48 protein-coding genes and 11 pseudogenes (1 of these 59 only partly in view) are annotated in these 57,671 nt (G+C 43.7%); 35 read left to right on the top strand and 24 right to left on the bottom strand.

The annotated features are described in order from the left end of the window. Window positions 1-22: 22 nt before the first annotated feature. Window positions 23-1,204 carry an MFS transporter gene (locus TT11_RS05840; RefSeq protein WP_261869502.1) on the bottom strand — a complete coding sequence of 394 codons (1,182 nt, stop codon included), beginning with the start codon at window positions 1,202-1,204 and terminating at the stop codon, window positions 23-25. Between the two features lie 24 nt (window positions 1,205-1,228). After that, window positions 1,229-1,399, bottom strand: a complete 171-nt coding sequence (locus tag TT11_RS05835; protein ID WP_261869500.1) for a hypothetical protein — start codon at window positions 1,397-1,399, stop codon at window positions 1,229-1,231. Window positions 1,400-1,740: 341 nt separating this feature from the next. Here TT11_RS05835 and yghU point away from each other — a divergent pair, with 341 nt between their 5' ends. The 8 genes and pseudogenes from yghU to uvrA all read left to right on the top strand — a co-directional run bounded on the left by yghU (window position 1,741) and on the right by uvrA (window position 10,712). Further along, window positions 1,741-2,562, top strand: coding sequence for a glutathione-dependent disulfide-bond oxidoreductase (yghU, locus tag TT11_RS05830; protein ID WP_261869499.1), 822 nt, complete (start codon window positions 1,741-1,743; stop codon window positions 2,560-2,562). A gap of 543 nt (window positions 2,563-3,105) precedes the next feature. Further along, entirely contained in the window at window positions 3,106-4,032 is a 927-nt protein-coding gene (locus TT11_RS05825) for a DUF1176 domain-containing protein (protein WP_261869497.1), read from the top strand. Next, window positions 4,016-4,120: a DUF1176 domain-containing protein gene (locus TT11_RS05820; protein WP_261869496.1), complete on the top strand. Its 105-nt coding sequence runs from the start codon at window positions 4,016-4,018 to the stop codon at window positions 4,118-4,120. The genes TT11_RS05825 and TT11_RS05820 overlap by 17 nt, the downstream gene beginning before the upstream one ends. Before the next feature lie 604 nt (window positions 4,121-4,724). Then, window positions 4,725-6,407 (top strand): DEAD/DEAH box helicase, encoded by a 1,683-nt coding sequence (locus tag TT11_RS05815; protein ID WP_261869495.1) that lies wholly within the window; start codon window positions 4,725-4,727, stop codon window positions 6,405-6,407. Window positions 6,408-6,709: 302 nt separating this feature from the next. Further along, window positions 6,710-6,961: a DUF819 family protein gene (locus tag TT11_RS05810; protein ID WP_261869493.1), complete on the top strand. Its 252-nt coding sequence runs from the start codon at window positions 6,710-6,712 to the stop codon at window positions 6,959-6,961. Window positions 6,962-6,978: 17 nt separating this feature from the next. Then, window positions 6,979-7,299, top strand: coding sequence for a DUF819 family protein (locus TT11_RS05805; protein WP_261869492.1), 321 nt, complete (start codon window positions 6,979-6,981; stop codon window positions 7,297-7,299). Beyond that, a complete protein-coding gene (locus TT11_RS05800; RefSeq protein WP_261869539.1) occupies window positions 7,287-7,886 on the top strand; it encodes a DUF819 domain-containing protein in 600 nt (199 codons plus the stop codon). Before TT11_RS05805 ends, TT11_RS05800 begins: the two co-directional genes overlap by 13 nt. Before the next feature lie 306 nt (window positions 7,887-8,192). Further along, window positions 8,193-10,712: pseudogene (gene uvrA, locus TT11_RS05795) on the top strand (excinuclease ABC subunit UvrA). Window positions 10,713-10,808: 96 nt separating this feature from the next. Here the strand turns inward: uvrA and TT11_RS05790 are convergent. From TT11_RS05790 to TT11_RS05695, 19 genes and pseudogenes are all read right to left on the bottom strand, one after another. Further along, window positions 10,809-10,982 carry a hypothetical protein gene (locus TT11_RS05790; RefSeq protein WP_261869491.1) on the bottom strand — a complete coding sequence of 58 codons (174 nt, stop codon included), beginning with the start codon at window positions 10,980-10,982 and terminating at the stop codon, window positions 10,809-10,811. Further along, window positions 10,955-11,962: a reverse transcriptase family protein gene (locus tag TT11_RS05785; RefSeq protein ID WP_261869490.1), complete on the bottom strand. Its 1,008-nt coding sequence runs from the start codon at window positions 11,960-11,962 to the stop codon at window positions 10,955-10,957. The genes TT11_RS05790 and TT11_RS05785 overlap by 28 nt, the downstream gene beginning before the upstream one ends. A gap of 77 nt (window positions 11,963-12,039) precedes the next feature. After that, entirely contained in the window at window positions 12,040-12,246 is a 207-nt protein-coding gene (locus TT11_RS05780) for a hypothetical protein (RefSeq protein ID WP_261869489.1), read from the bottom strand. Between the two features lie 3 nt (window positions 12,247-12,249). Further along, on the bottom strand, window positions 12,250-13,971 hold the full coding sequence (locus TT11_RS05775) for a hypothetical protein (RefSeq protein WP_261869487.1): 1,722 nt from the start codon (window positions 13,969-13,971) through the stop codon (window positions 12,250-12,252). A 2-nt stretch (window positions 13,972-13,973) separates the two neighbouring features. Then, complete coding sequence (locus TT11_RS05770) at window positions 13,974-14,480, bottom strand: hypothetical protein (RefSeq protein WP_261869486.1); 507 nt, start codon at window positions 14,478-14,480, stop codon at window positions 13,974-13,976. Next, complete coding sequence (locus TT11_RS05765) at window positions 14,477-16,666, bottom strand: HEAT repeat domain-containing protein (RefSeq protein WP_261869484.1); 2,190 nt, start codon at window positions 16,664-16,666, stop codon at window positions 14,477-14,479. The genes TT11_RS05770 and TT11_RS05765 overlap by 4 nt, the downstream gene beginning before the upstream one ends. Beyond that, window positions 16,644-18,704 (bottom strand): hypothetical protein, encoded by a 2,061-nt coding sequence (locus tag TT11_RS05760; protein WP_261869482.1) that lies wholly within the window; start codon window positions 18,702-18,704, stop codon window positions 16,644-16,646. The genes TT11_RS05765 and TT11_RS05760 overlap by 23 nt, the downstream gene beginning before the upstream one ends. Window positions 18,705-18,994: 290 nt before the next feature. Beyond that, on the bottom strand, window positions 18,995-19,282 hold the full coding sequence (locus TT11_RS05755) for a hypothetical protein (protein WP_261869481.1): 288 nt from the start codon (window positions 19,280-19,282) through the stop codon (window positions 18,995-18,997). Beyond that, a complete protein-coding gene (locus tag TT11_RS05750) occupies window positions 19,260-20,900 on the bottom strand; it encodes a HEAT repeat domain-containing protein (RefSeq protein WP_261869479.1) in 1,641 nt (546 codons plus the stop codon). Before TT11_RS05750 ends, TT11_RS05755 begins: the two co-directional genes overlap by 23 nt. Window positions 20,901-20,934: 34 nt before the next feature. Next, a complete protein-coding gene (locus tag TT11_RS05745) occupies window positions 20,935-22,140 on the bottom strand; it encodes a WD40 repeat domain-containing protein (protein WP_261869478.1) in 1,206 nt (401 codons plus the stop codon). Window positions 22,141-22,232: 92 nt separating this feature from the next. Further along, complete coding sequence (locus tag TT11_RS05740) at window positions 22,233-24,164, bottom strand: BRCT domain-containing protein (RefSeq protein ID WP_261869477.1); 1,932 nt, start codon at window positions 24,162-24,164, stop codon at window positions 22,233-22,235. A 106-nt stretch (window positions 24,165-24,270) separates the two neighbouring features. Next, window positions 24,271-24,759: a hypothetical protein gene (locus tag TT11_RS05735; protein ID WP_261869476.1), complete on the bottom strand. Its 489-nt coding sequence runs from the start codon at window positions 24,757-24,759 to the stop codon at window positions 24,271-24,273. A gap of 61 nt (window positions 24,760-24,820) precedes the next feature. Then, window positions 24,821-25,630 (bottom strand): hypothetical protein, encoded by an 810-nt coding sequence (locus TT11_RS05730; RefSeq protein WP_261869475.1) that lies wholly within the window; start codon window positions 25,628-25,630, stop codon window positions 24,821-24,823. Window positions 25,631-26,236: 606 nt separating this feature from the next. Continuing rightward, window positions 26,237-26,977, bottom strand: a pseudogene (locus TT11_RS05725) (peptidase). 35 nt (window positions 26,978-27,012) lie between these two features. Beyond that, window positions 27,013-27,411 carry a transglutaminase family protein gene (locus tag TT11_RS05720; protein WP_370587792.1) on the bottom strand — a complete coding sequence of 133 codons (399 nt, stop codon included), beginning with the start codon at window positions 27,409-27,411 and terminating at the stop codon, window positions 27,013-27,015. Window positions 27,412-27,555: 144 nt separating this feature from the next. Continuing rightward, window positions 27,556-28,514, bottom strand: a pseudogene (locus TT11_RS05710) (DUF2855 family protein). Window positions 28,515-28,706: 192 nt separating this feature from the next. Then, on the bottom strand, window positions 28,707-28,931 hold the full coding sequence (locus TT11_RS05705; protein WP_261869469.1) for a hypothetical protein: 225 nt from the start codon (window positions 28,929-28,931) through the stop codon (window positions 28,707-28,709). Beyond that, window positions 28,892-29,458, bottom strand: coding sequence for a hypothetical protein (locus TT11_RS05700; protein WP_261869468.1), 567 nt, complete (start codon window positions 29,456-29,458; stop codon window positions 28,892-28,894). The genes TT11_RS05705 and TT11_RS05700 overlap by 40 nt, the downstream gene beginning before the upstream one ends. Continuing rightward, on the bottom strand, window positions 29,394-30,146 hold the full coding sequence (locus TT11_RS05695; RefSeq protein ID WP_261869467.1) for an FAD/NAD(P)-binding protein: 753 nt from the start codon (window positions 30,144-30,146) through the stop codon (window positions 29,394-29,396). Before TT11_RS05695 ends, TT11_RS05700 begins: the two co-directional genes overlap by 65 nt. Window positions 30,147-30,265: 119 nt before the next feature. Between TT11_RS05695 and TT11_RS05690 the strand changes: the two genes are divergently transcribed. The 5 genes and pseudogenes from TT11_RS05690 to TT11_RS05665 all read left to right on the top strand — a co-directional run bounded on the left by TT11_RS05690 (window position 30,266) and on the right by TT11_RS05665 (window position 32,253). Further along, window positions 30,266-30,679, top strand: a complete 414-nt coding sequence (locus tag TT11_RS05690; protein ID WP_261869465.1) for a TetR/AcrR family transcriptional regulator — start codon at window positions 30,266-30,268, stop codon at window positions 30,677-30,679. Further along, complete coding sequence (locus TT11_RS05685) at window positions 30,676-30,837, top strand: hypothetical protein (protein WP_261869463.1); 162 nt, start codon at window positions 30,676-30,678, stop codon at window positions 30,835-30,837. The genes TT11_RS05690 and TT11_RS05685 overlap by 4 nt, the downstream gene beginning before the upstream one ends. A gap of 83 nt (window positions 30,838-30,920) precedes the next feature. Then, window positions 30,921-31,585 (top strand): annotated as a pseudogene (locus TT11_RS17070) (zinc-dependent peptidase). A gap of 270 nt (window positions 31,586-31,855) precedes the next feature. Next, window positions 31,856-32,062: a virulence RhuM family protein gene (locus TT11_RS05670; RefSeq protein ID WP_261869460.1), complete on the top strand. Its 207-nt coding sequence runs from the start codon at window positions 31,856-31,858 to the stop codon at window positions 32,060-32,062. A 20-nt stretch (window positions 32,063-32,082) separates the two neighbouring features. Continuing rightward, the gene (locus TT11_RS05665) at window positions 32,083-32,253 is read left to right on the top strand and encodes a hypothetical protein (protein ID WP_261869458.1); all 171 of its coding nucleotides are present in this window, start codon (window positions 32,083-32,085) and stop codon (window positions 32,251-32,253) included. 154 nt (window positions 32,254-32,407) lie between these two features. Here TT11_RS05665 and TT11_RS05660 read toward each other — a convergent pair whose 3' ends face one another. Continuing rightward, window positions 32,408-33,076: a hypothetical protein gene (locus TT11_RS05660; protein WP_261869457.1), complete on the bottom strand. Its 669-nt coding sequence runs from the start codon at window positions 33,074-33,076 to the stop codon at window positions 32,408-32,410. Window positions 33,077-33,278: 202 nt separating this feature from the next. Here TT11_RS05660 and TT11_RS05655 point away from each other — a divergent pair, with 202 nt between their 5' ends. The 6 genes and pseudogenes from TT11_RS05655 to TT11_RS05625 all read left to right on the top strand — a co-directional run bounded on the left by TT11_RS05655 (window position 33,279) and on the right by TT11_RS05625 (window position 40,733). Then, on the top strand, window positions 33,279-33,782 hold the full coding sequence (locus TT11_RS05655) for a hypothetical protein (protein ID WP_261869456.1): 504 nt from the start codon (window positions 33,279-33,281) through the stop codon (window positions 33,780-33,782). 1,265 nt (window positions 33,783-35,047) lie between these two features. Further along, on the top strand, window positions 35,048-35,371 hold the full coding sequence (locus tag TT11_RS05650; RefSeq protein ID WP_261869455.1) for an Arm DNA-binding domain-containing protein: 324 nt from the start codon (window positions 35,048-35,050) through the stop codon (window positions 35,369-35,371). Further along, on the top strand, window positions 35,368-36,312 hold the full coding sequence (locus TT11_RS05645) for a tyrosine-type recombinase/integrase (RefSeq protein WP_261869453.1): 945 nt from the start codon (window positions 35,368-35,370) through the stop codon (window positions 36,310-36,312). The genes TT11_RS05650 and TT11_RS05645 overlap by 4 nt, the downstream gene beginning before the upstream one ends. 213 nt (window positions 36,313-36,525) lie before the next feature. Further along, a pseudogene (ppc, locus tag TT11_RS05640) lies at window positions 36,526-39,307 on the top strand (phosphoenolpyruvate carboxylase). Between the two features lie 258 nt (window positions 39,308-39,565). Then, on the top strand, window positions 39,566-40,258 hold the full coding sequence (locus TT11_RS05630) for a gamma-butyrobetaine hydroxylase-like domain-containing protein (RefSeq protein ID WP_261869450.1): 693 nt from the start codon (window positions 39,566-39,568) through the stop codon (window positions 40,256-40,258). Further along, the gene (locus TT11_RS05625; RefSeq protein WP_261869448.1) at window positions 40,251-40,733 is read left to right on the top strand and encodes a TauD/TfdA family dioxygenase; all 483 of its coding nucleotides are present in this window, start codon (window positions 40,251-40,253) and stop codon (window positions 40,731-40,733) included. Before TT11_RS05630 ends, TT11_RS05625 begins: the two co-directional genes overlap by 8 nt. Before the next feature lie 154 nt (window positions 40,734-40,887). On the opposite strand, the gene TT11_RS05620 is transcribed toward TT11_RS05625, so the two are convergent. Both TT11_RS05620 and TT11_RS05615 read right to left on the bottom strand, forming a co-directional pair. Next, window positions 40,888-41,337 (bottom strand): hypothetical protein, encoded by a 450-nt coding sequence (locus tag TT11_RS05620; protein WP_261869446.1) that lies wholly within the window; start codon window positions 41,335-41,337, stop codon window positions 40,888-40,890. Between the two features lie 162 nt (window positions 41,338-41,499). Next, window positions 41,500-42,519, bottom strand: a complete 1,020-nt coding sequence (locus tag TT11_RS05615; RefSeq protein ID WP_261869444.1) for a hypothetical protein — start codon at window positions 42,517-42,519, stop codon at window positions 41,500-41,502. A 234-nt stretch (window positions 42,520-42,753) separates the two neighbouring features. Between TT11_RS05615 and TT11_RS05605 the strand changes: the two are divergent. From TT11_RS05605 to TT11_RS05530, 16 genes and pseudogenes are all read left to right on the top strand, one after another. Further along, window positions 42,754-43,778: pseudogene (locus TT11_RS05605) on the top strand (LysR family transcriptional regulator). 284 nt (window positions 43,779-44,062) lie between these two features. Further along, window positions 44,063-45,347, top strand: a pseudogene (locus tag TT11_RS05600) (NRAMP family divalent metal transporter). Between the two features lie 372 nt (window positions 45,348-45,719). Next, window positions 45,720-46,613 carry a methylisocitrate lyase gene (gene prpB / locus TT11_RS05595; RefSeq protein WP_261869439.1) on the top strand — a complete coding sequence of 298 codons (894 nt, stop codon included), beginning with the start codon at window positions 45,720-45,722 and terminating at the stop codon, window positions 46,611-46,613. A 100-nt stretch (window positions 46,614-46,713) separates the two neighbouring features. Next, entirely contained in the window at window positions 46,714-47,136 is a 423-nt protein-coding gene (locus TT11_RS05590; RefSeq protein ID WP_261869438.1) for a DUF2059 domain-containing protein, read from the top strand. Next, on the top strand, window positions 47,102-47,371 hold the full coding sequence (locus TT11_RS05585; protein WP_261869436.1) for a hypothetical protein: 270 nt from the start codon (window positions 47,102-47,104) through the stop codon (window positions 47,369-47,371). Before TT11_RS05590 ends, TT11_RS05585 begins: the two co-directional genes overlap by 35 nt. 96 nt (window positions 47,372-47,467) lie before the next feature. After that, entirely contained in the window at window positions 47,468-48,595 is a 1,128-nt protein-coding gene (gene prpC, locus TT11_RS05580; RefSeq protein ID WP_261869434.1) for a 2-methylcitrate synthase, read from the top strand. Between the two features lie 98 nt (window positions 48,596-48,693). Next, entirely contained in the window at window positions 48,694-49,053 is a 360-nt protein-coding gene (locus TT11_RS05575) for a hypothetical protein (RefSeq protein WP_201547084.1), read from the top strand. A 96-nt stretch (window positions 49,054-49,149) separates the two neighbouring features. Continuing rightward, window positions 49,150-51,778, top strand: a pseudogene (acnD, locus tag TT11_RS05570) (Fe/S-dependent 2-methylisocitrate dehydratase AcnD). Between the two features lie 227 nt (window positions 51,779-52,005). Next, window positions 52,006-52,254 (top strand): annotated as a pseudogene (locus tag TT11_RS05565) (type II toxin-antitoxin system Phd/YefM family antitoxin); the annotation flags it as partial. Between the two features lie 113 nt (window positions 52,255-52,367). Then, window positions 52,368-52,628, top strand: coding sequence for a Txe/YoeB family addiction module toxin (locus tag TT11_RS05560; protein ID WP_075107120.1), 261 nt, complete (start codon window positions 52,368-52,370; stop codon window positions 52,626-52,628). 146 nt (window positions 52,629-52,774) lie between these two features. Next, a pseudogene (prpF, locus tag TT11_RS05555) lies at window positions 52,775-53,963 on the top strand (2-methylaconitate cis-trans isomerase PrpF). Beyond that, window positions 53,932-55,062 (top strand): ABC transporter ATP-binding protein, encoded by a 1,131-nt coding sequence (locus TT11_RS05550; RefSeq protein WP_261869536.1) that lies wholly within the window; start codon window positions 53,932-53,934, stop codon window positions 55,060-55,062. The pseudogene prpF and the gene TT11_RS05550 overlap by 32 nt, the downstream one beginning before the upstream one ends. Next, window positions 55,025-55,711, top strand: a pseudogene (locus tag TT11_RS05545) (ATP-binding cassette domain-containing protein). Before TT11_RS05550 ends, TT11_RS05545 begins: the two are co-directional and overlap by 38 nt. Then, complete coding sequence (locus TT11_RS05540) at window positions 55,671-55,856, top strand: hypothetical protein (protein WP_261869432.1); 186 nt, start codon at window positions 55,671-55,673, stop codon at window positions 55,854-55,856. The pseudogene TT11_RS05545 and the gene TT11_RS05540 overlap by 41 nt, the downstream one beginning before the upstream one ends. A gap of 90 nt (window positions 55,857-55,946) precedes the next feature. After that, a complete protein-coding gene (locus TT11_RS05535; RefSeq protein ID WP_261869430.1) occupies window positions 55,947-56,780 on the top strand; it encodes a hypothetical protein in 834 nt (277 codons plus the stop codon). Then, window positions 56,773-57,671 carry the 5' portion of a class I SAM-dependent DNA methyltransferase gene (locus TT11_RS05530; protein ID WP_261869428.1) on the top strand. 310 nt of this gene lie beyond the right edge of the window, so 899 of the gene's 1,209 nt are visible here — the first part of the coding sequence; the start codon lies at window positions 56,773-56,775; the stop codon falls past the right edge of the window. Before TT11_RS05535 ends, TT11_RS05530 begins: the two co-directional genes overlap by 8 nt.

Below are 57,671 nucleotides of genomic sequence, written 5' to 3'. Positions count from 1 at the left end.
TTTTCTCGATTGAAGACACGCCCTAGTATAAACCGCGGCCATCCTCAGGTTTTAAACGTAAAAAATACAGCCCCGAGAGAATGGTCAAAATGCCCAATATCCAATAAGTGGTTTGGAACGCTACTAGTGTATCCATCTGTAGACGCTCACGTAATAGATTCAATACAGCAGCACCGAACGCAATACCAAAGCTAATCGCTAGCTGCTGATTAACTGCCATTAAGCTGTTACCACTACTGGTTTGTGTGCCCTGTAAATCGCCAATAGTAATCGTATTCATCGCACTGAACTGCATGGAGTTACAGGCACCCATGATGGTCAGGATGGGTATAAACCATAGCCACTGCGAGGCATCATTAAACTGCGCTAGCACAATGATAAGCGAACCCATAAACAAGGTATTATAGACCAGTACTTTACGGTAGCTAAACCGCTGAATAATCTTGCTAACCCAAGGTTTGATACCTATAGCACCCACCGCAATCGGGGCAAGCAACCAACCTGCCTGCGAAGGTGAGTACTCAAACACCACTTGGAGTAACAAGGGCAGCAAAAATGGCACGGCACTGATACCAAGCCGCGTAAACAAATTGCCTGTAATACCAATTCGAAAGGTGCGAATATCAAACAAGCTGAGTGGAAACAGGGGAGCTGCTCGCCGTTTGGCATGCCAGACATACGCGCCTATCAATAGACTTGCGCCCAACCCAAGCAACAACCCATAAACTCCGCGACCTGTCTGTGAACCAAACTCGACAGCCAGTGTGAACCCGCAAGCAGCGGCAGCAAACAATACAAACCCTGTCCAATCAAGACGCTTAGTATCTTCATATAGCGCTGGCACCAGTTTTTTGCCCATAATAAAACCTGCCACGCCCATCGGTATATTGATCAAAAATATCCAATGCCAGCTAGCATATTGCACGATATAGCCGCCTAATACTGGACCGACTAGCGGTGCAACCAACGCTGGTATCACAGCGAAATTCATCACAGTGAGCAGCTTATTGCGCGGATAAGACTTAACCAATATCAAACGAGCGACAGGCGTCATCATGCACCGCCGATACCCTGTACCACACGTGAGGCAACCAAAAAATCTAGCGTTTGCGACGCCGCGCACAGTAATGAGCCAATACAAAAAAATGATGACCGCTGATAAAAATACGCGGCGTGTGCCATATTTATCCGCTAAAAAAACCACTGATAGGGATAAAAATCGCCAAGGTTAATGCATAGCTGATGACAGCCACTGCATCTTTAGTGGCGACTCACCCAACGCCTGTGCCATTTGTGGCAATGAGGTGTTCAAAATAGTAGCGTCTAAAATTTGCATAAATAGCGCTACCGCTAGTACGTAAGGTAGGTATTTATCTTGAGTCGGGGTGAGCGTTACCATGTGAGTCCCATTGAACGTCTCGTTATGGAATAAGAAAATAGCGGATTTGCGAGCAGATCACTATGCAAGCTGAGTAGTATAAGAAAGCCTAGCTCATAATAAAAGTGACTCAAAGTAACTGATATAAAATAACTTATATAAGAGCAACGATGCAAAGGATTGCTAAAAAAAGGCAAAGAGGCGAAACAGGACAAAGAAGTTGCTCAGTGCTAATAGTGTATCTCTCTTTACTTTAGCAGTAGAAACACAACATTGATTACAAGAGAGGACTTTAATATCGTTACGAGTTCTCGTTATAGTAAACCTTCGCGGCAGTCATAAATACAAACCGAGGATAAATTATGAGTCAAGATAATAATAAATACGTACCACCAAAAGTTTGGACACAAGATAAAGATAATGGCGGCAAGTTTGCTAGTATTAATAGTCCAACGTCTGGAGCTCGCTATGATAAAGAGCTGCCCGTTGGTGATGCTCCGTTACAGCTGTACTCGTTAAATACACCAAATGGTGTTAAGGTAAACATACTATTAGAAGAGCTGGCCGAACTTGGTATTGATGGGGCAGCATATGATGCCTATAAAATCGATATTTCTAAAGGTGAGCAGTTTGGCTCAGGGTTCGTAGAGATAAACCCCAATTCAAAGATTCCAGCCTTGGTCGATCATTCTACTGATACAGCGGGGGAGCCGATAGCACTCTTTGAGTCGGGTGCTATCTTAATGTATCTAGCAGAAAAGTTTGATAATTTCCTACCACTGGCTACTGGCAAAGCGCGAGCAGATTGTTTGTCTTGGATTATGTGGCAAATGGGTAGCGCGCCTTTCTTAGGTGGCGGCTTTGGACACTTTTATGCGTATGCGCCTGAACCTCTAGAGTACCCAATCAACCGCTATACGATGGAAACCAAGCGTCAGCTCGATGTATTAGATACGCATTTAAAAGATAATGAGTACCTGTGCGGCAATGATGAATCTGATTACAACATTGCGGATATGATTGTCTGGTCTTGGTATGGTCAGTTGGCACTAGGTAAGCTCTATGACGCGGCAGAATTTTTACAAGTAGAAGACTATAAACACTTGCAGCGTTGGGCTAAGAAAATCGCTGAACGTCCTGCGGTTAAACGTGCAGTAGCGCTAGAGCTAAAACCAATCGACTAAACTAAGTACTCAATACAGTTTAGATCTAACAGTACAGTTTAAGCATAAATAAACCTTAAACAGAGCAGCAAGGCTGATAAGCAAATAGCTTATCAGCCTTTTTATATATTCATAAAAATGAATATAACGTATGCTAGGTCTTCCTTTTTTATTTACACAATGATACATTAGTACAACAGATAGAAACACTAGTGCGTTAAGATAGCCGAGCACCATTACAATAGACAGGTGTTTATACTTCTTCTACTGAAAGGTGATGATTATGAAAGACAATAATTATATAAACGATATGTCGCTATCAAGAGGCGCTGATTTAACTGGTGTTAGTAGGTCAGGCATTATCTATGACGATAATAAGTATGATGACAATAGCTATAAAAACAGTGCCCAGTCTAATAAAAATCCCAAAAACATCACTGTAGAGTATTATTCAGAAAACATACCTAAAAAAAATAAAAGAACAACCCACCTATATGATAAAAAAATAAAATATTACTGCCTGTACTTGCAGCGCTTAGTACCGCTTTATTTAGTACCACCAGTATGGCCAATACATCGACTGAGTTTACCAGTCAAGACTGGCAAGTCGCTTGTGATAATACGCGTACGTGCCGGCTGGCAGGGTATCAAGCAGAGAATAACAGTGAGTTTCCGGTTTCTATATTGCTCGTACGCCGTGCAGGTGCAAATGCTGGCGTGGATGGTAAAGTAAAGCTTGGCGGAGCAAAGGACAGCTCTTCTAAAGCCTTAATGCAGCTCGGTAATCGTCATCGCATCTCGTTGTTTATTAATGACAAGGATTATGGTGAGACGAAGCCATATTCAGCCGCTGCAGGTAACGCTGAGCTTACTCAAGCGCAGGTAACTGCATTGTTAGAAGCTTTGACCAAATCTAGCAAGATTACGTTGGCCTTGCGCAATTCACGTTGGCAGCTCTCTGACAAAGGTGCCAGTGCTGCTATGCTAAAAGCCGATGAGTTCCAAGGTCGCGTTGGTACATCCAGTGCTTTTATCAAAAATGACGATGCTGCTAAATCTAGTGGCGGTATATTACCTCCCAAAGCCGCGCCAGTACTGCAGTTCATCGTTCCAAGCGCCAAAGCGGACGATGGTAATGACAAAAAGTTTGTGATGAGGTCCTCTCAGTTGGCAGCGTTGGTAAAAGGCACAATGAAAGATGCAGACAGCGTTTGTCCCAATCTTTCAGACAAATCACCTTGGCGTATCAGTCGTCTAAATGGCTCTCAGCTGTTGGCACAGCATGAGTGCTGGACAGGCGCTTATAACGCTGGAGCAGGGGTTTGGGTGCTCAATGATAGTAAACCTTATAAGCCAACGTTGGTTACGACCAATGCTACTGGCTACGATAAAGGCAAGCTTACCTCTGTACAAAAAGGTCGCGGCATCGGTGATTGCATGAGCAAAACCGATTGGCTATGGACGGGCCGTGCATTTGAAAAAAAGCCATGAAAGCACCACTGGACTTTGCCGCTTAATCGAGGCGGGCGGGGCATGGCAGCTACCTACTTATGTAACAGAAGTCAAAGTAGTACGATAGATAAACAGTGAGTAGCTCATTTGCTTTAGTTATTCAATTCTGCTGTAGTTATTAAATAAAACAACTAAACTTGTTTATTATCAACACTGTTAGTGCTTATTTACTCAGTAATTGAAGAAATAGGTACATATATTTTTTTATTGTGCTATACTGCGTCGCCACGTTAGCTTAGGCTTTCGTGAATTATGAGATTGATAACATCGCCTGCGATTTTGGGTCTAGGATGACCATAAGTAATTGTTGCCGATGATTTTGTGTACTTAAATAACCTTTTAAAATATCAGTTATTTTTGACTCATATCTTATCTACTGGCCTATAACTAGGGTCTAGATTGGTTGCTGTTTGCCTTTATCTGCTTTGGACAAAGCATTGATAATGAGCGTATATCAAGCAAGGATAAGACACTCGGCACTACCACCAAAATACGTCAGACAGCACGAACGCATTTATTATAAAGACGCTAAGCTCTATTGGCTTGGTTTCTGATTATCGACAATTTTATATTGCTCGGTAATGCTAATAAGAGCAGCGTGGTGAACGGTTATCAGTGGTATGCATCAAGTTTGCTGAATTTACAGCAACTTATACTTACCAAGGATTCTTATGACTGACATCTTATCTGCAATCGCCGCTGAAAACGGCATCATCGAAAGCACTGACACTCCAAATACTGATAACAATACTCAAGCGGCTGCTACTGACGCCACTGAAGAAAACAAAATAACTTTTACTGATCTTGGCATTGCTAAGCCAATTCTTACTGCCCTTGATCGCAGTGGCTATACCAATCCAACCCCTATTCAAGAACAAGCCATTCCTTTTGCTCTAGCTGGTCGTGACCTTTTATTGTCAGCGCAAACGGGTAGTGGTAAAACAGCGGCTTTCGTTATCCCTGTACTTGACCGTTTGAGCCGTGCTACTAGCTTTGACAAACTAACCAAAGCACTTATCCTAACGCCAACGCGTGAACTTGCTCAGCAAGTACATGACAGCGTTCGCACTTATTCTAAAGATATGCGCGGTCTATTTTGTGTACCACTAGTTGGCGGCGCACCATACAACGGTCAGATCACTGCTTTGAAAAAGGGCGTTCAAGTAATCGTTGCAACTCCTGGTCGTCTACTTGACCATATCAATGCAGGTCGCGTTGATTTGTCAAACCTAGAAGTATTGGTACTTGACGAAGCTGACCGTATGCTAGACATGGGTTTTGCTGATGATATCAGTGATATCCTTCGTGCAGCACCAATCGATCGTCAAACGATCATGTGTTCAGCAACTTGGGATGGCCCAGTAGGTAAAATCGCTGCTAGCTTCACTAAGAACCCTGAGCGCGTATCAATCAAAGTAGAATCTGCACACATTGAAGAAAAAGTGTACTACTGTGATGATTTTGATCACAAAAACCGTTTACTTGACAAAATCGTTTGCCAGCAAGATATGGAACAGATCATTATCTTTGCTGCTACCAAACGTAGCACTGAAAAACTGGCTAAACAGCTACAAGAAGCGGGCCATAAAGCAAGCTTCCTACATGGTGACTTGCCACAGAGCAAGCGTAACCGTATCGTTCAAGACTTGCGTAATGGTAAAGTAAAAATCCTAGTAGCGACTGACGTTGCTGCACGTGGTCTAGATATCCCAGCTATCTCGCACGTTATCAACTATGACTTGCCGCGTCAGACTGAAGATTACGTCCATCGTATCGGTCGTTGTGGTCGTGCTGGTCGTACTGGTGTTGCTATCAGCCTATGTAGCATGGATGATCGTCCACAGCTTAACGCTATCAACCGTTATTTAGATCGCAAAATGGAAGTATGTATCATCGAAGGTATGGAGCCTAAGAAAACTTACGTACCTAGCGAAAACAAAGGTAATGGCCGTGGCCGTGGTCGTTCTAACGGCGGTGGCGGTCAAGGCCGTGGTCGTTCAGGCGGTGGCTATGCTGGTAAATCTAGCGGTGGTGGTCAAGGTCGTGGTCGTTCAAGCGACAGCAACACTGGTCAACGCGCTAGCAATGACAGCGGTTATCAAGGTAAGCCACGTGACACGTCAGGCAAACCAAATGAGCGTTCAGGTGGCAAGCCGTATCAAGGCAAGCGCACTGGTGCCCAAGCCGCGGTGATAGCAATGGCGTTCCACGTGGTGAGCGTGCTGCAACTGGTCGCGGTCGTCCAAGCGGCAGCCAAGGTCGTCCAGCTGGTCGTTCTGACAGCCGTGGCCAAGGTCGTCCAAACGGCGGCAACCGTGGTAACAACTCGTAATACAGCTATATTTGACGATTAAAATCGTTGATTCATTAATCGTCTAAAGATAGCACTAAAAAAGCCAGATACTTGTTATCTGGTTTTTTTGCGTTTACCTGTTTTATATTGCTCAATAACGGGCGTATGACGTTACGTGTCTAGCCGTCACCTTGCTATTTATTCCGTCAAATACTACTCGGCAAATCCTAGCTAATAGTCGATGGCTGCTTGCAGGAGTTTTTTTGCCTTGTCTATACTGATTTACTTTTGCCCGTTGTAACTCTTGGAGCGCCTTGATGCCTGCCACCTCAAACTTAGCAATTGATAATTTGCCATTAGCCTTTGGCATCATCATGGCCATTATTGGTCTGGTTTTTTTATACCCAAGGCTTACCGGGTAAATTTTGGCGTCGATTTTATGCCATATTGCCTGGTATTGTGCTTTGCTGCTTTATACCAGCTACTCTAAATAGCTTAGGCGTGTTTGCCGATGGTATTGGTTCGCAGATTTATGGTTTTACTGCCACTTACTTACTGCCAGCAAGTTTGCTGTTGATGACCTTGTCCATGGATGTGCCTAAAATACTGGCTTAGGCTGGAAAGCAATCGCGATGTTTTTTGCTGCCAGTATTGCTATCGTCATCAGTGGCCCGATCAGTTTGGGAGTCGCTAAGTGGATATCGCCTGCGATGTTTACCGATGATACGTTATGGCGTGGGTTCTCGGCCGTAGCAGGCAGCTGGATAGGCGGCGCGGCCAACCAAGCGGCAATGAAGGAGCTGTTTGGGGTCAGTGATGATTTGTTTGGTATGATGATTTTGGTTGATACTACCAATGCCTCATTGTGGCTGCTGGCTATTTTGTTAATGGCGAAACATAGCGACAAGATAGACCGTTTTTACGCGCGGATACCAGTAGCATTGATAAAGTAGTCAAAGCAGTTGAAAGCTATGAGCGTGATCATGCCCGCCCAGCAACCATTAATGATTTGATGGTGATGTTTGGTTTATGCTTTGCCATGGTCGGAGTGGCGCACTTTGTCGGTGGCCAGATTGCAGATTTCTTTGCCCCTTATAGTTGGGCCGTTCAATATAGCTTTGCCAGCTCGTTCTTTTGGATGGTGGTAATTATTACGGTAATAGGTGTTATATTTTCGTTTACTAAGATACGTAGGTTAGATCATGTTGGCGCATCAAAAATCGGCACGGTATTTATCTTTGTATTAATCGCCGCGATTGGTATGCAAATCAATCTGGCTGGAATCGTCTCGCAGTGGCGACTATTGCTTATCGGTTTACTATGGATGAGCATCCATGTCGTTATCATATTTGCCGTTGCTAGAATCATTCGAGCACCGTTCTTCTTTTTGGCAGTTGGCTCTAATGCCAATACGGGCGGTGCTTCTTCTGCACCGATTGTCGCCACAGCTTTTCATCCATCGCTAGCGCCTGTTGGCGTGTTCTTGGGTATTTTAGGTTACGCAGTAGGGACATTTGGTGGTTATATCAGCACCAATTGATGCGCTTGGTTGTGTCTTAATGTCTAAATTTTCAGTTCTTGCTAAACAAAACCCGCCTTGATGCGGGTTTTTTATTATTAATGATTGGGTGACTTGAGTTATCGTTTTGTCTATCTATGCTATTGATATGTAAGCCTAGCCATGGCCACACATGAGTACGTGTTAACCTTTCTGCTAATTAAATAAAGACAACTAATCAAGTAAAGAAAACTAAGCACGTTAGGAATAAACAACGATTCGATAGGAACAATAACGCTATGGCAAATTCAGAAAAATTAGAAGAAAAAAACAAGTAAAACAAGCACAGTGAGAAATACCCTTTATAACCCTGACCAAGATAATATTCAGGTCAGAGGTGCGCGCGTACACAATTTGAAGAACGTTGATGTTGACTTACCTCGTAATGCATTGGTGGTCTTTACTGGTATCTCAGGCTCAGGCAAGTCGTCATTAGCATTCGGTACACTATTTGCCGAGTCACAACGCCGTTATCTTGATTCTGTATCGCCTTATGCCAGACGACTCATTGATCAGGTCGATGAGCCAGACGTTGATTCTATAGAAGGGTTACCACCAGCAGTCGCTTTACAGCAGAAGCGAGGTACGCCTTCAGTGCGCTCGTCTGTGGGTAGCGTTACGACGATATCCAATGGCCTGCGCATGCTGTACTCACGAGCAGGAGAATATCCGGCAGATCAAGGAATACTATATGCCGATGCATTCTCTCCCAATACGCCAGATGGTGCTTGCCCAACTTGTTCAGGTATTGGCCGCGTATTTGAGGTCACTGAAGAGTTGCTGGTGCCAGACAATACCAAGACCATCCGTGAGCGTGCGATTGCAGCATGGCCACCAGCGTGGCAAGGTCAAAACCTTAGTCGTATATTGACCACATTGGGCTATGATATTGATAAACCATGGCACACACTACCTAAAAAAACACGCGACTGGATTTTGTTTACAGATGATACGCCGACAGTGCCTGTCTATCCTGAATACAACATTGAGCAAACGCGCGATGCGATAGAAAAAGGCGAAAAGCAAACTATATGGGTACTTTTACCAGTGCCAAAAACTTCATTTTGCACTCTTTTGCTACCACTCAGAGCCCGCGTACTAAAAAGCGTGTCTCGCAGTTTATGCAGATATCTGAGTGTCCAGAATGTCATGGTAAAAAAACTAAAGAAAGAATCGCTATCGGTTAAGTTTGCAGGATTGGATATAGGCGAGCTATCACAGCTAACGCTAACAGAAATGGCGGAAAAATTAGAAGTAACCGCTTGTACCAAGGTAGCCGATAACACACCAAACCGCGAAAAAGCCATCGTCGCCCAGCGTATCGCCAGTGATATTCTCTCTCGTGTTGAAGCGTTGACAAGATTAGGGTTAGGCTATCTCTCGCTTGAGCGTACCACACCGACTCTCTCTCCTGGCGAGCTACAGCGACTGCGTTTGGCCACTCAAATTCGCTCGCAGCTGTTTGGCGTGGTGTATGTCCTTGATGAGCCATCAGCTGGTTTACATCCTGCTGATACTCAAGCATTGCTAGGGGCGTTGGATGAGCTGATTGCAGCTGGTAATTCTGTGTTTGTTGTTGAGCATGATGTGAGTGTCATTAGACATGCTGATTGGATAGTCGATGTCGGACCAAAGGCAGGTAGCATGGTGGCGAGATTATCTATAGTGGCCCTGTAGATGGACTTCGTAAAGTTGAACAGTCGCATACTGGTCAATACCTATTTGCCAATGCGACGTCTAACGCACAGTCAAAATCTAATACAAGGCAGCCGGCAGCCTGGCTCAAACTTGCCAACATTGAGCGAAATAATATTACAGGATTAGATGTTGAGTTTCCGCTTGGGGTCATGACCAGCGTCACAGGGGTATCAGGATCAGGCAAATCAAGTCTCGTCAGTCAAGCGTTGGTAGAGCTTATCAATGAAGCGTTGGGGCAAAAGACAGTCACAGAAGCGCCTGTCGGTGAGGCGGAATTACTTGAGCAAGAGCTTGAGTCAGTAACTGGCGGTGAAATTGTCGCTGGTATGGAGCACGTCCGTCGCCTTATTAATATCAATCAAAAAGCAATTGGACGTACACCGCGCTCTAATTTGGCAACCTATACTGGCTTGTTTGATGATGTGCGTAAGATTTTTGCGGCGACTAAGCAAGCAAAATCTCATGGCTATGATGCTGGCAGGTTCTCATTTAACACGACCAAAGGCCGCTGCCCAAATTGCGAAGGCTTAGGGTTTGTCAGTGTTGAGCTGTTGTTTCTGCCCAGTGTCTATGCACCTTGTCAGGTTTGTCATGGCCAACGCTATGACGAGGAAACGCTAGCAATCACTTATCGAGACAAAAACATCGCTGAAGTATTAAACTTAACAGTTGAAAAGGCTCACGAATTTTTTTGTTGATGAAGCGCCTATCTTGCGTGCATTAGAGGCGTTACTACAAGTTGGACTTGGTTACTTACGTTTGGGTCAGCCTGCCACTGAATTATCAGGTGGCGAAGCGCAGCGTATTAAGCTTGCCACCGAGCTGCAACGCACGCAGCGAGGCGACACACTATACATATTGGATGAACCAACCACTGGCCTACACCCTGCTGACGTGTCTATGCTCATGATGCAGTTAAATGGTCTTGTCGACGCAGGCAATACCGTCATCATGGTTGAACATGACATGCAAGTGGCAAGCAATAGTGATTGGATTATTGATATTGGGCCAGGAGCAGGGGATGCGGGCGGAATGATTGTTGCTCAAGGTACGCCATATGACGTTGCCCAATCGAAAGACAGCCGTACTGCACCGTTTTTATTGATGTAATAGAAATATATTTATATTAGTACGCGTCATTAAAATAAGTATGAGTATTAGAAATGGGGTTTTCTAATACTCATTTTTATAAATATAAATAAATATCTATACAGATGTCTCTTGCTGCACCTGCAAACGCTCAATTCTATCTAGATAAGCATGTCCTAGCTCCGGCTCTGCCGAGGCTATCCAAGCGGCATATCCTGACAACGTATTTAAAGTCTCATCCGCGCGTAATTTGCCGCCTGCCTCTAAGTTATGAACGGCTGCTCGTAACATTTTTTGATCTGACGAGATACCCTAGGTACGCCTTGTCCATTGACCACCATGCCTGTCACTTGTTGCTGATTGCCTTTACGAATCACACGTGTCTTGTCGTTATTTAACGCAAAACCTTCTTCGCGTAATATCTTATGGACTGAGCCGAGCAGTTGTCCGATTAGCTTATTGTGCTGCGTATCGGCTTGTTTTTTTGCAGTGCTGGTCGTGGATTTAATCGTTGTTTTAGCCTTCGATTTGGGTGTAGTGACTTCAATAGCGGGCACACTAAAGGTCAAGTCATCGGCATAACGGCTATAACGTAGGCCCAATTGTTCTGCCAATCCTGTCAAGCGGCGATCCAGATTTAAGCAAACGATGTTCGTTAATGCTGGACTGGTGGGTGCGCCTTGTGGCAAGGCTCTATCACCCAATGCCACATAATAGGTGATGCCATCTTGCTGTACCACTTGCCTAGGCGACTCCGTACAGAGTAATGCCAGTAATGTGGCAATTTGCTCTGGGTAGCCGGCATGACGGAATACGCCTTTGACACGGCGCCAGCTCACGCTAGGGAAGAAATCTTTGACATCAAGCTTAATAAGGAGCTCACTATTGCTATGTACTGCCGCGTTGGTCACGATAGATTTGCCGCGTACAAAGCCATGGGCGGCACCATGCGTCGTTAAGTTATTCAAAATATTATGCAAAATCCAGCGTTGTACAAACTTCAAACGTGGTATCGGCGACCATATTTGACGTGCTGTCCCATTGCGTTTGGCAATAGTAAAATGCGAATAAGACAGATTGGTGGCAACTTCTCTTTGATAGCACAATCCTTTTAACTGCGGAATGGAAAGGTTAACCGCTTCTGCTAACTCATTATGTTTATGCAGCAATGGCAGTTTGTTTTCAATCAGCCGATTGGCCGCGTCTTTTACGTCCCACTTATCGATACTGGTATCGTCCGTCCAATATATATGACGACCAAGATAAACCATGTGATGCGCTTTGTATGCTTGCCAAGCAGCTTTTTTTGAGACTTTTTTTCTTCAGCCGCCTCTTTTTTCAAGTCTTTTTATAGCGATCCCGTTCTTTTGCTCATGTTATCGACAGGTTGACGCTCGACCATAAAGCCTTGACTGACCAGCTGCTGCTGAACATATTGGTAACGTCCGCCTGCCAGCTCAATATCTTGCCATAGTTGCTGCCACTGACGCTCAAAAGGAGTGGATACTGGCTCAGGGCTGATGTAATCGTTATTGTTGGCTGTGTGTGTGGTCATACCTTACATCCCTTGGTTTTCGATAAAGCCTTTGGCTTCAAATCTGGCAATATGTTGTAAAAAAGCGGCTTTGGCTTGGGCAGGCTGATTGAACACCAGCTGCTGGCGCGTATCCTTGTCACCTATTGTTTGTTCAATGGTAATCTTCTTATGGGCGATGGTGATGTAAACATAAGCAATAGCGGTCTCTTGTGCGGTTAACGCTTGTGTCTTATCGCTTGTAGTCGCGTGTATCTGAGCAGCTGGTTGGGATAAGGCCGTTAAATCAAGCGTTGGTGCAGAAGGTAATGTCATCAACGAGCTATTGGATGCTACTTGTACGCTTTCTTGTTTGTTCTTAGGTTGATGTAAGCGCTTACTCGGTACGCGTTTACTCAAGACACGAGTGTCATGCCAACTGTCATTGCCCGTGTTATTTGGGTCGTATTGATTATATCTAAGTCGTAGCACAATAAGATGCGCGCACACGCCATGAGTGAGACGATGTTGCAAGTACTGCGGACAGCTACATTCCGCCTTGGTAACTAGCCCTTCATCGCCTAATTGCAGCTGGCTGTGATAAGTACGTCTGTCTTCTTCGACATGAATATCTGCACGAATAGTAATACCTTTGACAGCGACAGTCTCAACTGTGAATTTCTGCACAGCATCTGTACGGCCAATCAAATCAAAAGCCTGCTTTTCTGCTTCATTGTGATAAGCGAACTGTGCCATATCAAGCGGCACTTGGCTCAAAGGTCTGTAGTGATACAGCTGCGTCGCCATCTCATAGCGAATTAAGCCTTGCTGAGTACCTGACAGTAACCACTGCTGTACTTGTGAGTGAGAAACAGGCACAGACGTTAATGAAGCATCTGCTGATAGCGACTTTACCAAATCGTCTAAAGTGCTAGGGGTGCTCGCCAGTGTTTTGATTAATACAGACAAGCCATTAGCGTCATCGTTGCTATCGTTATGGCTGTCTGAAAGGTTTTCTTCACTAGCAGTCAATGTATTATGCAATGGGCGTTTGGGTAGCAATAAATCAAAATTCAACGACTGTGACCAGTTGGCTTGGCTAAAGCCTGTCATAGCAAAGGTAAAATGAAAGCCTTTGCCTTTTAGTGTCCAATAGCTTGGCATGCCTTGCCCCAGTATCGATACCGAAACGCTGTCAGTATGCGGCAACAGACGTTTTAATAGGCTGAGACGACGGCGACCCCATAAGCGAATGAGCTTTGCTTGTTGACCTGGATAGGGTTTTTGCTGTTGGCTGATTTGGCTTGTGACAGTAATATCAAATGGCTCTAATATAATCACTGGCAGCTGCTGGGGTCTAAGCTCAATTAATAATCCACGGCGTTTGCCTTTGATATCAGCATGCATACGCAGCTCAAATAGCACGTTATACAATGCGATTGGATCGAGATGGATGGTGTCTTGTGGTAATTGACCTGCAGACTGTACTTGTAGCAGCGCTCTGATCCAGCTTTTTGGCACGTTGATGCGCTTTTCTATGATCTGTTTTTTTACGGTGGGCTTGGTTACTGTACTATCAGTATCTGCTTCAGCTGTTTCTGGTTTGGCTTCGAGTAACTGTAAGCCGACCGCTTCATGACCAATGTCTAATATCGTTTGTTTATGATCTCGTATTTTCTCAATACCGTTAAACAAAGCCGTACTGTAATCAATACTGGTGGTACCAAGGGTAGCTTCGGCACTTTGCTCAAAAATTTCATTGGTCAATGTCAGTTGGGCATAGCAGCTTCATCACGGCTAAACACCTCAAAGCTGACACCTTGCTCATGCACCTGAATAATCGGGTCCAAAATACAAAAAGCCAGTGGGTCGTTATTGAATAGCCACGTGAAATAATCACGCTGCGCAGTAAACAGGTTTTTATTGCTGCTGGCACGGCGCATCTGCATAAATACCATGTACGCTGAGCGGTCTTTTGGCACATAGCGATAATCACTACTGACCACATCAAATAAGGCTAGCAAACTGTCACGAAAGACAAGGGGAGACTTGACCTTACCGTGGAAGTTAACCTCCGATCGATTCAGCTGAGCAAATAGTGCCACATGCTGAGTGTGTTCGCTTGTTTGCGCCTCCGACAGTGAGTCTGACGATTCGTTAACTTGACTGATTTGGCTAGGTGCGGCGTAGTCTAACTGCATCATCAGGCCATCAGTGTTTGCTACTATTTCTGACTCTGTTTCTGATGCTTGGTCTAATTGATTGTCTATAGTCATTGACTGTCTCCTTCACCCTGATTGCTTTTTTGACTGCTGTCCTGACTATATGCCAACGGACGCTTTTGCTGTGCTCGTATCATGGCACGTTGCCAGCGGCGTAGTACTTTATAAGCAAGCTTCTGAATGTCTGAGTTTTCATGTGTCATGAGCGTCGTCAGCCATTGTTCAATATTTGGGTTATATAGCTGCCCAAGCGCTTCGATAGCACGGATACGAACCGTCATCTCCATGTTGTCATTACTTGCACAATAATAAAGTGCGTCAGCGTCTTTTGCTTTGATCCACTGTAGTAGCTGCTGATTGATTGGTATCTCGGTAGACGAGCCCGTATGTTTTAGCGCATTGTTTTTCAGCGCATTTCTGACTACAGTTATTATGGATTTTTGGGTAGATGTACCGCTTTGTTCAATACGAGCAATCACAGTTCCTAGCAAGGCTTGGTTGTCGTAAGTGAGCTGCGATTGAGTTGCTGTCGAGACAACATTCAACGTTGGCAAGATACTTGATAGCACTTTATCGTCAGCGACAGGTCTAGCCAGTAGTGCCAACAGCGCTTGCTGCCACCAATCACTGACGGTCGTAGAGAGCAGTGGAATGGAGGTGATGGTCAATGGTTGACGAGCATCATTGAGCCAATCAAGCATTGCCACGATCTGCTTAGTAGCCGCTTTATCGACAGCACCTTTGGCAATGGTAATGGACACATGACGCATGATTAGCCAAACCAGCTGTTTGATGGTGCTACCCACTTGTTCAACCATCTCGATCCACTGGTTGTTGCTGATAGTAGTCGGACTGCGGTTGATGGTGTCGATAAGCGTATACCATTGCTCGCTTGCGCTGTCAAAACGCTGCTGCAACGTCGCAACCATTTCTTTGTCTAGATAGTTAGTTGGATACTGGGTCAGATAAGACAGTCCAATATGCTGAGTCAGTGTGTTACTACTGGTAATCAACGCGGTAAGCTGTGATGCTGGCATGTCTTGCTTGGCCATAATGGCATTTTGTAGAGCCGTCAAAGTATCGGCTGGTAAGTGCGCGCCATGCTGTGTGATGAATGTGGCTAGCTCATCGATGCTGCTATGACCGATGATACGTTTTAGACTCAAACGCTCAGTCGCTTCTACAAAGTCATTGTTATGGCTTTGTATGGTTGCCCAATCATAAGGATAAATCTGCGCTGCAAGACTGCCCCAAGTTTTTTGCGCTGCATTGTAAGCCACCATAAGCACATCACGATCTAGGTTGCTTGTCTTTAAGATATCTAACATTAATGCTTGATTGGCATCGCTATCATTCATCTGTAGTAGCCATACCGCATGCCTTTGTGGACGGAAAAATATGGCTTTATCAAGATGAATGCGTATATAGTGGCGTATTGCTTCCCAAGCAGGCGTTGTGTTGAGCCAGCGCAGTCCATTTAACCAATGGACAATGCCGGGATTGGTGAAATGGACTGCGGGGTCTGACAAGTGCGATTTTAATAGCTCAAAAATATGCGGACTATGCTCAAAGTCACCACCTTGTGCAAGGCGGCCTAAGGCTTCACTGGCCACGTCTTGCAGGTAATGCTCGTCACCTTCAGCCAGTTTGATTAACTTATCATAGGCTTTGTATAAGGTATGAACCTGTAAGTTTTTATCAGCGTTGTCCACAGGCGAGCTAGCATTAGGCGAGTCAGCATTTTGATTGTTATTGCTGCCTAGTAGCTCGCCAATGGCTAACACACTGCAGCTGCGGAACTCCGCATCAGGGTTATAATCGATCGTGGCCATCAAGATATTGACCCCATCAGCATGACCGCATTTAGCGAGTCCTTCAGCCGCGGCAAATTGCACATCAGCGTCTTTATTACGCAGGGCGTTTTGTAATGAGGTAATGCTGCTATGTCGTCTTTTGGCTCGATATGCCAGTGCCTCTACCAATTTAAAGGTATAGTTAGCTGGCATCTGCTCGTAGGCTAGCGCTAAAGCGGTATCAATGCGCGAGGATAAATCGCTGTCGCCCGATTGTACCCATGTTAGTGACGGTAATAGCTGTGCGGCAAGCGCATAATCACTATGATTCATAAGCGTAGTAAACAGTGATAACAAGACTTGCGAGTCTCTAGGATGCTGACGTTGTAACCAGCGCGTGTCTTCACGCTCGTCCAAATAATCCTCAATTTTTTTGATCGTAACCACTGATTTTTACTAAGGTATCAAATAAATATTTACGCTCTTCTTTATTTTTTTGCGGCGTGTGCTCAAACAGACTTTCTAAACGCTGTAGTAATGGCGCCACGAGATTCGTGTTACGTAGGTCAGCGATATCTGAGTAGATAACTTGTTTGGGTTTGTTGATATGGGGATCGTCAAGTAAGGCTAATAATCGTAAGTGCGCTTCATTAGCAACTTGTTCAGCAGTCGCAATATCAAAGCTACTCTTTAACTGACCTTCTAAAGTGTTCTTATTGATGAATTGGTACGACGTGAGTGCCTCAGTAAGTAATTTCCAGCTACGATATCTCTCATTACTGGACTGAGCGTCTTCAGCAAAATCAAACAAGCTATCAAATAGCGTGCTGTCCGCAAAGAGTACGTCATGAAACTCGATCAGTTGACTCAGTGCTTGATATTTTGCATTCCAATCATCACTCTTCACAGCATGCAGCAAAAACGTCAGCTTTTCTTGGCACTGCACTGACGGCGATTGACTGTTTGCAAAGGGCGTGACGATAACTTGTTTCCATTCAGCAACGATCTGAGGCAGTAACGACTGACAATAAGTCTGTAGCCCAAGCAAGCTGGCTGGCAGATGGCCTAGTCGGCCTTTTAACAGCTGATAGGTCTCTTCTGCTAAGGTGTGATTATTGGTTTTTAACAAATCAATGAGTTGTTGATCAGCGCTACTACTGACAGTAGCTGTATCCGATGGTTTGCTTTGCTGCTGTACGGCATTGTTATTTGCGGTATTTAGCAATAGATCCAAGCCGCGTTTGACCATATCACGGTAGGGCGTACTCATTGCATAGTCAGCCAGCTTTTTGGCAGGCATGTCCAGCTTATACAAGCATGCCCAAGCCAACTCACGAGTGTCAAAACTACTGTGGTTGAGTAATGGTAACAACACGCGACTGGTACTGTCTCGCCAGTCCTCATCGTTATTAGTGTTCAGCTGCGATGGTTGAGTAGCAAGCCACATTAGCCCTCGAATGGCTTGGTCTGTGGTGCTGCTATTAGCATAATAATCGTCGCCTGCACGTATGACACCAATCCAAGCGCCAAAGGCAAGAGACTGGTATGGATAATGCACTTCCTGACTATCTTGTTGTTCAGTAGGAGAGCTACCGACTGTTTGCGCATTGCCTGCCATATTAACGGTGGCCGTAGCGGGGTGAGTACTTAACAATGCCTGTAAACTGCGTTGCCATTTTTGTAATGTCTCAAAAACATCGTCCTCATCGTCATAATAATCATGAGCGAGTAATTCAGATAAGTGGCAAATGACACTAATGGTTTGGGCGCGTACCAATGGTTGCTGATGGCGACTGAGGTTGGCGAGCTGTTGTAAGTTTTCGGTACTGACGGTTGTCAGAATACTTGTTCGGATAGAGGCCGTATTATGCGACTGTCCTTTAACACCACCTTTATATACCGTGTTTGGCATGGCATCTATCATCATCGTAATGACTTCAGAGTGAGAAGATAAAATACTGCCTAATTGACGTGACAAATAATCACTTAGGTACTGCCACGTTGACGATAGTGCTTGCTGGTTATTGCGTTGTTGTACGTCATTCGGGTAACGAGCGAGTATATTGGCGTAGACTACTGCCGTGTCATTATCAGCAAAGCTTAATGTTTCTATCAGTCGATTGGGCCTGACAGTGCTGGTAGCGGTCTTTTCAGGAGCTTGCCTGCCACCTTGCAAGCCATTCTGTAAATCATTAAATATCAATAACAGTCTGGCTGCTACTGCATAGGACTCTGACTCAAACAAAGGCTGTAATTGTCGTGCATGTGTAATACCTAAACCGTGCTGCGCTTGAAGCCAATAAACAGGCATTTTTGATGCTACCAGATTGCTATTGTCGATATTGCCATAAATATCATGAGTCAACAAAGCCTGCCCACGCGTATCACCTAGGATAGCCAAACCAAAATTGGCACAATGGCAAATAATGGGGCTCTCATCTTTTTGCCATTTGAGCAGCAGATCAATATCGTTTACAGTCACCATGAGCGTGAGTGTTGGAGCAAGTGATTTAAAATCGGCGTCAGGGTGGTGTAAATATTTATCGTACCAGTTAAGCGCGTTGTATGTTGAGGGATAAGCTAGCTTTGATAAACCAAATAATGCTTGGCCTACATGACTGTACCACTGAGTATATGTTTCACTTTTTTTGTCCTGAGAGGGTATTGGTAGATCTAAGTAATGCTTAAAGACTTGGTACGCTTGCTCATCACTTCGCTTTGCCTGTTCTTCGTCAGTGTATAAGCGTGATTGGCTGGCCAGCAGTTGAGCGACTGTTAGCTGAATATCAGGATAAGGACTGTTGAGGCCGCGGTAATCAATGCTTCGTGATGATTAGGTTGATCATCGGTGCTACTATCATCTAGGCTACTGTAATCCGCTAAAATAGTAGGCTGTAAGTCTGTCAGCGCCAAAGCGACCGTCAAAGCTTGTTTACGTAGCTCAATACTGTCATCAGCGAACATGGCCACTAGAGCTGGCGTCAGTTGTGTCAGCTGAGTCGTATTGGCTCTGGCTTGCACTGTCGTAAGGGCCAGTTGCTTAGTGTCCGCATAAGCTGGCAAGTGCATTTAACATGACGTCAGCAAACCCTAAGTGTTTGCTCTGTTTCAATGCGATGTCAAAGGCTTGCTTACGGATAGCGGCAAACGTATCCGCAAAGAACAGGGTCAGGACAGCTTGATTGGTCTTTTGGTGATTCGTTTCTTCAGTGTTATTGGCTTTATTTGTTTTATGCTTCGAGTTCATCGCTAGCAGCAGTCGTTGCCATTCTTCTATCGCCACTTGATGCACATCTTCAAAGAGGCTTTGCTGCAATAGCTCAATGATGTCAACGATGGCGCTGTCAGATGACTGCTTAAATTGGCGGTTTAATAGAACTTTAACCACTTCTAACCGAATACTGGTAAAAGGGTTATTCAATGCCTGTAGCAGTATGTCTGTCATCTCTAATGACATCTGAATACTTTTATCACTGCTATCACCACTATTTGCGCTATCCGGTGCGACATGCTTTAAAAACAGTGCTAAAGACTGCTCGTGAATGTCTTGATGTTTAGAAGCAAAACCTGTCGCTGCCCAAGACAATGCATTGTCTGCTAACTTGCCATAGGCTTGCATGGCGACTTGGCGCACGCCAGCGTCCTTATCATCTAGTAATGTCGGTAGGACTGCTTTGGCGTCTTCTATATTTAAATGACCAAGCGCTGTGGCGACACCAGCACGGATGATGGCACTGTCTTCATGGCTCATTAGGCTAATCAGGGTGCCAAACGCTCGTTTGTCTTGTAGGCAAGCCAGCGCATACGCCGCTCGGAAACTGATATCTTCGTGACTATTGCTTAAGCTTTGTAATAAGGGTTCTAACGTGTCATTGCTTAGCTTTATAGATTCAGTAGCTGGCTTCTTGGATTTTGCCGTTTTAGCCTTACTCTTAGATGCTTGAGTACTATCTGCTTGCGAGATAAAATCTTGCGTAGATAAGGTTAAACGGATCGCCTCATCGGATTGTTTAACATTATTATTATTCGCCGCTGTACTACTAGCGTTATCTAGTAGCGTGCCGCGCAGTAAGCGAAAGTCATCAAAATCAGTCAGGGTACGTAATGTTTGCGTGTCACCTTGCTGTTTCAATGCCTCTATCAACTTAGGCTGAGACAACAATGAGACGTAAAACGCTGTTTGCCTAATCTCTGTATTACGATGATTCTGTAGCAGCATCAACTGACGCGAGACTTCAAGATGGTTTAGCATACCGCGCTGATACAGACGAATCAGTCCTGATTGGACAATGTCTGACTGATTGCAGTCTAATGCCATCAAATCTGCTTGAGGGCTGTTGTCAGGCAATAGTGTCTCAAGCGAGGCCAATGCTTGCTTACGAATATTTGCAAAACTGTGTGACAACGCGTCTCTTAAAATAGGCAAGATGCGGCGCTGGCTTGTGGCATCCTTCATCGCGACCTTTAGGTAACCTTGTAACGCAGAAGCCACCACCTCTTCGTAGTAACGGTTTTTAAAGGCTTCTTCTAGATAATGCAGCGGGCGCTTCGCCGTATTTGCGCGATCGGCCAAGGCATGAAAAGCAGCAAGGCGTACTTTTGCACTGTGCGCCGAGCTTAGTTGCTGCTCTAAAATCTGTGCAGTTTTATCAAGATTAGTAGTCGCAACCCACTGTACCAATTGCAATGCTTGATTGGCCGTGAGCGTGTCGCTATCAGCAAGTAATTTTTTTAACCAGCTCTAACGTTTGGTTATCTGCTTGCGCCTGTAGCAGCGCCAATCCTTCTTTAAACGACACATCATTATTATTTGACGTATCTGTCAGTAACTGGCTGATTCTCTGATAGCCGTCTTTGATGATATAAGTGACTGGGAGCAACTTACTGTTTTGTGCCGTACTATTCTGTGACGTACTTTTAGTATGGTCAATAGGTATGAAACGTAGGCTCTGATCGGCACTGACTACGATGAGCGCTGGTTGTTCAGCGTAAGAAGATAAAACGATCTGTCGAGCCTTGGTTAGATCCTCTTTACAGCTGTTTGGCTGACCTTTATCAAATGCCCATGATTTGACGCTCTTGTCATCGGCGGCAGTGAAGAGCCGTGTGTCTGAGACACAAAGCGCCGTGATCATTTCGCTGTGTTGGCTAGACTTAGTTCTATCAACAGGATGCAGATCGCCTTGGACATGAGTACGGTACAAGCACTTATCTGCGCCTGCTGAGAAGAAGTACTGGCCGACTGGCTCAAAACAAAGCGCGTTTACTTTACCTTGGTGGAGCTGTTTGCGACTACTTAGATTGAGCTGAACGCCATCTGAGGTCCATTGATAGCTACTAACCTCTCCCGTTTTATCTGCTACGACTAACCACGAGCCATCACTTGACGTTGCTAGCGCTGTTAATGCGGATTCTTTACTTGATGCTGCTATAGAAGACGAATAAGGCTCAATGATGACAGTACTGCTGGCTTGACTATTTTGATAAGGCCATACCACGAGGTGTTTGGGGTATAGAATAGCCAACGCATCTTGTAGCGGCGCCATGGCTACGGCACGGCCTATAGCACTGTTGTTATCTTCAGGTGCATCAAGCAAGGATGTAGCACTGGTCTTCTTAACTTTCTTGGCTTGCCAATCCGTTTGGTAAAGATGACCATCGTCACCAATCATTACCACCGTACTGTCATCTATTTTGATGATGGCTTGCATCGCACAAGGCAGTGCAGTTGTCGATAAGCTGAATTGCTCACCTTGTTGATCAAGGACGTATAAGACCGTAGCAGATGCTCGCTGCTGGCGAGTAATAAAAAGACTGCGCCCATCTTGCTTGCTTGTCTTTTGAGTTGCCGCTTGGGTGCTGTTGGCCTTACTGACTAGGCCAATAATTTGACCCCAATAGGGGAGGGTTATTGTTTTCATGGTGTTATCTCAGTTGAGGTGACGTCATATTTTTTTGAGTATTTAAGCTTGCTAGTAGCTATTTATCTATATCTGTCTGTTCGCCACAGTCGTTAAGCAGATGCAACTGGCTGCAGGTTTTTAGATAGCTCAGGATAGCGATGCAATAACCGTGTGACTGCAACCAAACACGCATGACGCTCCATCTTGCCTGCCGAGTGTGTAAAGGTGAACAGTGTGGGCATAATGAGCGCCGCAAAGGTGCTGTCAGCCAATGCCACATCACGGAACGTTTCAATCAACGCCAATTTGGCACGACTCGCAGATATGGGTTTTAGCGTGATATTGTTATCTGACTCAGCTGCTTCGTATGACTGTGATGATGAGCGCTTATCTGAATAGCCTTGTTGCTTATGCTTATTGCTGTCACTAGCACTTGGCTCTTGCGAACCGCCTAGACGTCCAGGTGGTAGCTCAAAGAGACCACGGCGTAGCAGCATCAATAATTGGTCGACTTCTGCAGGCAAGCTTGCCAAACGTCTATCTGACTGTTCTGTTATGACTGGTTGAGCGCTGTTGTCTTTATCTGGTGCAGTATCTTTATCTTTACTATCGCTACTGGTTGGTTGCCAGTTTGGGGATACGTGACGCGCCTTGTAGTGTTTCCATAGCATGGTCACGGCGGCATAACGTACTTCACGGTCTGTGCTTTGGGTCAATCGATATAAAGACTGCACATCTTGGAAATTGGCATGACGCTGCAGTAAGGTGATACCGATTTGGCGAGCGACTCGCGCTTTGCTTTCAATCAAAGCATTCAACATGCCAGCATTCAATTGTGCTGGCTGAACGTGGTAACGTCGATTGGCAACGGATGGCTTATCCAATAGCGCACGCTTCAGCAGTTGCGTGACCTCAGTATAGGGAGATTCTGCCATCATCAGCCATAGGGCCGGCGTCGGTTGCCACGTCGCCATTTCATACTCACTCAGTAATAAGCCAAATGCTCGCAGCTGGCTGTTACGGTGTTGCAATAAAGGAATGACGCGCTCCGCATCAAAGAACGAAGAAGGGATAATCGCATCGGGATCGACTGGTCTGTCTGTCAGTGCCATACAGATCTGTTCATGATGATGACTGAGGTAGCTGATCGCAAGCTCACTGATAGGTGCAGTAGCATCATCTGTTGCCATATGCCACAGTGCATTGGCACCTGCAAAAGTATCGTCTTCAGATACCTCTCTAGATTGACCACTTAACATCTGCAAAAATGCGGTTTCGGAGATAATCTTTAGCGGCGCACCATCGGCGATTAAGCTTTCGGCCTTAACTTGCTTGCTACCTTTACGGCCATTGCCATATAATGGTGAACCATCATCACCGATGACCAAGTAATCTAACTTGCCGTTGACGGCGCTGCTAATAGCACCATTAGCCGCTTTCACAACTTTTTCGGCCTCGCCACGAGTCATGCTTTGCATCTTGCCTGTGAATAAATAGCGTTGGCCGGTTAAATCTACTTCAGTAGCAGCATCGCTATTTGAGTCTTTATTGTCAGTGCTATTACTGGAAGCGTTATCAGTAGAGTCGCCTTCATTGCTGTCGAGATATGCGATAAAGTCGGCAGGCAAGAACCCTTTGTTAATGCGTTCAATCGCAAATTCACGATAGAGTGCTTGTTCGCTATGCGCAAGGTTCATAAGCCAGTCGAAACCTAAATCTATCGGCGCAAACCGACGCACATCAGACAGCCAATCTCTCACGTTTTCTGCTAAGTACTCATCAAAAGCTAAGTGCTTTTGCCAGTTTTTAATAGAAGTATCAGCAGATTTTAATCGTTCAATATATTCACTCACTTGCCAATCAGGCTCATAGGCAAGCGCATGCCAATAGCTCATATCAAGCGTCGCGGCTGACAGTACATCTTCATCAAACCAATCGGTAATAGTCGCTTGCGATAGTGGATGTAATAGCAGTATTTGCCACACGTCAGCGTTTACTTGGCTCAAATCCAAACGTCTGAGCTGGTCCAACGCAAAGTTCATGCAGTCGCTGTCGTTATAAGCAGAGAAGTCCTGTTGCTCTGGTATGTCTAGCTGCTGGGCAATGCGAATAAAGTATTCAGTCCCTAGTTCTTTGGCACTATAGAGCTCAGGTAGTTTTTTTTATGGCAAATTTTACGCTGTGTGTTCTACCGCTGGTCAATCGTTCAAAAAACCACTCAGGGGTTAAATCGCGCCTTGTAAAGTGTTTGCTAAGTTGTTTGCTCGCGGTTTGATAGTGATGTTCGGTATCTAATAACTGCCCCCAACCGTTGACACCAATATCAGCAACAAGGTCACGACTTAAGATATTGTTGATGGCAAATGCTCTAACAGGCTCATAATCTGACATGGCTAGTAGCATCAGCTCAGTGAGCGATAAGTCTTGAGCGTAGCTTTTGGCATAGCCAATCGCATATTGATAGGCGGCAGGATAGTGTGAATGGAGTAGCTGTAGCACCACTTGATGCAAGCCCAATGTTTTAAATTTAGACTTTTCAAAATGCGGTGAGTTTTCTAATAGCCAAACAATCATCTCATCACGCGCTTTGCTATGTGCTTGTCCGGCAGATAAATATTGTAGCGTTTCACCACTCACATCACGTAATTGGGTCTTAAAGTCGTGTTTTAGGCTATCGGTTGCGAATTGTCTGATAGCCTCATTTTGGCGATAGCAATAGCTGGATAAGTGGTTCAGGGTCTCGTTGCCACGCCTCAGCGAAGGCGCGACCTTTGGCATCAAAGAGCTTGCGAGGTGAGCGACTGCTGAATCGATTGACACCATAATCAAGACTGTTATGGAAACAGATATGATTGAGCACCCAGCTGTTCGTTTGTTCGAGGCTGCCTGCCATCATGGTTTCGTCATAGCTGGCGAGTACAGAAACGGCGGCATCAATGTAGCCAATTGGCATTTGCTGTCCTAGCTGGCGCAAATAACGCCATGCTCTAAGGCTCATATAGGTTTTGGTCGCTAGGCTGACCGCAGAGTTGGCGGTTTGATTGAAACGCTGTAAATCAATCTTGGCGGCTATTTGCCCAAATATCTCATAATCTTGAGAAAATTCTGCTTGCTTATAAATGCGCTTTAAACCTTTCCACACACCGTAGCTGACTGGCAAAGCCGTAATGGCTTGTTTTAAAATAGTTCTAGAATACGCGCTGCCATCTTCCCACAGTGCGGTCAGTATTATATGAATCTTATAGCGATCTGGGAGGGGGTAGACGCCTTCGTTTGCTTCCAATTTGGCAATCATTGCCACGCGCTCTGCAAACTGTACTTCGGGGTATTGCTCCCGAAATTGATGACTAAATATCTTATCTAAAAACCGATCAAAAGTAAGCTCATGCTCAGGGATGGGCGTCTCGGGAATCGCATCAGCTTGAGTTGCCAATGTACATAATTTATCGACCAAACTTGGATCTTGGGCTTGCCAAGCTTGCTGAATTTGTGAAAATGACAGACTCATAGAAATTTGCCTTAATTTTTATTTTGTCAGTGCGCATAATTTTGTAGCACCATAAAAGCGCGTTTCACAGAAAATATCAAGGACTTTTGTAAGGAAATATATGAGCTGCGACATATAGCGTCGCGCATAATTTTATTTGCAATTATATATTGACAATAATAACTATTATGAGGCAAACTTAACGAGTTGTGAGATTTAGCGTTTCACCGTTTACGGTGAGGGGCGACGTTGCGTCGTCCACGAGTCAAGCCATTACATTTTACCCAAGGAAGACTGTTTCAGTCCTGCTAATACCTAGATAAAGGCCCTAGTGTCATTAGCTCGCTGGCGCAATCACGCAATCGTGATTGAGCTAATGCACTAGGGCCTTTATCTAGGTGCAGTCCAGTGAGTCTTCCATGTACCAGGTCATGAGGTAGATTACACAACAATTGAGTGTGACATCATTATGATGGCATTCAAGGCCTTTAAAGCAAAACCGGAATAGGGCTGTTTATTCAGCGCTATTCCGGTTTTTTATTGCCTGATTATTAGTTGATAATAAAAAGCCCTTTATGATAGACAAAGGGCTTTTTATTACAAAAATATGATTTTATACGGAACTATTTATCCCCAATAACCATCAGGACATTTAGGCAATTCAACCAAAATACGACGTAGCTCTTTTGACCATTGACGACGAATGCTATTGAAATATTCATCACTTTCATCAATACGTCGGCCGTTAGGCAGGATTAGGCTGTCATTGTTATAAAGTACAAAATCTATTGGCATGCTACTGATAAGTTGGATTGAATGGTTGAATCAAATGACAGCATCAACGCACGTGCTGCGTGTCTCACATCCGTATTGTAGCTGACAGAACGATCTAGAATAGGTTTGCCATACTTGCTTTCACCCAATTGAAAAAAACGGAGTATCTTCAGTGGCTTTGATACAATTGCCTTCAGGATAAATCAGGTATAACTCAGGTGGCTGTCCTTTAATTTGACCACCCAGCATAAAAGAGCTAGTAAATGCGCCGTCGACATCAGCATTAGCGACTGCTTTTGCATGATTCATAATATTACGCATACATTCACCAACCATTTGGGCGGCATCAAATAAAGTCGCTACCGTATTAAGGTTACTCTCAAGACGCTGGTCAATATCGTTTTGCAGTTTGTTAAATACCGCCTGCGATGTTGCCAGACTACCAGCTGTCTGCAATATCATAAAGCGTTCACCCTCGACGCCATATTGATAGAGCTTTCTAAAGGTCGAAATATGGTCAACGCCAGCATTGGTGCGAGTGTCACTAGCGAAAACCATTCCTTCTTTAAGACGAATAGCGGCACAATAAGTCATAACAGATCCTTGTTGAAGACAAGCATAAAAATAGCTTATGATAGTCTTGAAACCAACACTTGACTGTAAAGATTTTCGTAACCGCCGCCCATACGTACACCGCGCACAGGTGCAGTATCTAAATAGTCTCGACCAATGGCGACGTAGACGTGAGAGCTTGGTTGAAACAACTGATTTGATATATCAAAGGTATACCAGTAACCATCTAACCATACTTCTGCCCACGCATAACTGGCCATGTGGTTCTCGGTATCGTCATAAAGATAGCCTGACACATAGCGTGCTGGGATATGCTGATCACGTAAACAGCCTAAAAATACATGAGTGTGATCTTGGCACACGCCAGCGCTCGTTGCAAAAGACTCAGCAGCAGTTGTACCTACATGAGTCACATCTTTCACAAAAGGCATTTTCATGATGAGGGCATTAGCCATTGCTTTTAAGCTGTACCTCTGTATTCTGATGGCTGGTCCACTGTACTGTCAGATGAGGCTCTAAAGTCTGATAAAATTCATGCCAATTAATTTTTATTTTGCTAATGACAAATAGTCGATAAATTTTATAGCCAGTTTTATAGCCTAGTCTTTTTCATTATCACCCATGACGACTACCAAGCCTTCATCAGCGGCTATCTTACCTTCGCAGATATCTTTATAAACCTCTAGTAAGCCACTGACTCCATCAAGCTCCTGAATCTTTAACCACACACTAGTTTTTGCCGAGCAATTCATGATGCAGTGCATAGAGCGTTTATTGAACTCTTCAGGGCCCCATTCTTTCATACGTTGCTGTACATGACTGGGCGCAAAAACTGCTGGCTACGCGCTTGAATGATACCTTCGGTATGACGTGGCTCGTCCCAGTGCGTAAGACCGACATTGCTGGTATAGCGCATGTTATCGCCTAAGTGTCTATGTAAACGGCTGAGCACGTCAGTGTTGGCCGACATATCTACAATAACTGTCGGCTTAGTTGCATCAATCTGCTCAAGGGTGTCATAGCTAAGCACACTGTCATAAGCGTCAATTGACTGAACAAAATCTACATGACGGTTTGATGTGAGGCCGATAACGTGCGGCGCGTCTTTATCATCAGCGAGGCCATAGGCTAGGCCGATACTGGTTTTACTAGAGGCACTGATAATCAACACTTGCTCTGCACCAAACCAATCATTACCCTTCAATAGATCATGTAAGCAAAATGAGGTCAGGTGCAATACGAACAACAGCATACGCTGATCGTCATGAGCGCGGTCATAGCCTCGTTCATGATTGACGCGCTGGTATAAATTATAACCGGGTGGTAGCTCGGCACGATGGACACTACCATCAAGTAAACTGGTTTGGGTGACTCGCTTGGGTGTTATGATTAATTCATTGGCGGGCGGGAAGTAACCGAATAAGCGATCACCGACAGGTAGTGCATCGCTATTGGACTCAACAACATCGCCAAAACCCCATACTGGAATAATGCCCCATTTTTCGGGCTCGTTGCCGTTTGGCGGGAAAAACTGCCAATAGCGTAATTGGTCACCCATGACTGCATAAGTAATATTATTCGCAGTAAAAGCAAAGCGATCAACTTTGACACGTACTTCACCATCGCCGAGAGTATGTATACGCGTCTCTTGCAGGCGAGCTTGGGTTAAGTTTGCTTTATTGGTCTGAAATTCTTGCATAGTCGCTTCCTTGACAGTTGTTCTTGATAGTTATTACTAAATAATTACTTTTTAGGTATTAGCGGTGTTGGCTTGACGCGCTGCCGTAATTTGCATAATTTCACCCATGAGTTTGGGCATGTTTGCAGCGGCTTTTGGTCCTGCTTCTTTTAAACGCTTAAGAATAGCAAGCTCTTCAGGTGGCGTGTCTTCGCTGGCTCGTACCAATTTGGTAAAGCCATCTAAGCGATTGTTGATCATCCATTCACGTAGCGCAGGCTCTTTTGACCAACGCATCTGATTCTGCATCTGTTTAACAAGGCCAACCAAAAAGTCTGTATCATGATTTGGGATTGGCACCACTTGGCATAATTCATTTTTGACGGTTTCATCATCATAACTGGCCTCGATGTGGGCGATAAATGCGGCACTAAATACAGCTGATAGGTACGTACGGTTTGTACCACCACAGTATCACCTTTGAACACATCGTATGTCTCTGTCACTGGTACTGCCCGTGCAGAGCAGTCGATATGCATGGTGTTGGGGGTGGTAGAAATGCTGTCCTCACCAAAATAAATCTTGTCAGTATCTAAGCGAGTTACGCGACCTTTACGCACAATATTTTTAACACGGCGTAACTGCTTAAGCTCTTCACCACTAATGGTGGCACCATGGAACATTTGCGGGCGTACATTTGGATCAATGCGCATTAATACCCCGCCTCTTTCTAAACGATTAAACAGGTCTTCGATGTTTTCAGCTTCCGCAATCGCTTCTGCTTGAGTAGCCTGCGCCCCTATAGTATGGGTGAAAAAAATCACGAGAGGGTTGGGTGTTTTTACGATCGATCAGCCAAGCATCTCTTGGCATAATCCATGTGATATGGTCTGGGTGAATTTGATTCTCTAATAGCCATAAAACCGCATCTATACCTGTTTTTCCGCCGCCGATAATCACGTAACCATCACGGGGTTTGGTTAGACTCGGCAAGTCATTTAACGGGCCAAACTTAACACCTTCAGCAATCTCAAAGTTTGGGGTATGGGTTGCTGGTACTGAAGTTTTAAAATAAGTGCCATCAATGATTTTCTTATTGACCTTAACCTCATAGCTGGTATCAGACAGTAATGATGAAAACTTGCCATCGCCTTTGTACTCACACATCGGGAAGTACTTCACGCGGCCACTTGGTAAAAACGTGTGCTTCATGACTTTATCAAAGTACGCCATGACTTCTGCACCTGACGCCAGCTCGGACAAGCCTTTATTTAAACCAATTTTATCAATCATACCGCCGCAAAGCTCACGTGAGCTAACACCATAAAAAGACGATGGCTGATGCAATGTGACAAACGAATAGGCATCGTTCCAATGACCACCTGGCTTATGATGTTTATCGACGATAATAATATTAGCATCTGTTTCTGTGAGCAGCACATCGGCAAAAGCCATGCCCACCGCGCCACTACCAATGATTAGATAATCCGTTTCTAGCTGTTGAATACTCATAGCGTCCTTACTCTTAAGTTGAGTTTCTATCAATACAATCAATTCATAATTGTTTGTGTATAACAGTGTTATATACTAGAATAACACTGTTATAATTGTCAAGACATAGTGAGAATCTAATGGATGCCAGAACCAAAATACTAAACGCCGCATCTGAGCTTTTTTTAGAAGGGGGTGGGGATGCCCTAAGCGTGCGAGCTATCTCTAAACGTGCAGGGTTGTCCACCATCGGTATATACAGTCACTTCCAAGGTAAGCAAGGCATACTAGATGCGCTGTACATAGAAGGATTTAACCTAGTCCGTGAAGCCATGGATGTCATTCCAGAGGGTAGAGCAAATAAAGAGCAAGTGCTAGAGGCGTGCCTAGGGTATCTCAATGTAGGCGAGAAATATGAGGCGCACTATCGGCTGATTTTTGGGGAATCTGATGCAGGATATCAGCCTCAATCGAAGCTATTGCTGCAAGAGATAGTGCTTTCTCAAAATTGGTACGGGTGGCGGGTTCTTATTTATCAGAAGAGGCTAGCGTGACGGAACGTCGGCAAATAGCGTTGGATATTTGGGCAATCGTACATGGGTACGTCAGTATTAGTCACCATGTAGTGTTCGCCGATGAACTGGAGCTAGATTGGAAGACGATGGCACTTCGTGTGGTTGGAGTACAGTTGGATGCCATAAAGTCTTCTTAGTAACGATATTGGCATATTTGTGGCAAGTGAGTGCATGCTAGGCTGAGTTATTTCAATATCGTAAGGTTTAAGGATAGCAAATTATGTTTGGCATCATAAAAGACTGGCGTGAACAGCGCATACTAGACAACAGTGAATTTACTCAGGCTGACTGGATACAAGCGGCTGAGCGTATCGTGATACTTGATAGATTAAATGTTGACGAGATGAAACATTTATTTGAGTTAGCAACATTATTTTTAGCTGATAAATCCATCACTGGTGCACAAGGCTTTGAAATTACGAATGCTGTCAGACAGTCGATTGCACTGCAAGCATGTTTGCCGATCTTAAACTTAGGCCTTGATTGGTATGCTGGTTGGTCATCCATCATCATTTATCCTGGCTCGTACAAAAGTAACAGTACCACGGTAGATGAGTTTGGTATCGTCCACGAAGCAGTCAACACCGTAGCGGAGAAGCATGGCTGAGAGGGCCTGTTATTCTTTCATGGAGAGATGCCAAGCACTCAGGCGAACGTGACGGGCATAACGTTGTCATTCATGAGTTTGTTCATAAGCTCGATATGATGAATGGCCGTGCCAATGGCTTTCCGCCCATGCAACCTAATATGGATCCTGCAAACTGGACACAGATTATGAGCCGCGATTTTGAGGACTTTCAGACACATCGTAAGTCAGGTCTAGATCGTTATGGAGCGACGAATCCTGCTGAGTTTTTTGCGGTTCTGAGTGAAGTATTTTTTTGAAACGCCGCAAAAGCTGGTTGATGCTTATCCTGATATTTATCATATTATGGTGAAATTCTTTCGTCAGACGCCGTTATAAGTGATATTTATAGGAATGGTGATAGTAAGCTGCAACCACGACAGCATAAGCCTAGTGGAATTGGGGAGGCTGAGGTGACTAACACTATAAGTGATAATGTGGCAACAGTAGAAATCTATGAAAGTGCTGATGGAAAGGCGCAAGTAGATGTACGTTTTGAGCAAGAGACTATCTGACTGTCACAAGCACAAATGCCTGAGTTGTTTGGTCGTGCTCAATCAGTCATTTCTCGTCATATCGCCAAAGCCATAAAAGATGAAGAAATCGCTGAAAAAAGCAATATACAAAAAATGCATATTGCAAATTCTGATCGCCCGGTGACTTTTTATGACTTAGACGTGGTTATATCAGTCGGTTATCGCATCAAATCTCCTCAAGGCGTGCAATTTAGACGTTGAGCACTGCAGCGGCGCTTTTTTTGTTCGTGGATTTTTTACGCCGTAACCACCGACTGCTGAATAATAAAGGCGACATGGTCATCAATAATACTGGGCTTGCAGCATTGACCTTATTGGTCGCTGAGTCTGACCCCAACCAAAAAGAAACTTTGATCAAATTGATTATGAATATGTTGTCGTTAGAGGGCTAGTACAAAGCTTGTCATTAAAAACTATACCAAAAACCATGTAGCACAATCCGCTATATATCTTTAATTGAATATATATGGCATTTATATCCAGATAGAGTAAGCTGTCACTTTAAACAAGCCTTATAAAAGTTGTCGGGCAATCTTTCTCTACACCTTAAACCGTCCATTGGTCATTAATGATAGCCACTAGGTAACGCTTGCCTTGATACTCATCAAATACCAAGCGTAGTACCCGCCAGTCCATACCATCATACTCATCCGTGCCTTTATAATAAAATTCTACAACATCTGATGTTTGGTATATTTCTTTTAAATTATTGATAGAATTACCATTATTTTTGAATTCATTGACATTGATACTAGCATTATTGAACTTTTTGCCATCCACCCAAGTATCCAAATAAGTAGGCAACGGTGTGACCAAAAGATCGCCAGTACCGTCTTTTTCGCCCCAAGTGAATTGGATGTTGGACTGCTGTAAATACTGTGCAAATTGCCCGCGGCTAAAGACTTTATCTGACTCAGGCCGTACATAAGCGTACATCGAAAAACGAACGCCACGTGTTGGATGGATATCATTAGTGATTCTAGAAAAGTCCTTATTTGCCAGTGCGCGCTGTATACGTAACGCTTGCTGCCTAAGGGTTTTCTGGCTGATATCAGCATTACTAGGTGTTGATGAGCTACTGGTTGGCTGAGATACAATGGCTTCACTGGACTCAGAAGCAGACTGACAACCCGTAGCAGCTAGCGTGAATAACAGAAGGCTGCTAGAGACTAATGTTGCAGATTTTTCCTTAAAAAAAGCAGGTAATGTCATCATAAAATTATCCTTAGCACAGTTATTAGCGAAAGAAACATCACTATAAATTGTCATGGGAACTGGTAAAAAATACCATAAAAGCGCTATGTAATCGATATTTTAGTAAGTAAACCTGAATGATACGATAATACAGCAGAGTCCGAATATAGGTATGATGTAATAGTCGGTAACACTTATAGGACAAAAGCTCGCAGAGAATAAAATGCCAACATATAAATCGCTGACATTACTATTAACCATAGGACTGATGCCTGTCGGTCACGCTATAGCGGATGTATCAAAAGTAGATCAGAAACAAAATGCCATGGCTAATATGAAGATTGCGACCATCACGAAAATGTACCAACAAGATATTGATGATCAAGGTATGAGTAATCCTGTAGTGCTGCAGCAATACGCTGATGCTGACTTGCAAGCAGCCATGCAACTTGAGCAAGAATATTTTGAGAAAACTCAGACGTCCTGCAATATAGATTACGATGTACTTTGGAACTCGCAAGATCCTGACTATATGCAAGACAAAAATTTTTCAATAACTGATCAAGGATTGGTTCAAGTTAGCTTGGCACAAGGTAGCGATATTTATTATGAGCTGTCATGTGACGATAATGATAAAAATTGCCAAGTTGCAGATGTGGTTTTAGATCAGGATGATAAAACGTTACGTCAGCATTTGCTTGAACTTGTCGTTAGTAAAAGTCTATAACTAATATCAAATCCGAGTTAAGGTATCAGAATGACATGGTATAAATGGTTTTTCGCCTAACTACTAAAACCGTTGGTTTGTTTTCGCATAATGTATATTATGTTAAACTAGAGCTACCTGGTATTAACTTCATAAACCCATAACTAAACAGTAAGTCATTAATTAGTCTAGCTCCTGATTACTCAATCATAATATATTATCTACTTAAATAATCATTATGATCGTCATTAGCATAGTTACTAACTGATATGTCTTGAAGACTTAATGTCCAGAGTCTTAATTAGTCCTAGTTCGCTCGTAGTCTACGATTAACTTATTAAATCAATCTATCAATGACCTCTTATAGACACGTTGTAGGTACAGTAATTTTAATACTCATTTAAAGTTAGTCTGTTCAATGAACTTGTTCTACTCATCATTGCTAAGCTTACTACCTTAATAATGTACATAACCCCTTTGCATAATTTGTCATTCCTAATCATCACCTAATAATCAAATCACTCATCAATCGATTGTTGATAGCTTAGCCAACTTCCTCATTGATGCGAATGTGCTTGAACTATGTTAGGTACAGAATTATTCGCCACCAAGTGACAATCAGATTAAAGTAAAAGCAATAACCCTTCTGAATGCCTATTACTCTATATCATTGATAAGAACGTATACAAGCTCTGACAATACTCCTCCTTGGCATCTCAGTAAGTCCAAGTCTAGATACACCTCATAGCTAACTACATTGTAATACGCTTTTATTTAGAGCCACCAAAAGGGTCTTCCTGATTAGTGAAACATTCATTGGTCTTTTCTAACATCTCTCGTTCTTCCTGAGATGTCTTAATCTAAAGCATTGAGTTGATACTTTCCAAATTTGCACAGAACAGTACTATCACCTTGATTAAGGTATTCTGTGCGAGTACAGGAGCACGGTTTTTCGTGCAAATATGTCGAAGGACTCTATTGCCAACAGCAAACAGCACTCTTACTTTTAATCTATATGAAGTTTATTCCTTCAAACGCCATATATATCAACAAAAAAATAGCTTACTCCTTCTTTCTCCACTATACTATAATTACCCCCAAGTGAACCTTGGGGATAATTACGTCTTAAAAACTATTATCTAAAAGGCTTTACTAACAACACTAACGAATACCAGTGTCCATGATAGTGTCCAATACTTCTATATTTTTCTACAGAAGAGACTTTTTATAAGTCATCAATCATAAACCTATCATCAACCTTAATTATCATATGACGGATATACATTATGGCTATCGACACAGCAAACGATATCAACAAGCTCGAATGCCGAGACAAAGATTATTCTGTCAGTGTCTCAGGTGTAGCTGGCTTAAGTCTTCGTATTTATCCAAATGGCAAAAAGGAATACTACTTACGTTACTCCCATCCGCATATCGAGGGCAAACGTCCTAGGATGATGTTGGGTAAGATTGAGGATGTCAGTCTCCATGAGGTTAAGTATAAAGCAGACACCATTCTTGATATGGTCGCAAAAGGCTCTGACCCTAAAGCTATTCAGCAAAAAGAGCAAACCAATAAATATACTCACCTAAAAACGCACCATTTATGACATTGCTCAAGCATGGCGAGAACACAAAACAGCAGGTCGCAATCAAAGTAAATCTAAAAAAACCGTCATACAGTGAGTCAACCCTTAAGTTCTGGGATTTATGCCTAGGATATATGTGCCAAGAAATTGGTGATTTAAGAATGGACGATATCACCAGCGAGATGATACTAAGTGTGTGTGAGTCGATTCAAAACAATGAAAACCAAGCGACTTTCGTTGGTGCAAGCACTCGTCTGTATACTGAAAAGGTATTTTCATTCGCTGTTGCTCGAGGGTTGTGCGATAGAAATGTGGCAATTGATACCCGTGGTGAGCTTGCACCTGCCAATTCAGGCAATCACTTGCCTGCCATCACCAAGCCAGACCAATTTGCGACTCTCTTAAAGGATATGTCGAATTTTAGAGGTGCAAGTAAGATTACATTAGAGGCGATGAACTTATTACCTTACGTGTTTGTACGTAGCATCGATCTGCGCTCAATGCGTTGGGGTGACATCGATTGGGACAACAATACATGGGCATTCTCCCCGACTAAAGGCGAAGGTCGTGACGATATGGTCTCGCACTTAGTTGTTCCCTTGGCCACGCAAGTGATTACGCGATTACGAAACATCCAATCAATTACTGGGCATAAGGAATATGTATTTGCGTCGATGCGCGGTTCAAGCAATGCTTATATTAGTAAAGCGACGTTGGTACAGATATTCCACCGGCTTGGATACAAAGATGTGCAGTGTGCGCATGGATTTCGAGCATCCGCTAAAACCTTGCTTATGGAACAGCCTGAGCTACGCTATTCTGACATCGTCACAGAGTTACAGCTAGGTCACAGGATAAAAGACACACATGGCGGGGCTTACAACAGACTTGATGAAATCGATACTAGGGTACAGATGATGCAAGATTGGGCAGATTATATAGATAATCTTCGGAGTCGTTAGAGAAATAATCTAAATAAGTTTTGTCTAATAACAGCTGAAGAACAGACTTCGCCATATATTAGTAATAGTGTCATAAAGGTTAATTAGCAAAAAAATTTGCTATCAACATCAAGCAGGCCTCACCTATTTATGTTAAATTGCAAAAAACCATAAGGATATTACGTATAAGATAACCATAGTATTGTATCCACTCATTTGATAGGAAGGTTGAAGATGACACTAGATAACAACGTACTACGTAAACGCACCAGCTTGTTGGGTTCATTATTAGGTGATGCTATTTCTCGCCAATCTGGTGAGCACACGCTAGATACGATTGAGACACTGCGTAAAGGCTTTATTCAGCAGCGTCGTGAGCCGAATGAGGCACATAAACAGCAGCTTATCGATTTTATTGCTTCTTTGGACAATCAAACCTTAAAAAACGTCATACGCGGCTTTTCTATCTATTTTTTCCTAGCCAATCTAAGCGAAGAGAATTACTTGCGTGAGCAGCGTCATGCGCAGCGTATGCAGTCCGAGCAAAGCTGGGAAGGATCATTTCGTCGTACCTTACTTGAGTGTCGTGAACGCAATATTGAGCCTGCTCAAATGCAAGAGCTGATTGATCAGCTGAAGTTTACACCTGTATTTACGGCGCATCCTACCGAAGCGCGTCGCCGTACTACGATGAATATCTTACAAAGTCTATTCACGCATAGCGACGCTTTAAATAACGTGTCTGAAAACAGCTTCGCCTACGAGCAAGCTAAAGAACAAACGGCGCAAACGATTGATCTATTATGGTCGTCTGACGAAGTGCGCACCCGTAAGCCGTTGGTATATGATGAGATTAACAATGGCTTGCATTACTTTAATGCCAGTTTGTTCAATGCCATTCCTAAAGTATATCGTAATATCAAAAAAGCCATCGTTGATATCTATCCAGAGCTGACGGATTACCCATTACCAGCGTTCATGAGTTTTGGCTCTTGGATCGGCGGCGACAGAGATGGCAATCCTTTTGTGACTTTTGAGACCACAGAGCTTGCCGTATTGATGCATGCGGATACCGTGTTACGTCACTATCAAGTTCTGCTAAAAAAACTGCGACGCCAGCTCATTCATAGCGATACGATTGTGACGGTCGAACCTGACGTATATGCCAAAATCAAAAGTTACGATGAGCTCGATCAACGTGTGTTTGATTACAATCTCGATGACTATGGCAATGAGCCTTATCGTCGCCTGCTCTCTATCATTCTCACTAAAGTCAAAGCCACCAATCGCCGCATTCAAAGCAAAGGTACGGATATCGAGGCCGAAAAAGATGCTTATCGCAATCCAGAAGAGTTACTAGAAGACCTGCGCATTATCCGTCAAAGTGTCAATACACACGATACGGCACATAGCGATGGGTTATTACTCGATGTGATTCGTCTGGTCAAAACCTGCGGCTTTCATTTGGCGGCGCTCGATATCCGTCAAGAGTCCTCATATCATAGTGAGGTGATTGCCGATATCTTTGCTAGTGCCTCCAACCTGCCTGATTATCAAACGCTAAGCGAAACCGAACGTCAGGAATGGCTCACACGATTGCTAGAAAAACCAGGCACGCCGCTTATCTATACTGATAACCTGACAGACAAAACGCGTGAGCAATTGTCACTGATGAATTCGGTCGCTACTCTACGCAAATTGGTTGGTCAAGACACCTTTGGCAGTTACGTCATCTCCATGACCAATAATGCTAGCCAGTTACTAGAAGTATTGCTATTGATGCGGTTTGCAGGCTTATGCAGAATTGATGACGAAGGTCAGTTGTCTGCTGATTTGCCAGTTGCGCCGTTGTTCGAAACCATCGAAGATCTCAAAAATATCGATCAGATTTTACCTGCCGTGTTAGACAATCCACTGTATCGTGGACTACTACGGAACACGGACAACACGCAAGAGATCATGCTAGGTTATTCAGACTCATCGAAAGATGGCGGCATTATCACCTCGGCGTGGCAGCTTTATAGTGCACAGCAAACCATCAACCATATCGCTGAGCAATATGGTATAAAAACACGACTGTTCCATGGTCGCGGCGGATCTGTGAGCCGTGGTGGTGGGTCAACGCATAATGCCATCGCCGCACAGCCCGCTGGCACGCTACATGGTCAGATTAAAGTGACTGAACAAGGCGAAGTGCTATATGCTAAGTATGCCAATACGGACACCGCTGTGTTTGAGCTGACCATGGCGATTACGGGTACACTCAAAGCCTGCTCAACAAGGTTTGTGGTACAACCGACTGAGTTGCCAGAGTATGAAGCGCTGTTTGCACGCTTAGCGGATGCAGGTGAACAACGTTATCGAGAGCTGACCGATCATACCGAAGGGTTTTATAAATTCTACTCCGAGGTCACCCCTGTTCAAGAAATCTCTTTATTAAACATCGGCTCACGTCCAGCCCATCGCAAAAAAAAGGCCTACCAAGTAAAACCACCTTGCGAGCGATTCCTTGGGTGTTTGGTTGGTCATTGGCACGCTTTACCCTACCTGCTTGGTATGCGTCGGTAGTGCGCTGCATAGTGTCAAAGCTGACGAGGCATTAATGAAAGAGATGAATAAGCACTGGCCGTTTTTTAGCGTGTTTATCAGTAATATCGAAATGGCCTTTACCAAAGCCAATATGAATATTGCCGAGGCTTATAGCCAACTGTGTGATGATGAGCCGTTACGCGAAAAAATCATGACATCGGTCACCGATGAATACACGCTGACCAATTCAGGATTAAACTCTCTGCTTGAGCAAGACTCTTTATTGTCCAATCAGCAAAACCTTGCTTCATCCCTGCAGTGGCGAGACGCTTATCTAGATCCTATTAACTATATCCAGATTGAGCTGTTGAAGCGTGCTAGACAACAGGATACCCCGAACGATGCGGCACATGACGACCTTAATGTAGAAGACCCATTAATCCGTAGTATCAATGCGCTAGCTGCAGGGTTACGAAATACTGGTTAGGGTAGCTTTTCGATAAGTAGCTTTCGGATAAATAAAAAGCTTATACCAATTGTCGCAAATATTAAGGCTTCGTTCGCGAAGCCTTAATATTATTCAAAACCCTTCAAAAAAATATCTCGCCAGATATCAATCGCAGTTTAGTGCTGCGTTGATTGATATTGCCTATTAGGTGATTCGTAATTCATTGTTTGAATAACCGATCCGAACAAGATACCGTAAAATATATTTTTACTTCATGTATATGTAGGGTCTGCTCCAATGGAAACGCCTCAAGCAACGCCAGCTCTAGACATCGCCGTAGCAACTGACTATCAAATAGAATCCGTTGCGCTCATTGATCGCGCCATTCAAATACGCTGGAATGATGGTATCGACAGCACCTATCACTATATCTGGCTGCGTGATAACTGCCCATCGGCTTTCCATCCGCAAACTGGCGAGCGTAGCTTTGATTTACTGAGTATCTCAAAAGATATCCATCCACTATCCGTCTCTTTTGATAAGACAACGCTGACGATTGAATGGTCAGAACAAGCGCATATTAGCCACTTTGAACAAAGCTGGTTACGTGAGTTTGGTTATTCTAGTGCATTGGCCAAGGACCATAGCAGTCCTTATGAAAGTTGGGATGGCACGTTTATTGACCACATTCCGATGTATGACCAACACAGCATCATGACCAGTGACAGCGCTTTATATGAGTGGATGAGTGCGCTAGATAAATATGGGCTTACTATTATTGATAATATGCCAGATGACTCTGATGCTGGCGTACAGACCGCCATGCGAGTTAATTACCTGCGGCAGACTAATTTTGGCATGACCTTTGATGTGATATCAGAGAAGTCGCCGATCAATTTAGCTTATACCTCGCTCTCATTACCTTTGCATACCGACTTGCCAAATCAGGAGTTACCTCCAGGCTATCAATTTTTGCATTTTTTTGAGTAATGAAAGCATAGGCGGCGAATCTACTTTCGTAGACGGATTAAAGGTGTTAGAAGGGTTACGAGAAGAACAGCCTGAGTATTTTCGCTTGCTGGCCGAATATGCCATCCCCTTTCGTTTTCATGACACTGCCCATGATATCCGTGAGCACCACCCTGTCATTAATCTAGACAACTTTGGCAATATTGTAGAAATCAAATACAACGCCCATCTTGCAGATGTTTTCGATTTACCAAGTGACGTTATGTACGACTACTACCTTGCTTATCGAGAGCTAATGGCCCGACTAAAAGACAGTCGCTATAAGATTGAATTAAAATTAGCAGCGGGTCAAATGGTCGTTTTTGATAACCGCCGAGTCCTGCATGGGCGTAACGCATTTGATGAAAACGTCGGTGAACGTCGTCTCAAAGGCTGTTATGTTGACCGCTCAGAATTTAAAAGCCGTTTACGAACGCTTAAAAAGCAACTGGCTTAACACGACCTGCAAGCTAGCTAAAGCATGGAGCATTAAGCCCACAAAAAAAGCCCCATTACTCTTCTCTAAACATGAGAGAAGAGTAATGGGGCTTAATGTTAGTCACTTACTGATTTATAGCTGTTAATATAATTTTATAGCGCTAATAGCAGCTCTAATAACTGGATTCACGATATAAGGTTTTATGTGCTTCTATCTTAAAATCTGCAGCGCTGACAGCAGGCGTAAGACCATGTGTACTGTACTTAGCTTGTATGATCTTTTCTTCCTCACGAAATAGCACGTTTTGCGCTTCTTGCTTGAAGTCATGATAGCTAAGGGCAGTGTCATCTTCACGACCGTCAATAACTATAGATTTTCTAGGTTGGTTTTGGCTATTCGAATGCTGTTGTACAGTCTGATTAGCATTAGCCTCTTTAGTAATGTTGCTGACTGCTAAACCGTTATTAGTCGATGCTTGAGATAGCGTGGAAGAAATACGGTTAGACATATAGAAGGCGGATATTAGAACAATACAGATGACACTGATAATAGCAAAAACAAGACTACGTGGTCTGATGCTTTTTGGCTCGATATCATTATTCACGTTTTCTGATTCATTCATAGTTACGTACCGTCTAATTCATATCACCAATGGCACATAACCGTGCCTTTTACATAATGATACGAATTTTATATTGTGTTGCAACAATTTCTAGTACGAACGCCTCGAATAAATTGATAGACGGTTATCTAACTGTCTGAAATGGTATAAAACGTAAACCATTTAATCATTGGTTTCGCGGTACAAGGTAGTCTGCGACTCTTGTCTAAAATCTTCATAAGTTATGGCAGCTTCTTCAGTAGCTATAACTGCGGCATCATTCTCTGATGTAGGAGCTTCAGAAGTTGACACTGATTCACTAACAGCTGGCAGGTCCTGTCTATTGTTGTCCAAAGTATCTTGCTGAGTAGTGGCTGGTTGCGTACTTACAGGGTCAACGCCATCCGTAGTTGTTTGACTGTCAGTAGACAGTACTGGATCAGCACTAACAGCTGGTGTACTGTCTATCTCTACATTACCATCAGTGCTGTTGTCTATACTATCAACCGCAGAAGTAGATAAGACTCCTGAAAATACAAGCATTAATGCAATAGCAACCAATACGATTAAACCAATCGCCATAGCCATCATGAGAGATTTCTTGCTTTTGATCACTTTATTGTCTATGACTGGCTCTTCGATAGCTGATTCAGACACATCCTCAATTTTTAAAGGGATGTTTAAAGAATCATCATCTGATATCTCAGTTATGACAGATTCACTATGGTCAATCGTAGAGGGTGACTCTGTTTGATTACTACTATCTATATTGTTGCGATCTATATATTCTGGGGCCTCTGTATCTGAACTGACATCATTGACATCAATACTAATACTGTCGCTATCATTAGCGATATTCAGCACATGATTTTCAGATACATTTTCAAATAATGTACTTGTATTTGAGGCTTTAGAGGTGGTGTTTTCTGCTGTAGCATCTTCTGTTTCTAGTAATAATTCTTGTTCACTGCTTTGATCTTCAAACAGCTGCAACTCTTCTGTGCTCAAGGGTTCGAAAGCGGCAAGGTTCTTTGCACTTTCTAGTGTTTCAAACGCAGCCTGATCGTTCTCTTCAGAACCATGAACTCGATTAATAAAGCGTTCATAGATATCATTGTTATTACGCTTACGCGACTTTTGGTCAATAATTCTAGCCAATTTTCCTTCAAAATCGGTGCCAGCGTCTTCTTTTTCGTCGCTCATAGAATAATACCAAACCAGTTTTCTCTACTGGTGTTAAATGATTGCTAGAATGAATTTTCTTACTATAGTGTAACAGTGTTATTAGCCAACAATATAGTTGCTCGACCTATTATCTTCAAGCACAATTTATGGGATAGCGCTAATATTGATAAGAACTATTCTAAATAATATGATAAACCAATCTTAAGAACTGTTCTATGTAGAGATAGCATAGACTATGACAGGCTCAATAGTATGGATTTAAAACAGCTCAATGCATTTATCGCGGTTGCCGATTTGCGCAGCTTTAGCGCTGCCGCCACCAAAACAGGACTGTCACAGCCGAGCCTGAGTCGCTTGCTAAAACAGTTAGAGACTGACATGGGCGTGGTGCTTATTGATCGCTACCACAGGCCACTACATTTGACTGAAGCGGGCAGTTTTTTTTACGATAAAATAAGCACCATACTGACCGAGATTGACACTGTGACTAGTATGACTCAGCGTCTATCAGCACCCAGCAGCGTTTTAAATATAGGTTTTGTGCCTCAGTGCTATACGGCCTGCTGCCTGAAATCATTGCCACGCTTAAACAGTTCAGCCCTGATATCGACGTTAATTTAAAAGACATTAGCTCATATCAACAAATAGATGCACTCAAGTCTGGTGAGATTGATATTGGCTTTGGCCGATTTGCGCATCAAGATCCATGGATTCAGCAGATTCTGCTACGTCATGAACGCTATGTGGTGGCATTACCAAAATCACACCCGCTTGCCAATGTACGTAAGCAGCGCTTGATAGATCTAGCGAACAATCGCTTAATTTTATACCATCAAACACATTTGCCAGTATCGTCCACGGTGACGATAGAAACAGCGACCCAAGCAAACGACAAGCTGTCTACAAGTAGAGTCAACCGTGCTGCTACTCACGAAGCAGCATCTAGCGAGCCTATCACTGAGCCTTTACTACATCTTTTTGCTCAGTATGGTATCTCGCCTTTTATGACCACGACAGTCAGCGATTTGCAGGTCGCATTGGGGCTGGTTGCAGCAGGCGAAGGCATTACATTAGTGCCTGCCAGCTTGCAAACCGTACGTACAGAACAGATCAGCTACCAACGTTTGGTTCATGAAAATGTCACCTCCCCTATTTATTTACACACCCTCGAAGACTTTGTACACCCAAAAATACCTGACTTGCTCACAGCCATTTATCACGTCTACGAACAGCGCGGCATTACTTATCGGCAGCAAAATTTTGTGTCACAGGCCTAAATGGGCAGATATCCGTTGAATATTGTGTTATAAAGAACCGCCAAAAATAATTCATTTTAAATATTGATATTATTTTATAAGTATGCTAACTAACAAGAATAGCAATGCAAACAAATAGTAATAATAACTAGAATAATCATTCTCCTAGACAGTGTTGGTGTGATAAAGTCGATACGATGTAAATCGTTTTATATTTAGACGGTTTATAGGACGTTCTTTCATGATCATTGGCAAGCTGACACAGGTAAGTGATAATTTGCTGTTTTAACCATTTCGAGGTATTCATGTCCACACAACAACTCAACAACCCAAGTACCCCTGACGATAGCGTTGCCTCGCAACAAGAGGCTTTAGCTGGCGCATCTTTGGCCCAGGTATTTTGATGGCGACTGCTGCCATTGGTGGTTCGCATTTGATTTCATCAACACAGGCGGGTGCTATCTATGGCTGGCAATTGGCTATTATGATTGTATTGGCTAACGTGTTTAAGTATCCGTTTTTTCGCTTTGCAACTGACTACGTCTACGATACTGGCGAGAGTTTGATTGCAGGCTATGCCAAACGCTCAAAGGTATATCTTTGGGTATATTTTATTCTTTCTATCTTGTCAGCGGTTATTAGTACGGGTGCGGTTTCACTTATTGCGGCCGTAATTTTGGGCTTTATGTTGCCAGCCTCACTTGGTCTGTCGACAATGGCGTTATCTCTCATTATCGTCGCGGTCTCTTGGTTCTTTTTGATTGCAGGGCATTACAAGTTGCTCGATGGCGTGACTAAGTGGATTATGATTGCGCTTACCACGCTACCGTTGCTGCAGTTATCATTGCAGCTGGCAAGCCAACCGTTATGGCAGTAGATTTTGTGGCGGCTTCTCCTTGGAACCTGGCCACGTTGGGATTCATCGTAGCACTCATGGGCTGGATGCCAGCACCGCTTGAGTTTGCTGCAATTACCTCTATGTGGACCTCTGCCAAAGTCAAAGCGGATCACACCACGCATAGCCAAGGCTTGTTAGATTTTAATGTTGGCTTGGCAGTCTCAGCGATATTGGCGTTGTTCTTCTTATCGTTAGGCGTGTTTGTCCAGTACGGATCAGGACAAGAGATTGAGTTGGTCGGCGGTGCTTATATCAACCAGTTGATCAATATGTATACCGCAACCATTGGTGAATGGTCGAGATTGCTGGTCGCTTTCGTCGCCTTTATGTGTATGTTCGGCACGACCATTACCTGTGCTGATGGCTATGGACGCGCTAATGCTGAATGCTGGCGCCTGCTAAAAGGTGAAAGCGAGATCAATAAAAAGCAAATCGCTTTTTGGACGACCTATGCCATCGGTGGTGGTCTAGTAATTATCACTTTCTTCACAGGACAACTAGGCGCTATGCTTAAGTTTGCCATGATATCGGCGTTCGTCTCTGCGCCTATTTTTGGTTGGTTAAACTACTCATTGGTTAAAAAGCATAAGAAACTGTCAGCAGGTATGAATGCTCTGTCTATCGCGGGCTTGATATTCTTAGCAGGCTTCGCGTTATTGTTCTTGGCCAATCTTGCAGGTCTATTTTCTTAAGCTTTTGATTAATATAAGACTCATCGCTTAACAATTTTATTTAAGCGAAACATAAGCTAATAGCCTAGCTGTTGGGGCTTTTTAATGAGTGTAATTATATCAATAAGGCAAGGTAGCTTTAGTAATTGTAACTAAATGTAGTAAAAATAGAAGGTTTTAAAAGCTGTGATTTTAAGCAATATGAATACTTATCATAAGAAATTACCAATAAATGCATAATGCTATTTGAATTATGAATACTATTAAAAATACTACATACAATTATTATTTAAATTAAATATTAATTGAGAACTCAAACTTTTCAGGCACGAATAATTGAGTATAATCAGCTACAACAATTAGAATATTTTTCCTCCATGTAAGGACAATCATATGACTTCATCTTCAGCAGGCGCGCGCTTTCGCAGTGCCCTCACTCAAAAAAATGATAACAACCAACCATTACAGATTACAGGCGCTATCAATGCCTATACAGCAATGATGGCGACCCAAGTTGGTCATCAAGCGTTGTATCTCTCTGGTGCTGGCGTGGCCAATGCCTCGTTTGGTTTGCCTGATCTTGGTATGACCAGCCTTGATAACGTACTAGAAGATGCTCGCCGTATCACTGATGCAGTCGATACCCCACTGCTTGTCGATATCGATACGGGCTTTGGTGGCGCATTTAACATCGCTCAAACCATCAGAAAGATGGAAAAAGCAGGCGTCGCGGCGGTACATATCGAAGACCAAGTGGCACAAAAACGTTGTGGTCATCGCCCTAATAAAGAAATCGTTAGTATCTCAGAGATGGTTGATCGTCTAAAAGCGGCGTTGGACGCAAAGACTGACCCTGACTTTGTAGTGATGGCTCGTACAGATGCCCTATCAGTAGAAGGTTTGGACGCTGCTGTTGAACGTGCCGTCGCATTTCAAGAAGCGGGCGCAGATATGATCTTTGCAGAAGCGCTGACCGATATCGAGATGTATCGTAAGTTCACTGATGTACTCGATATTCCAGTACTAGCAAACATGACAGAGTTTGGTCAGACAGATCTATATACCACTGATCAGTTGTATGGTGTGGGTGTCGAGATGGTGCTATATCCACTATCCGCTTTCCGCGCTATGAACAAAGCAGCATTGAACGTTTATCAGCATTTGTTAGATGATGGTACACAAGACAAAGTCGTTGATACCATGCAGACTCGTATGGAGCTCTATGATTTCTTGAACTATCATGAGTTTGAGCAGACACTAGACAAGCTATTTGCTGATAATAAGTAGTTAATAACTAATAATTGCCAAATAGCAACGCCGAAACGATAAACCACCTCTGTGTGCTTTATCGTTTCAAAACCCGTCTTCATTTACCTTTAGGTTATTTATGCCATTTTCTACTGCTCATACGGTTGTCAAATCCTCACTACTTAGTAGCACGCTTGCGGCGCTGTTATTCATGACAGGCTGTGATAAAACACCAGAAAACGTCGACGATACTACCAGTGATACGAGCGAGACTGTGGTTAGCGAAAGCGAAGCTGCACCTTCAGAGACTGATGCTCAAAATGACTTGATCATGACGACGATTACATTAGATACCGTCAACAGCCTATTGTTTGCACCAATTATCAATAGCGGCGCGCTCAGTGAAGAGCAAGTCAGCTGCCTCGAGTCACGTGACAAAGACTTGGGTAAAGCGGAAGTCGATCGTTTTTATAAGAGTCAGTTTACTGATGCAGAGTTAAAAGAACTAGATGACTTTTATACGTCGGATGTGGGTAAAAAAATTACTTGCTTTTGGCAATGAGCAATTGCGCGTTATGAATGGCGAAGAGGTGGAAACGCCAATGGCTGACCCTACCCCAGAAGAAATGACTGAAATTCAGACATTTATGGAGTCACCACTAGGTGCCAAGTATATGAAGATCAATAATGCAGAAGGCGAAGGCAGCGCAATGGAAGTCTTAAATGGCCCTATTGAAGCTGAGTTTGAGCGCTGTAACGTCGATTTAGACGGTCCACAGCCTGAACAGCCTGCATAACGCTAAACTGGCGCTATAGTCAGTCATTAACCAATAAATTTATTATCAGAAACACCGTTTTCACTCAAAAAAGCTACCAACAAAAGGAATGTAAACATGGCAGCACAAAAAGAACTTTCAGGCGCAGGTCTACGTGGACAAGTCGCTGGTAAAACCTCTCTATCTACCGTTGGCAAATCAGGCTCTGGTCTGACCTATCGCGGTTATGATGTATCAGAGCTGGCAGATAAGTGTATTTTTGAAGAAGTGGCGTATTTACTGCTATATGGCAACTTGCCTACTCAAAGCGAGCTTGATGCTTATCAAGCTAAGCTCAAAAGCCTTCGCGGCCTACCACAAGCATTAAAAGACGTACTTGAACGTATCCCAGCTGATGCGCATCCAATGGATGTGCTACGTACTGGCTGCTCTATGCTTGGCAACCTTGAGACCGAAACTGATTTTGCCCAGCAAAACGATCAAACTGACCGTATGCTAGCGGCCTTCCCATCGATTATCAACTATTGGTATCGTTTTACCCACGACAATGTACGTATCGAGACCGATACAAATGATGCCACTATTGGTGGTCATTTCTTACATTTGCTCAAAGGCGAAAAACCAAACGAGCTGCACGAAAAAGTAATGAACGTCTCGCTTATTCTTTATGCAGAGCATGAGTTTAACGCGTCGACCTTTACCGCTCGTGTGTGTGCATCTACCTTGTCTGATATCCATTCTTGTATCACTGGTGCAATCGGTTCACTACGCGGTCCATTGCATGGCGGCGCGAATGAAGCGGCGATGGATATGATTGAAGGCTTTAGCTCACCTGATGACGCTGAAGAAGAGATGATGGGCATGCTGGCTCGTAAAGACAAAATTATGGGCTTTGGTCACGCAATCTATAGCGAATCAGATCCGCGTAACGTGGTGATTAAAGGCTGGGCTGAGAAGCTGGCTGCTGATGTTGGTGATGAAGTGTTATACCCCGTCTCGGTACGCTGTGAAGAAGTGATGTGGCGTGAGAAGAAACTGTTTTGTAATGCTGACTTTTTCCATGCATCTGCCTATCACTTCATGGGTATCCCGACCAAGCTATTCACACCAATCTTTGTCTGCTCACGTTTGACTGGTTGGGCTGCTCACGTGTTTGAGCAACGTGCTAATAACCGTATCATTCGCCCAAGCGCAGAATACACTGGTGAAGATCTGCGTCCAGTACCAGATATGAGCGCGCGTTAATTTTTTAAATCTTAACCTTGCAGGGTTTGCTTAATAAGCAAGCCCTATCACCTGAAAATTAAAAAAATTTATTTCCTTTATAAAAGAAAAAAATAATTATGAGTGAAAATATCTTGTATATCGTTCCAATTGATAGAGACTATCAAGCAACAGCAGAGCACGTAGAAAATGCTTTTTCTTATTTTGAAGAAATGATTATTGAAGCTGAGCATGAACCTTGCGTTTGGGAAAATGCCTCTTTTTCTAACGATGATAATCAGGTCATAGTAGCAAACACTGCTCTAACCGCAGGTTGGATATCTGGTAGTGAGGAGCATTGGAAATTAGATGATGAAGAATATGAAGAAGGCGAAGAATATTATGAAATTATGTACGGTACTCAACTGAATGACAAAGCACAGCAAAAGCTTGAGCAACTGTTTGGAACAGAACTTGAATTAATTTGGGTACGTAATTGAGTATATGGACGAGTAGAGATACAAGCTAAAACTATCATTATATACATTCCAGCCAACAGCCAAAGGTGACTTATGGACAACGCCCTAGTACAACCAATGAACGAACAATTCAAAAAGCCACTTCCCGGTACTGATCTTTATTACTTTGACACCCGCGAGGCTGTCGAGAGTATCGAAGCTGGCGCGTATGACAAGCTACCATTTTGCTCAAAAGTATTGTGTGAAAACCTAGTACGCCGTTGCCCACCAGAAGAGTTAACCGATGCGCTAAAGCAGCATATTGAAGGCAAGCAAGATCTAGACTTTCCTTGGTACCCTGCCCGCGTCGTTTGTCATGATATCTTGGGTCAGACGGCCTTTGTTGATTTGGCAGGTTTGCGTGATGCCATCGCTGAGCAAGGCGGTGATCCGTCTAAGGTAAACCCTATCGTGCCAACTCAGCTTATCGTTGACCATTCATTGGCCGTTGAGCACGCAGGCTTTGAAGAAAACGCTTTTGAGAAGAACCGCGCGATTGAAGAGCGCCGCAACGATGACCGTTTTCACTTCATCAACTGGTGTCAGTATGCCTTTGACAATGTGAATGTCGTACCGCCTGGTAACGGCATCATGCATCAGATCAACCTAGAGAAAATGTCACCTGTCGTACAGGTCGTGCACAATAAAGCCGGTGAAGAAGTCGCGTTTGCCGATACATTGGTCGGTACTGATAGCCACACGCCGATGGTTGATGCACTAGGTGTGATCTCAATCGGTGTGGGCGGTCTAGAAGCCGAAAGCGTCATGCTAGGTAACCCATCATATATGCGCTTGCCTGATTACGTGGGTGTTAAATTAACGGGCAAATTGCAAAAAGGCATCACTGGTACGGATCTTGTACTGGCAATGACTGAGTTCTTACGCGACGCAGGTGTGGTCTCTACCTATATCGAATTCTTTGGTGACGGTGCACGCCAGCTAAGTGTCGGTGACCGCGCTTCTATCTCCAACATGACGCCTGAATATGGTGCCACTGCCGCGATGTTCTATATCGATGAGCAAACGACTGACTATCTACGTCTGACGGGGCGCTCTGAGGAACAGATTAAACTGGTTGAGCAATACGCCAAGCAAACGGGCCTATGGGCTGACGGCATGGAAAAAGCCGAATACGCACGCGTCCTTGAGTTTGATTTGTCATCAGTCGTACGTAATATGGCAGGCCCGTCGCGTCCCCATGCCCGTGTATCGACTACCGACTTGGTTGCCAAAGGTATCGCTCATGGCGCTGACGAAAAACTGCCTGAACCAAAAGATGGCCTGATGCCAGATGCGCGGTGATTATCGCTGCTATTACCAGCTGTACCAATACTTCAAACCCACGCAACATGGTGGCAGCAGGTCTTGTCGCTCGTAACGCCAATGCCAAAGGCTTATTACGTAAACCTTGGGTGAAGTCATCATTAGCACCAGGCTCAAAGACCGTTAAAATGTATCTAGAAGAAGCAGGCTGATGCCAGAATTGCAAGAGATTGGCTTTGATGTAGTCGGCTTTGCCTGTACCACGTGTAACGGTATGAGCGGTGCGCTAGACCCTGATATCGAAAAAGAAATCATCGATAACGACTTATTTACCACGGCAGTACTATCTGGTAATCGTAATTTTGACGGTCGTATCCATCCGTATGCCAAGCAAGCATTTTTGGCATCGCCGCCACTGGTTATCGCTTATGCTATCGCTGGTAACATCCGCTTTGATATCGAAAAAGACTCATTGGGTAAAGATCAACAAGGCAATGATATTTATCTAAAAGACATTTGGTTTGATGATGACGAGGTTGATGCCATCGTCGCTGCTGCTGTTAAGCCTGAGCAGTTCAATGCGGTTTATATTCCAATGTTTGATGAAGCCAAAAAAGACACAGGTAAGGCACTAAGCCATTGTATGACTGGCGTGAAATGACCACTTATATCCGCCGTCCGCCGTATTGGGAAGCAAAATGGCCAAGAAAAATAAACTGACAGGTCTACGTCCACTTGCAGTCCTTGGTGATAACATCACAACCGACCATATGTCACCATCAAACGCCATTCTTGGCTCATCAGCAGCTGGCGAGTACCTCGATACCATGGGCTTGCCTGCTGAGGACTATAACTCATACGCGACCCATCGCGGCGACCATTTAACCGCGCAACGTGCCACCTTTGCCAACCCTAAGCTATTAAACGAAATGGTACGCGATGAAGATGGCGAAGTTGTCCAAGGCTCACTGGCGCGCGTCGAACCAGAAGGTCAAGTCATGCGCATGTGGGAAGCGATTGAAACCTACATGAACCGTGAGCAGCCGCTTATCATCATCGCAGGTGATGGCTATGGTCAAGGCTCGAGCCGTGACTGGGCTGCCAAAGGCGTGCGTCTCGCCGGCGTAGAAGCCGTCGTTGCTGAAGATTTTGAGCGTATTCATCGTCAAAACTTAGTTGGCATGGGCGCGCTACCTTTACAGTTCGAAGAAGGTACGACTCGCCATACGCTAAATATCAATGGTACGGAAACCTTTGATGTCACAGGTGAAGTCTCGGCTGGCGGGTTGATGACTTTAGTGATCCATCGTGCCGATGGTAGTACTACTGAGACGCTATTATCTGCCGCCTAGATACGGCCGATGAAGTCAAAATGTACAACGCAGGTGGTATGCTACAACGCTTTGCTAAAGAGTTTATCGAAGGTACGCTTGATATTGTCTAAGGCTATCCTTAGGTTTTAGTGTGATAAGCAGCAAAGTATAAAAGTTGCTGATGTTGTATAACCTTATATGACGTCGGCTTTTATTTGCTTTTGCGTTCTATACACTGAGTTTTGTTACTTACTCCTAAATACTAGATAGTAGCTAAATATTGAGTTTACTTAACCAATGGCGTAATATGTACTATATATTGTACAAGTTATACAGAATATCATGAAAGGAGTAAGCCATGAGAGTCGTTAGTTTTTCAGAAGCAAGAAAGCACCTAAAATCTGTCCTAGATACGGTAAATGATGATGCCAACGCCACTATCGTGACCCGCCGTGACGCCGATGATGCGGTTGTGATGTCGCTTGATTATTACAATAGCCTGATGGAAACCGTTTATCTATTAAAATCTCCTGCCAATGCGGCGCACTTAGCGGACTCTATTGCTCAATATAAGGCTGGCAAGACGGTTACACGTGAGCTAATAGATACAGCAGAAGATAGTGATAAAAGAAATGGTAGCAGCGATAATAATGAGCATACGGATGGCGATATTGAAAGTGCTTAAACTCAAAGGCTTCAATCAATCCAAAGGGTCTAATAATGAGTGAGCAACTAGCATGGACAGATGCTGCGTGGAAAGACTACCTGTACTGGCAAACGCAAGACAAAAAAACACTCAAACGTATTAACAAACTCATCACCGACTGTAAGCGTAATCCGTTTGAAGGCATTGGCAAACCTGAACCCCTAAAAGAAAACCTATCTGGATTTTGGTCAAGACGCATCGATGATGCCAATCGATTGGTATATGCCGTCGATGATAATTATCTGACGATTATCTCTTGTCGCTATCATTATTAACGAGCGTTCTTAGTCATGTATGTTTACTTGCTAATGGCAGCATACCCAGTCTTATAACAATATAAAAAGGATTTAATACAGTGGCCCAAACCAACTATCAATCAAAACCCTCTTTCGCCCCACAACTATCCGTTCCTGCTACCTATATGCGCGGTGGTACCTCAAAAGGCACTTTCTTTAAATTATCTGATTTACCTGAGCGCTGCCAAGTCGCTGGCGAATTACGTGATAAGTTTCTGCTACGTGTCATCGGCAGCCCAGACCCTTATGGTAAGCAAATCGATGGATTGGGTAATGGTAGCTCTAGTACCTCAAAAACGGTAATTTTATCGGCCTCTGACAGACCAGACCATGATGTGAATTATCTATTCGGACAAGTTAATATCGCTAAGCCTATGATTGATTGGGCGGGTAACTGTGGCAACTTAACCGCAGCGGTTGGTGCTTGCGCCATTAATATGGGTCTGGTCGATGCTGATAAGATCAATAGCAGCATCGATGACAATGCAGATAGCGGCATTTGTGAAGTACGGATTTGGCAAGAAAATATCGGTAAGACGATTATTGCCCATGTACCAGTCTATAAAGACGCAAATGACAAATTACAGGTTCAAGAAACGGGCGACTTTGAATTAGACGGTGTCACCTTCCCAGCCGCCGAGGTCAAAATTGAGTTTATCGATCCTGTAGATGCCACCAGCGATATGTTCCCTACTGGCAACTTGGTCGATGACTTCGATGTAACGGACTGCGGTTTAAATGTCGATAGCGTCAAAGCCACTTTTATCAGTGCAGGTATCCCGACCATCTTTCTGAAAGCAGAAGATTTAGGCTTTACCGGTACTGAATTACAAGGCGACATCAATAGCGATGGTGAGCTACTTGCCAAACTTGAGAAAATCCGTGCCACAGGCGGTGTTGCGATGGGATTATTTAAAGACGTGAGCGAGGCACAGACCAGCCAACACATTCCTAAAGTCGCTTGGGTTGGCGCAGCACAGAGCTATACCGCCTCTAGTGGTAAGTCGGTCGATGCAAGTGAGATTGATTTAGTGGTACGTGCCATGAGTATGGGTCAACTGCATCACGCCATGATGGGTACAGCAGCCGTCGCTATTGCCGCTGCAGCAACCACACAAGGCACGCTCGTCAATCAAGCAGCAGGCGCTGGCGAGCTGACAGAGGTGCGTTTTGGCCACCCATCAGGCACATTGCTCGTCGGCGGAAAAACCGAACTGATCGATGGGCGCTGGCAAGCCAAAAAAAGTGTCGATGAGCCGCTCAGCAAGGCGTATTATGGTTGGTGAAGTTTTTGTGCCAGCGGATGCATTTTAAGCGTAGCCATGGCTTATTTCAATTTGCGATAGAGTTTTATGCCAACATCTCCCCAGCACGCCGTGTGCAATTAGACAAAAAGCCTCCAGTCGAAAAGAAAGAACGGCGGGCACTGCTGTGGGATATATTAAAAAAACTGGCGGTATTTGCTAAACCTTATCGCCTGCTTATTATTGCTACCTTAGTGCTGACCGCCCTAGGCTCCTTTACCGCGCAGGTCAATGCGTTTGTACTACGTTATACCGTTGATACGTTAACCGAAATTGCTACGCTTGCCGAGCCATGGCAAGCAGGTCTGCGTATGTTAGGTATTATTAGCGCGGTCCTTCTGACCAAAGAGATCCTGTCGATATTCATCTCTTTTGGTCAGCGTTTTTTGGTGAAAAAAATTCGTATCAACTTATCTCGTGACTTGTCCCAAAAAATCATTGAGCGCATCCTTACCTATCGCATGGCGTTTTATACCAGCAGTGAAAACGACAGTGGTAAATTGCAAACTCGTATTGATTATGGGGTCAGCAGTTTAACCAGCCTCGTGCAAAACTTCTTTATCGACATGCTGCCGTTATTTGCCAATGCGATTGTGGCACTTATCATCATGTTTTCGACCAATTTTTGGGTTGGCATGGTCGGTCTTATTATCATACCCATTTACTTCTTTATCAGTCAAAAGCAAGCACGCCGTCTGCAAGGGTTTCGTCGGCAGATGCGTGGGTTTCGAGAAGCCAAAAGCGGTTTGGTGATCTCTTTGATTAATTCAATTAGCGTGGTGAAATCCTTTGTCCGTGAGTCCATTGAGGCTGATAAGCACTTAGCCATTCAAAAAGAAATGACTGACAACCAGCTGCGCATTCGTAGTATTGGCTTTATTTATGATGCCATCAAAACCTTTATCGAGCAGATTGGTGTGGTGGTTATCATCCTTCTCACCGCTTATTTTGTGCTAAAAGGCGAGATGACCATTGGCATGATTTTGTTTCATGTCATGCTGTTTCAAAACGTCGCCGCCCCTATCCGTCAATTACACCGCATCTACGACCAGATTAATAATGCATTGACCTATGCCGAAGGTTTTTTTCGATATTTTAGAAGACGATAAACAAGTCGAAAACATCGATGGTATCAGTAGCGAAAACCTCAAAGGTCACATCGAGCTTAAAAACGTTGATTTTACCTATCCTAATGGCACGCAAGCGCTAAAAAACGTTAGCTTTACCATCAAGCCTAATCGTATCACCGCGTTAGTTGGCCTTTCTGGCGCAGGCAAGAGCACGATTATCAATCTATTGGTCAAGTTCTATGCCCCAGACGCTGGCACGATTTGCTAGATGGACATGATTTGGCTGACTGTGATACCCATGAGTTGCGTCAGCGCATCGGCCTAGTACTACAGAGCAATCATATTTTTTTCGGGTACGATTAGTGAAAATATCCGTTATGGCAATATGAATGCTAGCGAAGATGACATCATCGTGGCTGCAAAAAAAGCTTCGATACATGAACAAATCGTCGCCTTGACAGACGGCTACGAGAGTACTGCCAAGTCGTTATCAGGTGGGCAGCAGCAGCGTATCGCGCTGGCAAGGATGTTTTTAAAAGATCCGCCGATTGTGTTTTTGGACGAGCCGACCGCCAGTCTCGATGCTATCGCCAGTCAACAGGTTAAAAAAAGCCTTGATCTGATCAAAAAAAGATCGTACCGTTATTATGGTTTCGCACAATATTGCTCAGATTATCGACGCCGATGATCTGGTAGTCATAGAGAATGGCGAAGTGGTTGAGACAGGTACCCATGAAGTACTCTATGCCCAGCGCGGTAAGTATTTTGAGATCTTTAGTGCTATGTCCGATAGTCTAAACTTAGATAAAATCAGTCAAACCCTAAATGGTTGATAAGTGGTTAAATAGTAGTATCATAGAGCGATTTTATATACCGTCTTTAGAGTATCAGAAAGTTATATACATATTAAGGAATAGAGAAGAATGGCACAATCAATAGAACCAAATATTGCGGATTTAGCGAATGGTTGGCTCAAGACCTACAAATTAGACTATAAATTAGAGCAAGAGTTTTTAAACACTGAGGTAGAAAAGGCGCTATCTGATTACTTTACTAAAAATGGTGGAACAGGTGCAAATCGTCCTGATGCTAAGCTGCTATTACAAGATAAAAATTTGAATTATTTCCCAATACTTATTGAGTATAAAGGTTATAAAGGGAAACTAGAAAAACTCAACACCGACGGTCAAGTTGAAAATCAAACTGCTAAAAACCAGCCAAATTTTAAGAATATCAACTCATTCGCAGTGAATGGCGCAGTACATTATGCTAACGCCTTATTACACCATACCAGTTACACCGATATTATCGCTATTGGTATGACAGGCTATAAAGATGAAGCTGGAGAGATACAGCATGAAATTGGGGTCTACTATGTCTCAAAAAGCAATCTCGGCGCAGGCCAAAAAGTTGGAGAGTTTTCGGATCTATCGTTTTTAGCACCGCAAAATTTTGATAGTTTCATAGAAAAAGTAAAAACACTGACCCTATCGCAAGTAGAAATTGATAAATTAAAGGCTCAAAGAGAAAAAGAGATTGATACGAGTTTAGTCCGACTTAATAATGATATTTATCAAAATGAAAAAGGCTTAGGTGAAAATGACCGCGTTTATTTGGTTGCAGCTTCAATCATCGCAACGCTCGGCATACCAGGAAAAGTCACTCCACTTGAAAAGTCTGATTTAAAGTCTTCTATCGAAGAAGGTAGTCGTGATGGTGACATCATCCTAAGAAAGATAAAGGCTTTTTTTGAATGAAAAAAAGATACCTAAGGAAAAGAAAGATCTGATTGTTAGAACATTAGAGAATACTTTAACCACAGAAAATATTAATAAAGTCATCAATGGTGAAAGCCAGCTCAAGCGAGTGTTTACTAAAATTGTCGATGACTTAGGCATATATTATAAAATTGGCTTAACCACTGACTTTACAGGTAAGCTATTTAATGAGATGTATGGCTGGCTTGGTTTTTCACAAGATAAGCTCAATGATGTGGTACTTACACCGTCTTATGTAGCAAATCTATTGGTCAAGCTGGCTCGCGTCAATAAAGATTCTTATGTGTGGGATTTTGCTACGGGTTCAGCAGGTCTACTAGTTGCTGCCATGAACGAGATGCTAGACGACGCTAAGCGCACTATTACTTCACCTGATGAGCTGGCGCAAAAAGAAATCGTAATTAAAGCGGAACAATTGCTAGGGTTAGAATTATTATCAAGCGTGTACATGCTCGCTATTCTTAATATGATCCTAATGGGTGACGGTAGCTCCAATATCTTAAATATGGATTCATTAGCTGATTTTGATGGTAATTATGGCTTTGGTAAGACCGAGGACAAATTCCCTGCTGATGCGTTTGTACTCAATCCGCCCTACTCGGCAAATGGCAATGGTATGAACTTTGTAGAGCGTGCACTTGGCATGATGAATAAGGGCTACGCGGCTATCATTATTCAAAACTCAGCAGGCTCAGGTAAAGCTATAACTTATACAAAGAAGATACTAGCCAAGCATACGCTCATCGCCAGCATCAAAATGCCAATAGATATATTTATAGGTAAAGCCAGCGTACAAACTAATATCTACGTGTTCAAAGTCAATGAACCGCATCACAAAGATGAGCCAGTCAAGTTTATTGATTTCTCAAA

It is taken from the genome of Psychrobacter sp. JCM 18901, assembly GCF_000586435.1.
In the GTDB taxonomy this organism is placed as follows: domain Bacteria; phylum Pseudomonadota; class Gammaproteobacteria; order Pseudomonadales; family Moraxellaceae; genus Psychrobacter.
This window is presented reverse-complemented; position numbering and strand designations above follow the sequence as displayed.

Bases quoted from the DNA above. Each gene is read 5' to 3' on its own strand.
- TT11_RS05540 (WP_261869432.1), top strand. From the start codon at position 55,671: ATGGTTTCGCACAATATTGCTCAGATTATCGACGCCGATGATCTGGTA.
- TT11_RS05655 (WP_261869456.1), top strand. From the start codon at position 33,279: ATGCCAACATATAAATCGCTGACATTACTATTAACCATAGGACTGATG.
- TT11_RS05670 (WP_261869460.1), top strand. From the start codon at position 31,856: ATGCCTGAGTTGTTTGGTCGTGCTCAATCAGTCATTTCTCGTCATATC.
- TT11_RS05745 (WP_261869478.1), bottom strand. From the start codon at position 22,140: ATGAAAACAATAACCCTCCCCTATTGGGGTCAAATTATTGGCCTAGTC.
- TT11_RS05650 (WP_261869455.1), top strand. From the start codon at position 35,048: ATGGCTATCGACACAGCAAACGATATCAACAAGCTCGAATGCCGAGAC.
- TT11_RS05760 (WP_261869482.1), bottom strand. From the start codon at position 18,704: ATGGTGACTGTAAACGATATTGATCTGCTGCTCAAATGGCAAAAAGAT.
- TT11_RS05620 (WP_261869446.1), bottom strand. From the start codon at position 41,337: ATGAATGAATCAGAAAACGTGAATAATGATATCGAGCCAAAAAGCATC.
- TT11_RS05815 (WP_261869495.1), top strand. From the start codon at position 4,725: ATGACTGACATCTTATCTGCAATCGCCGCTGAAAACGGCATCATCGAA.
- TT11_RS05695 (WP_261869467.1), bottom strand. From the start codon at position 30,146: ATGAGTATTCAACAGCTAGAAACGGATTATCTAATCATTGGTAGTGGC.
- TT11_RS05730 (WP_261869475.1), bottom strand. From the start codon at position 25,630: ATGAGTCTGTCATTTTCACAAATTCAGCAAGCTTGGCAAGCCCAAGAT.
- TT11_RS05575 (WP_201547084.1), top strand. From the start codon at position 48,694: ATGAGTGAAAATATCTTGTATATCGTTCCAATTGATAGAGACTATCAA.
- TT11_RS05660 (WP_261869457.1), bottom strand. From the start codon at position 33,076: ATGATGACATTACCTGCTTTTTTTAAGGAAAAATCTGCAACATTAGTC.
- TT11_RS05585 (WP_261869436.1), top strand. From the start codon at position 47,102: ATGTGGGTAAAAAAATTACTTGCTTTTGGCAATGAGCAATTGCGCGTT.
- TT11_RS05535 (WP_261869430.1), top strand. From the start codon at position 55,947: ATGGCACAATCAATAGAACCAAATATTGCGGATTTAGCGAATGGTTGG.
- TT11_RS05825 (WP_261869497.1), top strand. From the start codon at position 3,106: ATGGCCAATACATCGACTGAGTTTACCAGTCAAGACTGGCAAGTCGCT.
- TT11_RS05630 (WP_261869450.1), top strand. From the start codon at position 39,566: ATGGAAACGCCTCAAGCAACGCCAGCTCTAGACATCGCCGTAGCAACT.
- TT11_RS05720 (WP_370587792.1), bottom strand. From the start codon at position 27,411: ATGGCTAATGCCCTCATCATGAAAATGCCTTTTGTGAAAGATGTGACT.
- TT11_RS05740 (WP_261869477.1), bottom strand. From the start codon at position 24,164: ATGAACTTTGCGTTGGACCAGCTCAGACGTTTGGATTTGAGCCAAGTA.
- TT11_RS05780 (WP_261869489.1), bottom strand. From the start codon at position 12,246: ATGACCACACACACAGCCAACAATAACGATTACATCAGCCCTGAGCCA.
- TT11_RS05835 (WP_261869500.1), bottom strand. From the start codon at position 1,399: ATGGTAACGCTCACCCCGACTCAAGATAAATACCTACCTTACGTACTA.
- prpB (WP_261869439.1), top strand. From the start codon at position 45,720: ATGACTTCATCTTCAGCAGGCGCGCGCTTTCGCAGTGCCCTCACTCAA.
- prpC (WP_261869434.1), top strand. From the start codon at position 47,468: ATGGCAGCACAAAAAGAACTTTCAGGCGCAGGTCTACGTGGACAAGTC.
- yghU (WP_261869499.1), top strand. From the start codon at position 1,741: ATGAGTCAAGATAATAATAAATACGTACCACCAAAAGTTTGGACACAA.
- TT11_RS05805 (WP_261869492.1), top strand. From the start codon at position 6,979: ATGTTTTTTGCTGCCAGTATTGCTATCGTCATCAGTGGCCCGATCAGT.
- TT11_RS05690 (WP_261869465.1), top strand. From the start codon at position 30,266: ATGGATGCCAGAACCAAAATACTAAACGCCGCATCTGAGCTTTTTTTA.
- TT11_RS05785 (WP_261869490.1), bottom strand. From the start codon at position 11,962: ATGGTTTATCTTGGTCGTCATATATATTGGACGGACGATACCAGTATC.
- TT11_RS05645 (WP_261869453.1), top strand. From the start codon at position 35,368: ATGACATTGCTCAAGCATGGCGAGAACACAAAACAGCAGGTCGCAATC.
- TT11_RS05590 (WP_261869438.1), top strand. From the start codon at position 46,714: ATGCCATTTTCTACTGCTCATACGGTTGTCAAATCCTCACTACTTAGT.
- TT11_RS05615 (WP_261869444.1), bottom strand. From the start codon at position 42,519: ATGAGCGACGAAAAAGAAGACGCTGGCACCGATTTTGAAGGAAAATTG.
- TT11_RS05560 (WP_075107120.1), top strand. From the start codon at position 52,368: ATGAGTGAGCAACTAGCATGGACAGATGCTGCGTGGAAAGACTACCTG.
- TT11_RS05790 (WP_261869491.1), bottom strand. From the start codon at position 10,982: ATGTTACGAGCAGCCGTTCATAACTTAGAGGCAGGCGGCAAATTACGC.
- TT11_RS05770 (WP_261869486.1), bottom strand. From the start codon at position 14,480: ATGACTATAGACAATCAATTAGACCAAGCATCAGAAACAGAGTCAGAA.
- TT11_RS05705 (WP_261869469.1), bottom strand. From the start codon at position 28,931: ATGCGTTGGTCAAAAGAGCCTGCGCTACGTGAATGGATGATCAACAAT.